The organism is Halobacillus massiliensis (genome assembly GCF_900166625.1).
Taxonomy (GTDB): domain Bacteria; phylum Bacillota; class Bacilli; order Bacillales; family Halobacillaceae; genus Halobacillus_A; species Halobacillus_A massiliensis.
Genome location: NZ_LT800499.1, coordinates 3234761 through 3290858 on the forward strand (window position 1 = coordinate 3234761; position 56098 = coordinate 3290858).

Genomic DNA, 56098 nt, shown 5'->3' on the forward strand with positions numbered 1-56098 from the left:
CTCTTTTCAACTAAAAAGCCTGCCAAAAATGAAGGCAGGCTTAGAAACAAAAAAAACAATTTTAACTCTTATCTTTATGCTCTTTTCCCTGTTCTTTGACCATCCGTTTTAATTCATCAAGGTCATTCATAATCTTCTTCATATCTCTAGTTTCTTCTTCTGCATGCTCGGAAATCTGCTGCGCATTATTTACAATCTCCCCGACAATTAAGTTTAATATAATAAAAGCCGAGATTATAATGAAGGACACGAAATAAAGCCACGACCAGGCACTTTCACTAAAAATCGGCCGAAACACGCCGCTTGCCCAACTCTCCAGTGTAAAAACCTGAAACAGAGTTAGTGTACTCAAGCCCAGATTTCCAAAGTATTCAGGCGCAAGCTCTCCATAGAAGTTGGTGCCTATTACCGCATAAACATAAAAAATAATTCCCATCAAAACGGTAACAGAACCTATAGCAGGTATGGCCATAAATAAAGCCGTAGTTAACCGCTTTAAGGAAGGGACAATTGAAATCGTACGGAGCACCCGCAAAACACGAAGGATCCGTAAAACTCCTACTAAATGGGTGTTATATAAAATCAAGCTTCCAAATACAATTGTGAAATCAAAGAGGTTCCAGCCATCTTTAAAGAAAGCCGATCGATACACGATTAATTTCAGTATGATCTCTACCGTAAAAATGGACAGGATCAGGATGTCCAAAAAAATAAAAGTTGAGTGATAGTTTTCATATATTGCCGGATCCGTTGAAACCCCGATAATTATAGCGTTAAGGATAATAATTGCTAATATAAAACGTGAAAATAATGCATGTTCCACAAAGCTTCGTAAATTAATTGCTTCTCTCCCCGCTTTCTACCTTGCTCTGATCATATAAATATACGAATCAATTATATGCTCTGCTGCTAAATTTATAAATGATTTATGCTTAATCGTCATTAAATCGCCTACATTTCCTTTGTAACAAGGATTATTTTTTCTTTAAAAACTTAAAAAACCACCTCCGTTTGCACCGAGGTGGTTTTATCTACTCCTTTATTTCGTGTATATAGAATTCGAGAACAGGCGGAATAGGTAATCTGTATGGTCACGGAAGCCGGCTTCCAGACCGATTAGAGTCACATCCTGATCTTTTTCTTTTACAATCACTGCCTGGCCCTGAGCCCCGGAACGGTTCTCCCAGTGTCCGGCCATAAAGAAATCACTGCGGTCTTTAAATGAAGCATGGACATCTGTTCCGTCCGTATTTGTATACCAGACCGGCTGATAAACGAAGCCATAATCTTCGGCATGATAACCTGCTGTCAGTGGAGTGGATTCATAGTTCACTCTTACGATTCCGTTGCTGTTTGAATTCCCTTTATTTACAGTCACATCTGTTAAACCGAGCTGTTTAGCCGCTTCAGAAGCACCTGCTCCCACAGCAATATACTTTCCGCCGTTATCTACAAAGTCCTGAACATTGTCTTTTAGAGCGTTATATTGGCTCTCATTTTCAAGTCCAAATTCCGCATTGGCTTTTGAATTATTATAGGAAATTAAGCGCGACGTTCCGCTGTAAACGAAGACATCGGTATTTTCCAGTCCTTTTTCTGCAAGCTCCTCAGGTGTGACTTCCTTAACATCAAAACCTAGTCGCTCAAGCGCTAAACGTGTACCTGCATGGGACTGGGCTTTATTCATGCCGCCGTCTCTGAGAATCGTGACCTTCTGACTGGACAAAGGATCACCGCTTCCCTTCTCCGTGGATTCTAATGTAAGTCCAGAAGCTTCTACTAGTTTTCTTAAACCTGGTGTACTTTCTGCATTAAGATAAAATTGTCCACTGTCTCTAGTTACTTCATAACCTTTGTCTACTAAAGAATTTACGAGATTAACAGCCTCTACTGAAGAATTTGGAATTACATATGGACCATCACCCACTAACTCTCCGGCGGAGGATACCTTTTTCACGTCTTGAAGTTTCACTTCAAAGGAATCTTCTGCGTCCACTTCAATAGCTTTAAACCCCCACAGTTCCGGCAGGTTCCAGGCAGAGATGTCATACATCGCTGGAGTAATGTCAGTAATGTCTTCCCCATTCCAAAGCATTGTATTGGCAAGGCCGGCTTTCGCCTGGGTCATATCCACGATATAAGTACCTTTAGGATAAGACTCCCCTTCATAGGTAAACTCTTTCTGGGCTTTAGACACGTTAATATCATTGAACATTAAATGTTCTACTGCTTTCTCTGTTGCGGTTGGATCTTTTTCATCGGCAGGCAGAATGTAAGCCTTCGGGAAAAATCCTTCCTCATGATATGGATGGTCAAACTGTATTCCGCGTTTAAATACTTCAATTTGATCTTTAATCATTTCTTCTTTATTCTCATTTGAAAATTCAAGGGCACCGATTACAGCATCATAGCTCCATTTAACACCATCCCAATCATTGGTCGGTGCTTCAAGTGTATATCCATAAGCCCCATGATACATCGCATACATAGGAGTGAAAATTGGCGGGTAGTCATCCCATCCTGCTTCATCATCACGCTGTGGAATGTATGTACCTGTCATTGACTGATAATCCACTCTTGAAGTTGCCGTATTTGTGTTCTCATACTCACTTCGATTCTCGACAATGTTACCTTCCATAGATTTTGCCTGGTCCATCGCCCAATTTGAGAATAAGTCATACTCATAGTTTGGGTTGTGCGGCGGTGTACACGGCTCAATTAAGCCAGGCTTCTCAGGTCCTCCGTATCCTTTTACATACCCGTGAAGATCCAGAAACACCATCGGGTTCCATTCTTTAATAAGGTCAACTGTATGCTTTGTTTCCACCTGAGATTGTGTAATAAAATCACGATTTAAATCAATCCCGCTGCTGTTAAAACGAGTAGCATCAATACGCCCGTCCGGGTTAGCTACCACGTTAAAAATAAGAATATGATTCTCAAGGAGCTCCTTAGTTTTCTCATCATTGGCTGTGGCAAACCTCTCGATTAACTGCAGGGCAGCATCTGAACCAACAAATTCCGTTCCATGAATCGATGCATTAATCATCACAGGAACTTTAAAGTCAGGATGCTTATCTACAAAATCCTGGGCTTTTTCTGGATTTTTAAACATCTGTTTTCTCAGCATTTTCTGCTGTCCAAACTTGCCCTTAGCTTTTGGGTCTGAGATGGTTACGACATAAAGATCATTGCCTTCATCCGTTTGAGCAGGAGTTTCCAACGTCACCCGGTTACTTTTCTTGTCGATGTCCTGAAGCTTCTTTCCAATTTGTGAATACTTTACAAAGTCATAGTTTTCACTGTTAAAAAGAGTTCCATCTTTCTCCTGAGTTTCATTTACATTGACATTATGCCACTTAGGCTGCTCCTCTGCCAGACTCATCACCGGTGCAGCAAGCATCCCAATAACGGCGAGTCCCGCAATCATCTGCTTTTTCATTGAATCCCTCCATTTTTTAATAGACTTAATTACTAGTTTATACCAACTAATGAAGGAATTGTATGAACTGTTCATCCTGTTTGTATCCATATCTAAGGACCTAGAAACATAACTTATCTGAAATTACCAATAAATAATAATATATGAAATGAAGCAGTCGTGGTAAAATATTCATATAGACCGAATTTGACCTGGACTTTGGCGATCATTATTATCAGTTCACCAGTGGAGGTGCTGAAGAGGATGAAACCACAAGTAGTGCAGAACGAGCAGATGCCTGAACAGAAGGAAAAGAACAGTCATAACCAATCAAAAAATGTAATGAAGAAACGGATGAAAAAACTGAAGAAGAAGCTGCTGAAGGAGCTAAAGAAAAAGCTTAAGGGAAATCCCCAGCTCCAGAATATAAAGCAGGAATCTAAGAAGTTTTAAAATAGACCTGTAATAGCAGCGATAAACGAAGTGAAAATGGTTTCTACGAAATAAATTCCCCAGTTAAAGGCAACGATCCTTTAACTGGGGAATCTTGTTTTAAACCTTTGCTTCCCAATTTTTCTGTTCTTCGTCTTTCATCATTTTTTCTGCGTCCTCAGGATAAGCTGTTCTAAATAAGTGATGATCGGCTTCAATCACTTCTACCATTTTATCGATCATCTCCTGAGGATCAAATTGGTCCTCTAAAAGCTTCTCTGTTTCTGCAATCGATTCTCTCGGCGTAAAGTTTTTCTCTTCGTCATACCATTTATGCTTTTCTTCAAACATGCGGTCATTAAAGCCAGTCTCATATGGACCTGGATTAATTGTAGCCACTTGAACACCAAACTCTTCCAGTTCAGCTTTCATTGTCTTGGCAATCGCTTCAACTGCATGCTTGGACGCTACATAAGCACCGAGATGAGGCATTCCAACAACACCGGCAATGGAGCTTAAGAAAACAATTTTGCCCTGCTTTTTGTCCACAAATTTCTTCGCAGCAATCTGAGCGTTCTCTAATGTGCAGAAAACGTTCGTTTCAAAAACACTACGCACTCTGTCGACCGGAATCTCTGAAATGGGCCCGCCTTCACCGATCGCCGCATTCGCTACAAATACATCGTAATCATATTCTCCAATCAGCTCTTGATCGCGCTTGTCCTTTTTTGCCAAGCCGATCGCTGTTCCTTTTCCTAAACCGCTTCCTGCACCGGTAATAAAAATCGTTTTACTCAATTGTGGTTCCTCCCTTAAAAATCGCGTGTATAAAGAGAGTTCCCGTGTCTGTTTTAATGAAACTTTTCAATAGCTTTAAGGCAAAAGAAAATAAACTTTTTAAAAGTATCTTTTCGATTGGGTACTTTAATTGCCTTTATACTGGAATAGCCAAGGACATACTTATATTTCTTGCTCCTCTAAATTTCTATCTGCTTTTTGCACCCTAATATCACTATCATCTCCATTATGGAAATACAAGTGGTTTTCATTCTTATATATCACGGCTTTTCCATCTACATCAAAATGCTCTGGGTAGTGAGATATCATTCTGTTAAAAACATTTAACGTTACGACTACTGCCGATTCATCTGGATTTTTGTCTAGTAAAAAATCAATAGCATTAATATCTGATAGTGCTTTTACTTTCTCTTCGTTGATGTATAACACCTCCTTTTTAAGATACTTATTCGAGATAAGAAAGGGTTTTCCTGCCGTAATACCAATTATCCAATCGCCTCTTTCTCCATATACCAGCAACGGCAAAACGGTAACTAAGTGGGAAATTTGTTTTTAAAAGGAAAACATCATCGAATACCTGTGAGTCCACCGTTGAATTAATCATTTAGCCTACGTAATACATAAAAGACTGTTTATCCTAATTTTTGTCTGCCCTTAGCCGCTAAGAGAATTCTTCTTTATTTCTCTGATTTTTGTCTTTCCTGAAGTGATAAATCTAAATTTTTATGCACCTTTCTAAAAAATTAGAGAAATGTTTACAGTTTGCCACAAGAGTGATTACCATTTAATGTTATGATTAGACTATAATTTACAGGGGGCGATTGAAAATGTATAGAATAGTACGCCAGGTTAACAATGAAACCCAAGCCCTGAAAGACTCTAGTACGGAAAAAACAAAAACCTTTCTCGATTTAGATGAAGCAACCTTGTTAGCTTCTAAACTAAATTCCCACGGCACTTCAAAATATTTAAAATGGACTGTAGAGAAAGTAGGGTAGCCCTCTACTTTTTTTCGTTCATGGCGAATCCTACATTCCAAGACTTTTCTTCACCTTTCCATGAATTCCACCCGTTCTATCTCCCTGCATATATCAACTAGATAGGACAGTACTTCTTATTTTCCACCGATTGACCAATCATAAATACAACCCTTTACTTCTCACCTTTATCTCATGTGTTCTTATATTTTAATTTTTTCTAAAAAGCGTCTGATCTCTTATCTCTTAAGTCTATTAAGCCTTTTAAAAGTTAATTAAAAAAAGCTGGGCAGCAGCAACCCAGCTTTTCTTTAAATACCTTCTAAGCTCACACAACTTTTTTCTTTTCAGCGCCCCCATTATACGATTCACCTTCCCTGTTATAATGGGCGTGTTTTTCCTGAACTAACAAAACCGCTATACCCCCGAGAACGGCAGCCATGGCGATAACCGTAAAATTCACCTGAGAAGACAGGTCCAATGTCAGCAGAATACCGACAAATGTTGGAGCGAAGATGCCGCCTACCCTTCCGAATGCCATGGCGGCGCCGATCCCGGTAGACCGCATGGAAGGCGGATAGTATTGTGAAACAAAGGCATTGCTGATATTCTGTACACCGACAGATGCAGCCCCGATCATCCCTATAAGCAAATACGCCAATATAAGGTTCTGCGTCAATCCAATTAGTGATAGTGCAAGCGCCCCGACAATATAAAGCGGAACCATGACTTTTTTAAAGCCATACTTGTCCGCCATCCTCCCGAAAACAACTGTTCCTGCGATGGCACCGACATTCATCATAGCGACAAACACTAAACTCGAGCCCAAACTATACCCTGCATTGATCATCAGTTGCGGCAGCCAGGTATTCATCGCATAAATTAGTACAAAACAGGAAAAGCAGGAGACCCAGAACATAATCGTGCTGATGGCACGTTTCTTTTCAAAAAGTTTTACTAACGGAAGTCCTTTCCTTGCAGGCTCAGGCTTCTCAAAGGAAACTCTGTCATCCACTATTGTTTCTGAATCAATTTTTTGCAGAACTTTCTTCAACTTTTCTTTCTTTCCTTTAGCTAACAAGAAGCTTGCTGATTCTGGAAGGCTTTTCGCTATAAAAGGTATTAGCAATAATGGCAGACCAGCAATCCAGAACACCGGCTGCCAGCCTAGTGAAGGCAATACCGATCGACTGAACAGGGCAGCCGCAATGGCTCCAATGGAGTAGCCGCAGAAAATAAAAGAAACCATCGCTGCTCTGATTTTTTTCGGTGCGTATTCCGTAGATAGGGCGATAACGTTTGGCATAACACCACCCAGTCCTAGTCCGGCTATCACCCGGAATACCGTAAACATCGTTGGTCCTGCCGCAAATGCCGACAGTGCGGTAAACAAACTGAAAAGGACGGTACATAGGAGGATGACATTCTTTGGGCCAAGTTTATCTGCCAATAATCCAAATAGCACAGCACCAACAGCCGTTCCAGCGGCGGTATAACTCCCAATAGCCCCGGCTGTTACGGAAGAAATATTCCACTCTTCTATTAATGAAGGTACAACAGAGCCATAAATGACAACATCATATCCATCCATAAGAATGATGAAGAAGCACCAGAATATAATAGAAAAATGGAAGGAACGAAAGCGACTGTTATCAATAATCTGCCCTGCATGTAAAGCTTTCAAAAAATCCCCCCCTGTAAATTTCGATTTAGTATTTAAAAACTAAAACGCGTTTAAGCAATAAAGTATGAATCAAAAAAATAAATCTATATTTCAAAATCCACAAAGATGCTGTCTTCCATGCCAATTTTTTCCAAATAAGAAACAACGTCCTGATGGGCTGGATGTGGGCCGTAATTTTCCAGGGCCTCCCTGTCCTTAAACCGCACCGTCAGCCCTACTTCATACCCCTGGCTGCGACTGGAAAAATTGATGCCCTGCTGAATATCCACGATTCCCGGGATAATGTTCTTTAACTCCAGTGTCCTGCGGATCAACTCCTGCTTTTGTTCGGTTGTTGTTGCTTGAGAAAACTTAACTAATACAATGTGTTCTATCATAGTTGCACTCCTATTTACTATTCAATGTTTCCCGATCAAAGCCGGCAAGTTTTTTATATTTATTAGCCAATTCCGCGAGCTCCTCATACGAAATCACTTCTTCTAACTTATCAAACCCCTCAGGCGCTCGATCTTCGACAATCTGCATGACGACTTCAGGGCCGTTCTGTCGATTGGTATGAACGATATTGGCTGTCGGTTCCAACCTTTCTTGTTCATATGCTTGCAAAGCAGCTTCTATGTTTGGATGTTCAACAATGTTTTTTGCTAAAGCATCAGCATCAAGAATGGCCTGTGATGCGCCGTTCGATCCGATCGGGTACATCGGGTGAGCAGCATCTCCAAGCAACGTTACACGTCCAAACGTCCAACGAGGTACCGGATCGCGGTCAACCATCGGAAATTCATAAACGGCCTCTGTTTCTTCAATCAACCGAGGTACATTCAGCCAGCCAAAATCCCAGCCAGCAAAATGAGGAGCAAATTTACCCTTATCTATTTCCCTGTTCCAATCTGCCCGCGAAATCAATTGGTCATCCACTTTCAGTTCAGCAATCCAATTGACAAGTGACCGCCCTTTTTCATTTGCTTTCGGACATACAGGATAAGCTACAAACTTTTGGTCCTGGTAACCAGCCATAATCATCGACTTCCCCGTCAGAAAAGGAGCGGCCTCTGTAATTCCACGCCATAAAATCCTGCCACTGAATTTCGGTTCTCCTTCATTTGGATAGTAGAATTTACGAACGGCCGAATGGATACCATCTGCTGCGATCATTATATCGGCGCTATAAGTACCTGCATGTTCTCCTGTTGCTTTATTGTTAAAATGAGCGGTTACCTTGTCACCAAACATTTGAAATGAAGTTAAATGATGACCCGTATAAACGGCATTCTCACCGAGCCGTTCTTTGACTGCTTTCAATAAAAGCATTTGCAGTCGTCCGCGATGAAGAGAATATTGGGGCCAATGGTAGCCGGCATTCAGCCCTCGATCCTCCTGCCAAATTTTCTTGCCGAACTTATTCACATACATAAGCTCTGCCGTCGGAAGCCCTTCCTTTTTTAGCTCATCATCCAGGCCCAGCTCCGTTAGAACCTTCACTGCGTGAGGTAAAAGGTTAATTCCGACCCCCAACGCTTTAATCGTTTCAACACTTTCAAATACACGCACTGACACGCCAACGCGGTGAAGTTTAAGAGCAGTAACAAGCCCGCCGATCCCTCCGCCAACGATCATTGCCGTTCTGGTATCAGGCATCTCGATTCCTCCCTGAGTAAAATTCAATAATATTGTATATTTTCTAACAATTTAATCTGTTTTACCATTATTACATAAAAAAATTATATTTCAATATTAAAATGTAGAAATTCTTTGTTTTGGCAAGCTTCTGTATTACTTTTAAACACAAGAAAAAACCCCTGCATAGCAGGGGTTTTCTTTGTTCTATATAAGTGGAGCATAGCGGGCTCGAACCGCTGACCTCTACACTGCCAGTCAGGACGACTATATACGAATTTATATGAAAAACCCAAAAAAGCACTGATTTAAAGGCATTTTACAAATCATCTTTAGGATCGAATCTGAACATAAATGATACTTGTTGACGAATTCCGTCAACAATTCGTCAACAAGTTATGTGATTTCTAAACAGTTATTAAGTCTGACCATTTGCCTTATTTCTGTCCCGCCAACTAATTCATGTTTCTTCATTAGTATAGTAATCTCCTTCCTCTGCAAAGTTTTTAAAAAAGCTTATACATTATTAACCTTTTATATTTTTACAAAAATAGGAATATAAACTATAATGAACAAAATTTCATAAGAATACATCTAGAGATGACTTATCCCTAGATCTGTGAGTAGTGGTAACGTTGTATTTGATGTAGTTCCCAAGAGATGTCGGATGCTTACGGGATAAATATATAAGGACAGGAGTATATTTCCCATACAGTAGAAAACTTAAAATTTGAAAGGAGTATTGACTATTAAAAATACAGGTATTATTCGTAATGTTGATGCATTAGGGCGAGTGGTCTTACCTATAGAATTAAGAAGAACACTTGATATCCAAGTGAAAGATGCTGTAGAAGTATTCGTGGATGGAGAGAGATTAATTATGCAGAAGTATAAGCCAAATAAAGCTTGTGTTGTTACCGGAGAGGTTTCTGATGAAAACCAAAAACTCCCCGGTGGTATCTGGTTAAGTTATAAAGGTATGGAGATTATCGCTGATGAGTTAGAAAGAAATAAGGATTAAGGTGAATGTCCCCAGTAAGTACGAGGGATAGTCCATAAAATAATATTTTTTGTTACACTACAGAGGCCGTCTTTATTAACTATTGGCTATATAGCTTAGCAGGCTAAAGGATAGCACTAAAGTAAATATTACGTATTAATCCATGAAATAAAAATGGGGCAGAAATGATAAAATTCTGCCCCATTTTCCCATTATTAAATTTGACTAGCTAATAGCCAACCCTGCACTTGCATATCCTTCTATTGTAACTAGTAAAGTGAGTCCAGTTTCATCTACGGTGAATACCATTAAGAGTCGATCTCCCTGACTCACAGGAATATTTAAACCTGAAAGCGAGCCAGAAGCAATATCTCCAATTATTATTGGTGCTGTAATATCAGGAGTTAATGTCACTAATGTTCCAGGAATTGGATCAAAAATATTAGTAGATGGTGCAGAAGATCGATATACTTGAGCTTGAATAGTCGCATCCCCTATTAAATCCACGGCTGCAGTGACGCTGAAGAAAGCCTCTATATCCGTAATAATGCCATCTCTTGGAACAGAAAAAGCAAAGTTTAACAGAGTCCCACCTGCTCCAGTTAAGTCAATTTGGTCGCTTCCGAGAATAGTTACTCCAGATATGCTATTTCCAAATCCGACTAAACCACTTGTTCCTAACACCCCTTCTACAGCATTAGTTAAAGCGATTGGTAAACCAGAAGCAAATGGAATTATAGCTCCGTCACCAGGTTCTCCTGGTATCCCTACTCCTGCCGGCCCCGTGGGTCCTGTTGCTCCTGGCGCTCCTGTTGGACCTGTTGGACCTGTTGCTCCTGTTGGGCCTGTTGGGCCTGTTGGGCCTGTTGGGCCTGTTGGACCTGTTGCTCCTGTTGGGCCTGTTGCTCCCACAATTGTACGAACAATTCTTGCTGGCTGAAACTTCGGAAGACCTCTAGGCGGGCAAAGGGCTCCTCCTGTAAGACAACACACTTCAGGAAAGCAGTCCTGGTTAAATATCTTATTATGCATGTACGTTCACCCCCTCCTATAAACTATATTCAAAGGAATAATAATGGATAGGGCTAGTGACATAAAAATATAAATTTCCATATAACAACTATAGTCCAAGCAGATCAATAGGAAAAATAATATACTATCTTATAAAAATTGAAAGGAAGATCCATAAAAATTATGGTAACTATAGTTATTGACCCTGGCCATGGAGGTTCGGATTCAGGAGCCTCTTTTCAAGGATATTTTGAAAAAAATTTCAATTTATCGATTTCTTCAAAAGTAAGAGATTTTTTACTTCAAAACTACGACGTTAGAATTGTAATGACGAGAAACACGGATACTACGGTATCTTTATCAGCGCGGACAAATTTAGCAAATGCTCAAAATGCTGACTTTTTCTTATCCATTCATAATAATGCAAGCGGAGGCAGTGGATTTGAAAGTTTTATATTTAATGGATCTGTTTCAGCTGCTACACGTACCTATCAAAATATTATTCATGATCAAATCGTCAATGCTGTGGGCACTAAATACAATATTATCAATAGAGGCAAGAAGAGAGAGAACTTCCATGTTCTCAGAGAAACTCGCATGGAAGCTTTATTATTGGAAGTTTTGTTTGTAGACAATGTCCGCGACCTTTCCCTATTGCGGAATAATACTTTCATCAATGATGTTTCCTCTGCAATTGCTCGTGGTGTTGCAAGAGCCTTAAATTTACCTGCAAAATCAACACCAAGCGGACTTTTTAGAGTTATTGCCGGTTCTTTTAGGGATAGGAGTAATGCGGAAGATCGAGTACAATTTCTTAATCAAAAGAATATTAATTCCTTTATCGTTCCTATTATAATCTCCGGTGTTCAGTATTACCGTGTTCAAGCAGGAGCTTTTTCTAGTAAGGAGAATGCTGAGGCTCAAGTTGCACTTCTGAAATCTGCAGGAATCAGCGATGCATACATTATTAGCGACGAACAAAGTCCTCCTCCAAGTCCGCCGCCATTAACACCGGTAGAGAAATATACCATTTTAGGGAAGGCGGAGTTAAACGCTTGCCAGCTCGATCAATTTGTTAAAACAGTTAATCCAAATGCACCATCATTAGGAAACCTTTATATTAAATATGGAGAAATCTACGGTATTCGCGGAGATGTTGCTTTTGCACAAGCTCTTCATGAAACTAATTACTTTCGTTTCACCGGTCTAGTAAATGCTAGCCAAAACAACTTTGCAGGTATCGGTGCTACTGGGCCAGGAAACTCTGGCGCTGTTTTTGACACACCAGAAGAGGGAGTTCATGCTCACATTCAGCATTTATTTGCCTATGCCTCTAGGCAAAATATTCCACAAGGGTATAAAAAGGTTGATCCTAGGTTTGATCTTGTCACTCGCGGAAGTGCAACAACCTGGGTACAATTAAATGGAAAATGGGCTGTACCTGGTACAACTTACGGACAAAGCATAATGACTCTTTTCATAAGAAATTCAAATTATGCAATTGAACAAATGAAAAGTCATATCCAGAATCTAAATAATTTGCTTGAAAATCTAAACTAGTTATGAAGATGAATCCTGGCCCACAGCTCGTTGATATATAAAGGAATTTAATAAGACGAAATATCTTACCTCGTCTATAAAGGCTCACCTAGGAGGAGAGCCTATTTTATTACAACGAATATATACTCTTTTTGTACGGGCTAGTACCAAATATAAAAACCACACACCGATTAGCTGAAAATCTTATGGTGTAATTTAAAATAAACTCGTACATAATAATCTAACGAGGTGACTACAATGGTATTTAATATAATATTTGGAGCAATAATTCCTTGGATAATAATCTTTTTCTTTTTCAAAAAATATCCTGAGATAGTTATGCTTATTTTTCCTTTAGGAATATCTATCGCCTATTTAGCTAATGAATGGGGGTTCTATTTATTTTGGGTTATAGAACCAATATATAAAAACCCTACACTCTCCATTTTCCCTGCTAATGCTGGCTATTTTCCTCTACTCGCTATTTCATTTAGCTATTTTAAAATTAAACATAAGACGAATAATACCCTGCTCATTTTGATTTATACAATAGCCACCACTTCTTTTGAGTATCTAATGGTTCTTTTCGGAAAGGTCGTTTATCTTGGAGGCTGGAATATTTTTTTAACATCACTTATATATTTAACAAGTTTTATTATTACTTCCTTATATATAAATACACTATACAAGTACCGGATTATCATGAGATAGTAAGGCTCTAAATAAAGTCTTCCAGATAACTGCCTTTTGTAATAACCAATAGAAACCATGAAATGGAACTCGGAGTTGCTAATTATCTGTGTTGCTCCACCATCTATTACGCCCTATTATGCCTCTTTCCTTTCTCTAGTTTTATATGGATAAATGGAAAGAATGCTATCTTTCCTAAATGAACGTACTTTCTTTTTGTCATAACAGTATCCGAGAATAAATTCTTCTTCATTCTTCACTACTTTAATTACTCTATAGGATAGCTCCCCTTGTGTATCCATATATATCATTTCAAGCGTCATATTTTCATCGTTAGCTTTAATTAACAAACTTTCCATGATTATCACCTCATTAACGAACATTTGTTCTTATTATATTCATTTTACGGATAATTAATCAATAAAAGATTCCGTTAGTTACTGGTAGAATTTACTTTCTTATGGTTAAATAGTCTTATATACATGTATCTATATTTAGTGACCATGTTTATTGGTATTTTAAGTAAAGCTTTTTCTTGTGCTTAAAAAGCCTTACCAAAGTGGAGAATAAGGAGGATGTAGATGCAGGAAATTACAGATATTAATAAATATAGGATTATTCAAACTTTAGAAAAATTGACGGAATACGCTAAGGAAGGAAGAATTACAGAGATAGAGATGGAACCTCCTCTTGCCTTCGAAAAGGAGTTTCAGATTAAGCTTACAATTAGAGATGAAATGTAAAAGCCCTCACTTTGAGAGGGTTTTATTTTCTTCATAAAAAATAGCCCCGCCCAAAAGGACGAGGCTGGATCAAGGGGCTCTGAGTTGATGCTTCAATGCACACTCTCAGCCCTTTCTTCGAGGTAGATATAAACTACTTCTTATAGAATTCTACATACGATGGATTAGCTGTAATATACAATCCACTCTTGAGCTGATACATATGGCCACCTTCGACAGGGAATTTATTTCGAATCACTGTGAAGACTTCATCTTCACCTACGATAACTGCCCGGTCCTCCCAGTCAGCTGAATTGTATGTCCATAGAGAATCCGCAAGAATTTTCACAAAGGCCTGAGTTTCAGACGCTTTTCTCGTAAGTCCTAGCGCTTCAGCCAATCCCTCAGCATGTCCTCTAGCGATACTATTTAAGAAAGCATCTGACTTTAAGGCAGCTGCATCAGAAGTGCTGTCAATGAAGCCATTTTCAGTTAGTACAGATGGCATCGCTGATTCCCTTACCATGTGGAAGTTTGCTTCTTTCTTCCCTCTATCTCTAAACTCTGTACGATTGACAATGGCATCATGAACTATGCCTGCCAGCCGATTGGTTTCAGCTTTACTAGAGTAGCTGCCATTATACGTAAAAGATTCAAATCCTACTCCACCACCCGCATTGATATGAATTGAAACAAGATAGTCAGCTCCCCAGCTATTTGCCATATTCGTACGCTCTGTTAAGGATAGCGTTCGATCACTCGTTCGAGATAATTGCACAGAGTGTCCATCATATTCATTATTTAAAATGTCTCGAGTCTTTAAAGCCAGAGCCAATGTTAAGTCCTTTTCGTGAAGTCCATTTCCTGAAGCTCCTGGATCTGTTCCACCGTGTCCTGCATCAATAAAAATCTTTGTCATAAATAATTCCTCCTAAATGTTTGTATTAGAAAAACGGCTGCTATATGTGACTGCCGTTCAACTACTTGATTAGATTTGCTTCCTTTAAAACGTTTTTCTGTTGTTTTCCTGTCCATGTGACATAGTTGTTTTTAAACCATGTCCAGGCACTTGCTGCTGCTGTAATTGCCATGGTAATGAGCTCTCCCCAGAATTCCTTTGTGCCAGGAATAGGATTTAATTCAGCTGTCACTAAAAACTGGTTGAGTAACGCCACAAGTAATACAACAGTGCGGACAATCGTTCCTTTGTCCAACCTTCTCACCTCCTTTCAAAGCCAAAGATTTAAATGTAAGGCCATAATAAAGCGATAGCTGAAATAGCTACCGCGACCCAAGCTGGCATATTTTTTTTCCAGTTATCTTTTTCTTTGATGATTCTTTCCACATCGTCTTTGTCTGCTTTGTCTTTTAAGTCCTTATCTAAATCTTCGATGTCTTTTTCGTTGGCTCGTGAACGTCGATCAGCTGCCTGTGCCGTATCATAGGTGTTATCAACCTTTTGTTTGATATCTAGCACATGGTCTAACTTTTCTGTTTGCTTAGCCAATGTGACTTTGACATCCATGAGCACCGTCATGAACTTTTCCATATCCTCCACTTCCTTATCTACTTGTGGCACGAATAACCCCCCTGAACTATAAAGAATCTCATCGACTCTAAAAACAACCTGTTTATTTAAAAGCATTAAAAAAACGCCTTATTTCTTGGCGTTTGCTTTGTTATCTTTTAATTGTTGATTTTCTTCTTTTAATTGATCTCTTTCTCCTATTAGGATAGAAACCTCTTTTTCCAGTACAGCCATCTTCTGAGCATATCTGCTGGCTTGTATATCTATGATTCTGTTTGCATCTAACTTACTCTCCATTGGTAAATCTCTCCCTTTTTATAAAACACTTAATATATCTTTAGTAAGAGTTTTGAGCTCTTCAATTTCCTTCCTTTGCCCTTGAACAACTCTCCATAAAGCAGAAACAATAGAATAGGGATCTACCCCATCCTGATCTCTTATTTCTTGAGGAACCATTTCAGAAAAAAATCCCACTTTCGGTTTATCATAAATCCCGTGATCAATGTCTCTTTGCAAGTGGTACGTATGGACACTCGCATTTTCTAATAAATACAAGGCTTCTTCATAAGAAAATGATTTTTTATTCGTTTTATAAAGTATCGATGAACCCGTAGGGTGTGAGGAAGCACGCAATGGAATATAAGACGAAACCGTTTGAGGCTCGACAGCTCTTACTTCATCTGGTGATTGCAAAAACACCTGGTGGGTATCACTCCGTACGGTAGCATAACCATTTTCATTCCATAAACGCTGGCCAAAGAAATAATCGTCCGTTCGATAGGATCCTTTGTGTAAATGCATATCCCCTGTTTTTCTAAAAGTACTGTGCGCGTTCCCCCCGGCATATATACGCATTTCACCGTTAAGCCCTGTAGGATCACCAGCCCCATATAAATTGATACCTGCGTGTCCTTCCGTGTAACTCCCTTGGTGAGCACGAATTTCAATTAGTTGTCTAGTTTCATCGCTATTCGCCTGCATGTAACCGGTATTAAAGAACTCAAATGCTTCGGCTTCAAGCCGACCGCCTATAAATGATCTATCTGCGTCTATGCGGAATCCATTCATATTCGTTGCATTACCTGACTCATCCAATTTATAGATCTCTAGAGCATTATTGTTCGTATTAAACTCGATGTAACCAGCCTTTAGAAACGGTGACCCCGAGTTAGGATTTGTACGAGAAAGCTGCAACAGTAATCCTGTTGAACCTTCTTGAGTAATGTTGGGGTTATCGATTTTTAAAGCTGGCGTTTCTACGGACCCTGAAAAGGTACCGGTGACACCTTCAAGTCTCACTGCTTTTAAAGTACCTGCATTAACAGTACCTAGGTTTGCAGAGAGAGCAGATAAACTTGTAACTTGAATGGCATTCGCTCGAATGGTGTTAGCTCTAATATTCCCTCCATCAAATTCCACGGTATTAGGATAGCGCCACTTATCAATAGTTCCCTGTGTTACTTCCTCTTCATTAATTTTTCTAGTGAACGTTGTGTATCCTGTTGGAATATTTCCATTCGACCAATTCACCGAATTCCACCCAGGATTTTGAATATTATCTGTAAGCCAATATTCAAACCTCTGAGTACGAGAATTATCTTCAATATATAGCTCTAGAAACACTTCATCATACGTTCCGTTATATACAATCCTTGCGCTAGTAAATCCACGTGTGCTATAAAGCCCAAAGGAAGAAAGGTTTATATAAGGATGTCTACCATAATGAATACCTGCTTCAAATACGGCTACTCCATGTTGAGAGCTTGTTGTATCACGCACAATAATTCTCCCGTGAGCTCGCCCACTTGAAAGGCTTGCAATGCGAAACCACTTGCCGGCATCTCCACTTGAAATGGATACGGATCCACTTGCATTTCGGCTGATGGTTTCAAAAGCCTCATCAAAAGTCGTTGTACTATCGACAATATTTGGACCTTGAGGGCCGCGATCCCCTTGATCACCTTTAGGCCCCTGCGAGCCTTGATCTCCTTGAGCTCCTTTATCACCTTTCTCTCCCTTGATTTTCGTCCATGTATAATCAGACGGATCGGTTGACTCGATGGCTGTGGTTTTATTGTGAGCTAAACCAATATACTCTTTGCTATCGGGATAATTTGAAATTCCTCCCCCTGAGGAAGTGTCAGCATAACGAATCCACGTGTAACGAGGCTTACCGTCCGTACCGGCTGGTCCTTCTATACCTTGGGGACCTCGATCCCCTTTTTCTCCCTTCGGACCCTCGGGACCTTGGGCTCCAGTGTTTCCTGTATTGCCTTTAGGTCCCTGCGAGCCTTGATCTCCTTTAGGACCTTTAATAAGCGACCATGTATATTCGCTAGGATCAGAGCTTTCGGTAGGAGTCGTCTTATTCGTTGCAATACCAATATACTCCTTACCTGTGGCACTATTCGCCATACCACCACCAGAAGATGTATCCGCATATCGGATCCATGTATATGTTGGCTTTCCGTCTTCCCCTTGTGGACCGCGAATACCCTGTGGGCCACGTTCCCCTTGGGGTCCCTGCTCACCGGTTTCCCCTTTAGGTCCAGTGCTTCCTTGCTCACCTTTATCGCCTCTTGGACCTTCGTATTTAGACCACGTATAGGCAGATGGATTTGTTGATTCATCTTGACTTAACTTATTTGGTGCAATACCGATGTAACTTTTACCGTCCGGAAAATTAGATATGCCATTTCCGTTTACATCATCAGCGTAACGGATCCACGTATATGTTGGATTCCCATTTTCCCCAGCAGGCCCTTCGATCCCTTGCGGACCACGATCTCCTTTAGGTCCTTCAGGGCCTGTTGGACCTTGGTCACCGGTTGCCCCCTTGTCCCCCTTAGCCCCTTTAATAAGTGACCAGTTGTAATTAGAAGCAACCAAACTTTCAGAAGGAGTCGACTTATTATAAGCTAATCCAATGTACTCTTTTCCATCTGGATAATCAGACATTCCAGAGCCTGAAGAGGTATCAGCATACTTGATCCACGTATAAGTTGTTTGACCGTTCTCACCGGCAGGCCCTTGTATACCTTGTGGTCCTCTTTCACCTCGCGGCCCTTCAGTGCCCTGTTCACCTTTATCTCCCTTATCCCCTTTGATTTTCGACCACTTGTAGTCAGACGGATTAGAAGAGTCAGATGCTGTGAAGTCGGTGTAGGTCCCGATATACAATTTATTTTCGGACTCTGTTGTTGAGAATCCAGATGTACCTACTGAGTTATTTGCCCAGGCCGTATGGAAGTAAGGCGTTTGACCATCCTCACCCTGCGGTCCTTGAATACCTCGAGCCCCGTCTGCACCTTTAATTAACGTCCAGTTGTAATCAGAAGGAATATCTGAATCGGCAGAAGTATGATCAACGTACATACCAATGTAAGTTTTATTCGTAGAATCACTTACAGAGAAACCATCGGTTCCATTTGAGCTGTTGGCGTAGGCAATATGAGTGTAAGAAGCAGAGCCGTCCGTCCCTGGCTCCCCAGGAATGCCTTGATCTCCTTGTGGACCTTGTTCTCCTTGAAGGCCGCGTAGACCTTGAGGTCCTTCAGGTCCACGTTCACCTTGTTCTCCTCTATCTCCTTTTTCCCCTTTAACTTTTGTCCATCTATAGTCGCCAGGATCGCCGGAGTCGTCTTGCGTGAAATCGGTATAGGTTCCAATATAATCGCGATTAGCTGCATCGGTTGTTGAAAAATTCGTTGAACCGTCAGAACTATCAGCCCATGCAGTGTGAAAGTAAGGAGTACGACCGTCAGATCCCTCGGGCCCAGGAATCCCTTGATCTCCTTTTGTACCTTTTATAAGCGTCCATTTATAATCTGATGGGACGGTTGAATCTGTAGAATTGCTGTCAACGTACATACCGAGGTAATCTCTTCCGGTTGATTCTCCTACAGAAAAGTCTTCTGTCCCGTTAGCACTATTGGCATAGGCAATATGCGTATAGCTTGAAACACCATCCTCGCCCGGGACACCAGGTATCCCTTTATCCCCATCTGGTCCTTGCTCACCCTGTAACCCTCGAGGCCCTTGTTCTCCACGCTCTCCCTTAGGTCCCTGTGGACCACGTTCTCCATCTTCTCCATCAAAAACCGTTGAGAGCGTGAACCGGTCAAAAGAAACAGCTGAGTCTTTCCAAACCTCCACACCAAATGTGGCCTTTTCTTCTATATCTGTAGCTGTTACCTCTACGGTTTTCCCTTCTTCATAAAAGTCAGAGACAGGTACCCCATGCTTGTTATACTTCGACCATCGATACGAATACAACGTTCCCTCTTGATCAATTTCAGAACCTGAAAGATAAACCTTGGCTGTTAAACTGGTAGAGCCTTCCCCATTCTTAAATACATCTCCTACGCTAGAGACGATGGATGTTATCAACATAAGGGAAAGCTTATGCCTTATTTCAGATTGCATAGCCTTCCAAATACTTTTAATTTCTTCCTCTGTAAACTCGGTATAATCACCAAGTTCTATATACTTATTCGATTGATTTACAATATCGCGGTCTTGTGTGTGAATGCGAGCTTCTAAATATAGGGGAGGATTAAATTTTGTATCCTTTATACGGATGGTATCGCCAAACCTGAACTTTTTATTGGCCATGCCTGGTACATACTCAAGGTCTGCTATACCTCCCTTATATTCAACTAGGCTATTGATTCGCTTTTCTAATTCATTTTCCGTAAGAACTAATAATCTTTCTTTCGTCATGTCTTGATCCATCGTTTGAGGTTCATAGACTTCTATCAGATGTTTCCCGTTTCTTCCCCATCGTTTCAAGGCAGCCTCATCTTCTACTACTACTTCATGCCGCGTCCCATCCTCACGTTCTGGTCCCCTTCCATGAAGGGCTGTCACGATATGATCTGTTTTTTCTGTTCGTCTTAATTCCAGTAGGTCTTTTCCAAATTCAGCTGTACGTCCTCTCCAAGTACCTACCTTTTCAACTAAGTCTACATATCGTCCTACAATTTGGTTTCCTTCGGTTTCTATGCGAAAGTTTAACTCTAAGTCAAATTCGTTGGAGATTCTCTTTAAATAACCAAATGGGTGGATAGGATCCTCAAATGTTAGAGTTCTAACTCCATTAAAATAAACCGTACCAGGCTCCCATTCCGTACCATTCAATGCAAGAATCGCATGAGACTCGGCACTTTCTGCATTCGTAGTATGAGGCTCCATAATCTTCGCCTTTTTGAGGTCTAAGTAACTAGCGTTCGTATAAACCTCTGCATGAAGGTTCACACCTGATCGAAACTTGCCGGCTTCATAAATGATAAATTCTATTAGTTCTCCATCTTCTCCTGGTATGATGACTCGGTTCCTCTTCGTTAGATATTGAGAGAATCGTTGATCGGATAACGTTTCAAAGTCGAACGTTTCAAGATGGTCTTTCAGAGACTTCCGATGATTATTTGAAATGATCTTTTCTTTCGTAATAACATCGAGTATTTGGTCCGTTTGGCCATCAGCTATATAAATCTTACTCACAAGAATCGCTCCCTATAGTGCAACCACACATTGAACGCATTTTCGGGCTGGACAATTATCTGGTTTTGTCCTTTTATTAATTGAAAGAATTCGGCCCCAAAACTAATGAGGTCCATTCTCGGCTCCCCATTAATAAGTACATCTCCCGATTGATGATCGAAGGTAATTACGTCCTCGGGCTGAGCGATATACGTTGAAGTAGTATTCTCCACATCGTTTATCCTGACTAATCGCATACTATACACTTCCATACGCTCGACCACATCGTCATACCATTTTTGATAAGCGATTTGTATTTGAGCAGCTGGCTGCATCGCTACATCTGATTCCAACCTTTCGACCCATTCATTAACGATACGACCATCCTGAAATTCTTGTACTGTAAATGTCCATTGATTTCCTACTCTTGAAACCTTGAGCTTTCCATTAAAACGTTCCAGCTTTGGAGGAAAAGAAATATATGGGGTACGCACTCCATTAGCAATCTCAATTTGACAACCTAATTGATTTAAACCGCGCCACTTATCTTCAATAAATGCTCGAACGATCGGATTATTGGTGGCATCTAGGAGATACATTTCGGATCGGCCTGTTCGTCCTCCTTGATCTGTATGGAAGTAAAGCCACATTTCAGCTCGAAAGTCTTGAACTTCTTCTGATAGACTTGTTTTCATTGCTGGCCCATGCCACGTTGCTTCCCCAAAATTTGGTTCCGCAAATTCCGCAATAAAACCGGTATCGTCATGGGTCATGGAACCATTTAAATAACCTTCAGCAATTACATCTGTATCGGTCCATCCAACCAATGAATCCATCGCTCTGTGAAATACCTTAGTCTCAGGAGCTTCAGGGGTTTCCTTCACATCAACAGGGCGCCCTGCCATGACAAACTCATTTAAATGATTTTGCACCAAAGCAAAGGTCACTGGTTCTAACACTTCCAGTTCAAAGGTTGGATCAGCTGGCATTAAACCTGAATTGGTGATCATCTCATAGTCTGAGACTAGTTCTTTAGATTGCTTCGGACCATATTTATAGGGATCCGTACACAGAAAAGTCAGGGTGCCAATCACACTATTACTAGTCTCTTCTGGCACCTCATTACTTGATAAAGTGGCATAAAAAATAGCTTCTTCATCCGAAAAAGCTAATTCTTTTTTTGATACACGTAATAAGGAATTTAAGTGATTGAATCGATCCCTAAATCCTTTATTTGTTCGATCAGTAATTTTATATTTAATTTTGATTTCTCGAGCCTCTAATGTCGTTAAACTCGATTCAATCAGTCCATCTAACCCGGGAGCTTCAATTGTGTTCATTCGATTAGTCATATTACTTCTCCCACTTACGGACAAAGTTATAAAACTCCCATTATCATCCGTCAATGCCTCATCCAACGTAATTCCATTAAATGTAGTTTGAATAGAAAGGGAGGTACTTTGTGTACCCCTTTCTGTAAAGTCTACGAATTCATACATAAAGTACCTCCTTACTGAAAGTTTTTCTTAAGCCTTGTCTGTCGATCTTGTGTTTGAGTAATATCCTCAACAAAGGCATTGAACTCTCTACCAGCGATACCTAGATTAATATAAGCAGGCTGCTTGTTGGTTACCTTTACATCCGCATTCACAGCACTCAGGACCTGGGCCTTACTATTCTGTCTCAGACTATTAAGGCTTGATTTAATACTTGAGGATTTAAGCTGAACAGATGGATCAACCGTCATATCCTTCTTATTTGGAACCACAGCTTGTGCCATCTCTTTCGCTTTTTTTGCAATCAAGGGCAGGGTTTTTTCTGTCCCTTTGGCCATTCCCTCCCCGGTCCATTTACCAAGTTGGGTTGTTACTTTCGAGGGAGAGGCAATTCCTAACTTTTTCTTGAGCCAATCAGGAATTAAGTCGGCAGCTTGTTTCACCATGTCTCTAATACCGCCGAACATAGAGCCAATTCCATCGATTAGACCTTGAATGATGTCCTTTCCGATCTGCACCAGATCGATTCCCTCAAAGGTACTGACGATGCTATCCATAATATCGGAGGCCGTGTCCTTCACGGTCTGCCAAGCCGAATCCCAGTCTCCCTTGATGAGGGACATCGTTGTATCAAGAATCCCCATGACTAAGGAAATTCCAACCTCAACTATTGTAGTGATCAGAGAAAAGGCTGTCTGTACCACTCCAGAGATGATCGGCCAGGTTATTTGGAATAATCCCTTCAAAAAGCTTAGGGAACCGGAAATAATCGTCCCTAAAACCGAAGTTAAAGTAGAGACAATACTGACGATTTCCTGCCAGGCAAATTGAGCAATTCGAAGAATCCCATCACCGTGTTTTTGCCAAATTTGTTGGATTTTCGAGGTTATTTGAGTGATAAATCCCCATAACGTCTGAAGTACTGTAACGACCGCGTTATAGACCAAATTCCATATTCGCTGTGCTGTCGCAAAGAACGTCTGCTGGTTTGCATTCCACCAAGAAACGAGTTGCCCAAAAATATTTCGCACAAAATCAGCAATAAACGAAATGACTGTGGTAAAAATCTGCTGGATGAAAGACCAGGCTGTCTGCACCCCTTGACGGAAGGCTTCATTCTCTTTCCATAAGCGAACAAACACAGGAACGAGTAAGGATAAGACGCCAATGATAATACCTACCGGCCCAGATAAAGCCATTAAAGCTGTACGTAATAAAGGTAGAAAAGTGCCGGCCAAAGGAGCCACCCTAGCCCCTATTTGAACAATTAAAGCCCGGAACGATGTAATCGGAGCCCTCAGAAAGTTGAAAGCTTTCCCTACTACATTTGTTAATACGCCACCTAATCCAGCAAAAGCTGTACGTGCAGCTGCAACTATAGGTACTAGCGCAATCATGGAACCGACTATGACCGTTAGTGCTGAAATGATGCGTCCAATGATTGGATGAGCCTCCATCATGGTATTACTCCAGCTGATAAAGGAATTTACTACATCAAGTATCGTAGATCCTAAGGGGGCAAGAGCCACTCCTAGATTTTTAAGAAAGGTAATAATATTACCAATTAAAGAGATCACCTTTGGTCCATTTTCTCGAACGTATGCTATGAATTGCTGAAACGATTGGTTCTCCGAGATGGTCGTCGCCCATTCCCTAAAGCGTTTCGTCATCCCTTGAAATCTGGTCATCATATCGGCTGCCATTGGTCCAAAGCCTGCAAACATCTCTACTAATCCTACGGTGATATTTCCTATGACTGATAACAGCTTAGGTCCATTTGTTTTTACATACTCTATAAAGTTATTAAAACGTTTAGACTCACTTAAACTATCCGTCCATTGACGAAAACTCTCTGTCATTCTTAGGAGTCCTTGCTCGACAGAAATGGCCAAAGGATCAAAAGCTCTAAATAGATTCGCCAGAGCTACTGTTACATTTCCTATGATTCGTCCCCAGTTTTCAAAAGCTCCAGGAGCTGCATAACGGATCCAGTCGAAATTCTTCTTCACATCATCAGCATTTAGGTTATCCAATAACGACTGGCCAAGATCATCAAATGAATGGGCTAACGCATTGACCATTGGACTTGCTTTCTCAATGATATGGGTACCGGCTTCCAAGTATTTAGCAAAGGCAGAGAAGATGGGTTCTCGAACTTCATCCTTGAGATCCTCAAATGCGTTTTTGAAACTCTGAATACCTTTGAGAGCATTTTGAGTCGCTTTGCTTAGTCCATTAAATTCCGAGGATCCAATCGTGACATTCTCATATAATTCAGCTAACTCTTTCCCTAAGGATGTAGCAAAAGGAATCAGAGCACCGGTCCCTGCAGCTGCCGCACTCATAGAACTGGCTAAAGCTAGAGCTCCACCGGATACGACACCTAACTGAACACCGATCCCACCAATCAAGCCACCTAAACTGGCGAGTATAGGAACGAGTCCAGACGACACCATTAGGCCAATACCTCTAAATGTATTACTGGCCACAATGCCAAGTGCTTGTATAGAGTTTGCTATTCGACTAATCGTGCGCTGGAACTTGTTGACCCGTGCCTCTATCGGGATAATGACTTTTCGACTGAGAGCTTGTTTAACAGCCAAAAGCAAGCCCATTTTTCTTTTAGCTTCAGAAGTATCAGCTTCAACATCCACTTCAGCTTTAACTTTCTTACGAGCAAAACGATTCATCATCTGCCGAGCTTTTTTAAGGTTTCTACGCAAAGGACTGGTATTTGCATTTAATCGCGTATCTTCAACGGATTCTGATTCACGCTTAAACTTCTCTGTCACCCTTCGGGCCGTTTGAATGGCCTTACGATACTTTGAGACGCTGGCTTTTAATTCCGCATCTACACTGTAATTCGCCATGGCTTCACCCCCTACTTTGGTTATGCTGCAATGCTATTTGAGCCGGTGAAAGCTTTTTGTTATTCTGGACAGGTTCTTCTGTGATCTCCATGTCCACTACTTGAAGAGCTTTTTCATAATTAAAGAAATCATGAAAGTCCTTAAAGACATACTCTTCTTTCTGGTTCTTACCTGTTCCAACTGTTTTAGTAGCAGCTGCATTCCTAATAAGAAAAGCTGACTTATGGAGCCGATACTCTTCATCGATCTCTTTATATTCCTGGGCATAGCGTTTGTAATGAAACTCAGAGAGCGTCATTTCCTCTACATCCTGTAAGCGATTCATCCCCAGCTTTCTTAAGGCATAAATAACGATTTCGTTATAGGTTAAACCGCCTTTGGTTGCTTCGCCACTTCTTCCCCTTCTTCTTTCATGTCCTCTGGCACTAAATTTCGGGTCATAGGTCGCTTTCCCAACTCTCCAATAACTTGCTTACCGAAAGCCTCAAATCCTTGGTTTTCTGCAATATCGTCCAGCACTTCTTCTAGTTCTTCATAGGTTTTAGGAGATTTACGATCATGAGTAGAAGCTGCCTTCACAATTTTTGACACTCCAATTAGGTTTCCAGATCTCAAGTTGGGAATCATCATTTCTAGACCTTGACCTAAGCTAGCCCCTTCTACCTCAAAACCAAGCTCACGATCAATCTCTGTAAGTGTACGAAGACCAAATTTAAGCTCGATCTCACGACCATCAAAATTAATATGCATGTGTATAATCCACCCTTTCTCTTTTAAGTATTAAAAAAGAGAGGGAATATCCCTCTCTCGTTTTTATACTTCCGGTTCTGCAGGTTCTATATTGTCAGCAAGTCCATCGTCTGCTGGATCATCCTCTAAAATGTCATGAAAGACATACGATAAAGTTTTAATGTCTCCATCCGGCAGCGTGACTTGTCCTTTCTGACGGATCCCCTCTGTGATAAACGTTCCTTCGATCTCAGCATCATCTTCAGAAGGACTGGTAGGCTCCCATTCTGTAATGTAACCTTGTCGGTATTCCGCCTCAAACTTCGTCACCTCGGACCCTGATTCTCCTTCGACCGTCTTTTTGGCCAGATCCACTTCCCACATTTCCACGGGATAATCCTCTACAATTGAATCCTCCAGCATTGTAAATGTCGGATCCTCTACTGATTGAATAGCAGAGATACTAACCTCATCTTCTAAAGAGGCGGTGCTTGAGACCGGACCATCCTTCGTTTCCGTTTTCTCTCGGTCTCGAGAGTAAGACTTCGAGTGTTCCGTTTGAAAGACTAGCTTTGCTGCTTTATCAGCTTCACCGAGTTTTCGAAAGTACAAAACTTTGTGTACACCCTTGGCTTTCTTCATTGTTTTCCTCCTAACTTAACTCATATTCAACTTGAATAATGCCATGTAATAAATCATCGTCCGTCGTGCTATCAAATACAGCATTCGAATTTAGAGCCTCTATATTCACAAAGTAATTTGAGAGCCTTGTTAATCCTCTAAGTCGCTGTTTCAACTGAAAAACCATATTAGAGAACTTATCTCGATCATTCGCATATCCCCACACATGAATGGTCTGAGAAAGGCGTCCCGTAATTATCTCCTTATTATTAATGACATCATCGCTAATCGATTCAGATACATGAACGAAAGGATAATGAATGCCATTCTCGCCTTGAGCTGCATAATCCACCGTTTGATAGCCTAACTCTAATGATTGAATAAACACCTCATTAAACAGTTGGATTTCTGGCGATTCCATTTACTCACCTACTCTACTAAACGCTTAAGATCAGACAGGAAAAGACTCTTCTGTTTAAAGTAGCCAGGATAAACAAACGGCTGAGCATCCATGTATCGAGTTCCATATTCTAAAAATGCACTGTGCTCCGATTTTGAAATCGTTCGGAAATGCAACTTATCCACTCGTTCTGTCTCGATGTTCCTTCTCGTAAATCCGGTTTGATACCCTTTAACAAACACGGCATTCTTTATGACTTCTCCTGTCTGTTCAATCGTATTATTTTTAACAATCGTACTTACATCGTCTTCAATTTCGTTATCCATTCGATTGAGATCAGCGAGCAACTTGTCCAGCCCATTTAAGTCCATTCACTTACTCCTTCTAAATAAATAACGCTCTCGGACCTGTGAGGGACATGTCTGAGAACGTTAAATTTATTTCCACTGGTAACGGCTTTATCTGCCTTACCTTTATAAGGACGCTGAAGCCTTGCTGTGGTGACTTTCCTTTCCGTAGACCCAAAGACCGCCTGAACCTTTTCCAGGCTCGTAGGTGACAAGTGGCAAGGGAGAGTGAGACCTTCATCGACCGTAACTTCTGTTTTTCCGGTCTCCGGATTGTATTGCCTTTGCCCTGACTCATGTAAGGTGATTCGTTCAGCATATCTCATTAGAAGAACATCACCTTTCCCGATGTCTCTGATTTAGGAATGTACGTCTCTAAGATGGATAGGTAAGGAGCTAGATCATTTTCAGAAAAAGAAACAGAATGTCCTTCTACAGATTCAGAAGTCATCCCTTCACTGCCCAACCGGTTAAATCGATGAATAGCCAGTTCTTCAATGATAAAAGTTAATTCATCAGGAATTTCGTTCAATTCTGCATGTTGCTTCAGCCAGATCCTCAATCGGGATTCAATATTCTTGATAATTAAATCAATAACCTTATCTTGTAGATCATCTTCAACACCAACCAGTGTTTTTACATTTTCTCTAATGGTTGTTGCCATTTAATCACTTCAGTTCTTTTTCAGCTTCGACAGCTGCTTCTTTTCCTTTGACCTTCTCCCCATTCGAAAGCTCGAAATATCCTCCACCTGTATGTTTAGGGAATTCATCCTCTTTAAGTGCATCTTCAGCATTGGTAATGACATTAAAAGGCTCAATCAATGGTTTCTTTAACTTATTTTCATTACTAGAAAGTTCCTGGACTCGTTCTTCTGTTACTTGGCCACGACGAGGAAAGTTATCCCCTTCTTGGTAGACCTGGCGCGTATCTGCATCTGTAAAAGCATTAATCACTTTAAACATGCTCATTCACTCCTTCTTAAGCTTCTGGCTGAGTGGCTGGTTTTAGTTTTGCAAACGCCTCATCCTTAACGATCATAACTGCAACATCCATCGTGGCTCGTAGAGCAACCATTTCACGTTCGAACAGGTTGATTGGTTCCCCAGCTTCATCAGTAATGGTGGAGATTGTACCTTCCTCAGCAATCTTGTAGGAGATATCAAACGGAATTCCATAGTGAAGGTGATCAAAGTCCCCCAGATAAAGGGTGCCTTTCTTCATGTTAGAATTCTTAATGTTAACTGCAGGGAGTCCATCAATTCGGTTATTCGAACGATCATAGATTGCCTGCTGCAGGTTTCCTTCTCCAATAGTCGCTTGTCGTAAAGCTGTCGCATTCTGACTCTTAGATATAAAGGCATTCCCTTCAAAGTCATCTTCTAGAAGAAGATCTCCTAATTGGAGAACGTTCTCACCTGTAATATCCCCTTCTAGCTCATGACCGGCCTCTACCACTGATTGCTCAATGGACTGTGAGAAAGGATTGCTTACATTTAGAATTCCGGCTTCATCAAACTTCTTATAGAAAGCCTCACTAATCTTAGGACGCATTTGTTCAAAGAAGTTCGAAACACTGTACTGTAGAAATTCACGAGACACCGGGAGGATGACACCAAGTTTCTTGGCTTTCATGGTGATCTTTAACCATTTGGCTTTAGAAGTCTGGATTCGTTCACCTTCATTGACCCAGTAAGCTCCTGGTCCTTCAGCAAAGTAATCAAATTCTTTTTCCTGCTTGTCCATTTCTTCATAAACACCCAGCTGCATAATCTTCGAATTCTGCATGACGTCATTCATAATGAGAGTCCCTTGAGATTTAGGAATGACCCCATCCTTGGAATCACTCATCATGACGTTATCTGGATCAAATTCTGCAAAGTGCTGCAGATTCAGTTTCAATAGCTTTTTCTCTGACATACCTATTCCTCCTTAAATAATCCTTGCTTTCTTCGCCATTTCAGCACGGGAACTCGGCCCAGCTGCTTGTCTTTCTTTGAAAGACTGATTTCCTTCTGGTGGATCCTGACGAAGCTTTTCTTTCACCGCGTGATTTACGGCTTCATCAAATGTCTTTTTAATATTGGAGATCGATTCTTTGATCTTTTCGTTATCTTCTAAGGTGATAAGGGACTCAGCAAAATCTGAAGGTAATCCTTCTTCTTTCAGATTGACCTCCACTTCAGTTCGTAGCTGCTTAAGGTTTAAATCTCTTTCCCGATCATCCAGTGCCTTCTTTCGCTTCTCAAAGTCGGCCTGCTCCTGTTCAGACTTGGTCATCTTGGCGTATTCTTTCGCATCTTTCTTAGCATCATCGATAGCTCGCTGTTTCTCTTTCTCGAATTGTTTTTCTCGATTCTTCAGCGCCTTATCGACAGCTTTACTTACGGCAGAATCCACATCTGATTGAGTGAATGATTGATCTTGGTTGTCATCTGAGTCATTGGTGTCATCTTGATCAGTGTCACTATCAGAGGTGTCATCTTCAGCAAAAAACTGGAGGTTCAAACGATGCAATTTACTTTGTAATTCAGTCATGGTCATTCTCCTTCTCCCATTCAGTCTTAGAAACGACTAACTTCTAACGCATAAAAAACAAGCCCCATCCAGTCCTTAATGGCCCGGCCAGTGCTTATGGTTTAAAGGTTATTCAGTTAGTGTTTAAAGCCCGATTAGTTCTTAAGCCTGTTTAACGTCTGGTGCTTAAAGACAAATATCTATTTGCGGCCACCAATCCCACTGACCGCCATTATCATAATAAAAAGCACCTTCATTAGAAGATGCTTAGTTGTTCTATGCTAATTTCCATATAAATCCACCACATTGTCTACCTTTTCTTATGCTATGCCCGATTCCAGTACAATCAGCTCCAGTTTCTCTTTGCGCTTGTCTCATACTCGGGTACTCTTTTATAAAATTACCTTCTAAATCAAATTGTTTAACGCGTGTGGACGTTTTAGGATTGTTCTTTGGGATGCTCCATAAACCTGTTTCCTTAGCATGTACATTATTTTCTATATACGTCGCCCATTCCAAATTGGAAATGTGGTTATTCGCTTTATCTCCATCAATATGGTTCACTGTTTCTTTTGGTTCTTCTTCGGAAAAGTGCTCCATAACCAATCTATGAACATAATAATTCTTGCCTGTGTTGTCTACCCACAAAGGTATTGACTTATAGCCATTTTCCTTTGTTCCTGGCACCAGGTTCCTTCTATGAAATTTCGAGTATATTTCCCCTCTAAGGGAAACCATATATTCATTATTGTATTCTATATCTTTCCATTCGTTGGTAGACTTCATTTTTAATTCAGCCATTTTCTTTTCTTGTTCTTTCTCCGCCTGTTTCATTTCTCTATAAATTTTAGCTTTTCTTTTGCGCTCACTTCTGTTTTTAATATAACGCTCATGATTACGTTTTTTATTGCACTCTTTACAGGGCGACTTAATTCTTTCTCCGTCACTAACAAAGAATTCCTTAGTCTTCGGCATACTTCTTTTACAGTGACTACAAACTTTATATTCCATTATTTCAACCTCCCACAGTTGGCCCATTTATTAAAGGGAACAGGGAAGTGGGTGCTTGACTGTACGGTTCTAGTTCCCATAATTTATTATACCAACTTTAACAAGCTCCACAGCATTTAAATGGAGTATTTCCCCTTATTTTTAAAGAAAAACTCATCCCTCCAATTGTCAGGGATGAGCAATGCTGTAGAGCTCCGGCAATGGGGGTGCATTTATTCCCACCGCCATTTCAGATACTTTGAATCGCTTACCATCCATTCCCCTGCATTCTCTTGAAGTCCGGTGGTCAATCATAGCGACATATTCATACTCTGCCTCTGGATCGCCATCAGTCAAAGCTTTGAAGGACAGCTTCTGAGCTTCTACCTGCACTCGGCTCACTTCGGTGATCAGCAATCTTCTTGCTTCAAAATCCGTAACATCAAATCGTTCTCGCACTTTACTGATGAAGCGATTTGGATGCACTCCTCGTATGATGGAACTATTAATGATGGTTTCCAGCTCACCTCTTAAGGCCTCCATATCATCCCATATGCGGGTAGACCAGGTCGCTCCATAAAAAGAAGCCCCAACCAGTGATTGAAGCGTCGCTGTTGTGATCGTTATATCAGCTCCAAGTATTCCTGCCTGACGAAGTACCTCCCCAATGCCGGCCTGCTCTAAATACGCTTGAAAAGTCTTGGTCTGTTCATCAGCCATGGCCACCAAATGAGCATTTAAATACATCATTAGAAGCTCTTGACGATTGATGTACATATTCGTGTTATAAGTATGCAGCATTTCATTAGCTTCAGCACTAAACTCTCGTTCACGAACATAGCGAGCTGCCATCTTTTCATAACGTTGTATGTCCATTTCAGAGACTCGCTGTTTGGCTTCTGCCGGTGTTAACCCTCGACTATCTGCATAACTGGCATAGAAGGCTTGTATTTCTTTCTCGGATTCCCTCAACGCCTGATCAATGATTTCCCTTAACCTTTGAGAGACTTCCTCATCCTTCATCTGCTCTCGTTTGATATGCTCCTTCTCTCGTTTCACCCAATAACTTTCTTCAGCCATCTAATCCCCTCAGTTCTCCATGTAATTCGAGGATCTACGCTGAACACTTCGCTCTGATTCAATGCGCTTTTGTTCTTCTTCTGGATTTTCAACAATCATCGGTATAGTTTTAAGCTTCGTTTCCTGTGAGAGCTCCCCGCCTAAGTTATTAAACATCTCCACTGCTTCTCTAGTAGACTTCGGAAGGTTTGGCGTGAACTTATACGTAATGCCATCAAACTCTCCTGCATTCGCTTCACTGGCAAGGCTCATGACATTATTAATCAGCCGGTATCTTCGATTGAGCGACCTTTTAAACAAACGCTCTTTATTGATACGGATCTGCTCGAGGCCAAAGAGCTTGTACTTCATGGCTTCACCTGTCTGCTGGCCACTGAAATTCTCATCGTTCAAATCCGGTGTATTGGTGAACTTATGAATGTCTGTCTGCAATCGATCTTTATAGGATTCCACGCCAGCCACATCGTACTGTTTGTAGATATAATCAGCATCTACATTTCCCTCTTTCCCTTCCGCATTCTGAGAAGGTTTAAGAAAGATGATGTTCGATTCTTTCATTTTCCTTGCTTCCTCTGGATCCAATTCTACATTTCCAAGGATCTTAAGCATGGCATCGTTTAGGTCAGTCATGTAATTGGCTGTATCGGATTGACCCGCATCATATAAATCAATCTGATCCAGCACATTCTCGAAGTCGCCCTGGCGGAATCGATTATTGCTATGCTCATTGATCGGAACATCACCAAAAGGATGGTCTGACACATCATCAAGCGTCAGATTATAGTCTCCAAAGTTCGTCGTGAAATAGGTGTAAACTTTAGATTTAGTGTACAGCAGCAGTTTCAGTTTTCTGTCATGGCCATAACCCACCATAAAGTAACGAACACCGGCAATGATGTTCTTTTCAATCGTGGTATCGTAAATTAGAAATGTCTCTAATGGTGAGGATAAATAAACCTTAGTTTCGTCCTTCTGGTTTCTGTGAAGCAGCTCATATGCTCGACCATATATGGATAGATCAAGAATGAGATCAGCATTTAGAGCAGGAGCCTCGATCATTTCATTCACTTCTTCAATTTTCTTCTCAATGTTACTGTCTTTGTGATTCAGAGAGATAGGAACTCCAACAAGAAATCCTTGCATGAAGTTTGAAACATACTTTGCGTAGTTATGACGCGCTCGATGGTCCGCCTTGTCATCCTCTTTTCGCCTCTTCAATACAGATATTCCTCGGTTCTCCCCTTTGTAGTAATCATCCAATTCATCTAATCGAGGACGCTGGTGTTCAATATGGTGCTTAATCATTGCTGACAAGTCCTTTGTATTGGAAAGAAGTTCTCTATCTGACTCATAAGTGTACTGAATATTGGCTTCCTTACTAAAGCGCCTTTTTGTATTAGGGCTGCTGGTAAGTGCTATTTCAAAATCCTGAGCTGAGCCCATATTCTTCACCTCCTATAATCCTAAATTTTGCAGGGCACGATAGGTGTTATCTTTTTTAGAAACACCAAGATGGTATTGCTCTAAGCTGTAGCGCAAAGCATCGATAATGTGGTTATTGGCATCAATCGGTGTATTGAGCCACTTGCCCTCTTTGTCCTGGTCAAAGGTATAAGTATTGAATTCCTCAATCGTATGCTCACACCTTGGATGAATATATATCTTGAATCCCTGTATAAAGAGAATCCCTTGATTTATACTCCCAGACCCTTTGACCGATGCTCTCATTCGTCGAACGCCCATATTAATAAGCTCTTGAATCAAGCGTTTCTCTGCTGAGTCACCAGTGATGGGAGCCTTAAGAAGCTCTTTCTTCTGAAGCATTTCATATATTTCTTTCGTGAGCATTGCTTTCTCATAATGCTCGTCATAGATCCATAGCTCCTTATTCTCCAAATCGACTACAGAGCTTACTTCAGTAGTGGGATCGTTAGTGAACCCAAAGTCCATGCCGTGAGCAGTCTCTTGGATTTGCTTTATCTTCTGCTGGATATCAAATTCTCTTACTTCGAAGTTCTCAAATACAAGTCCTTCAGCTACTCCCCATTCTCCATCAGCAACAATGCGGGCTCTTCGTGGGTTTGTCCGATAAAGGTCCAGGTATCTTTGTCTATCTACATCATCGAGCCACTCATTTACTCTAAATGTTGTTGTTGTAGCGAAGGTGTCTTTCTCTTTAGTTCCTTCATCAAAAAAGACTTTTTTTAACCAATGGCGTTCGGACCAAGGGTTAAAGGTAACGGTGATCTGCTTGAAGAAGTCTGGAGCGTCATATCGTCCACGAATGGATTCTACAACTGTTCTGAATTTATCTTCTGTCTCCACCTGATACGCTTCTTCCAGCCACATCCAGCTTAAAATACCGACATCAACCGTGATTGAGGTTATTTTCAGTGGATCATCCAGACCTCTAAATAAGATCTTCTGGCCAGTGGGCTTGTAGGTTATCTCCGGCATGGATTCATTGAACTTAAATAAATGAGCAACCCCTAATTGAGAGGTTGCCCATTTGAGATCCGTATAAGTGGATTGTTTATTGGTGTTTGAATAACGTCTAACTACAAGGAGGTTAGACCAAGAGTACTTCATGATCCGGTGAATGAAATTAAGTGCAGCTGTCTTGGATTTCTTACTCCCTCGAGAACCTTTGACCACTCTATAGAACTGTTTATTGTTCCAGAACCGATTATAACCCTTTCCGATCTTCTGACTAATGGAGATTTTTGATTGGTCAGTCTTCATCAGGAACATCCTCAACGAATACAGGTGTTATGTTTTCGACCTGCTGCTTGTCGGTCCACATGACATAGCGTTTGCCTAAGAGCTCAGCTGCTTTTGTTCGATCATTGGTATCCGAACGTTTATTATGTCTTTCTACACTTGAGCCTAGCTCTCCATCTCCAACTACGAGGAATTGTTCGTCCTCGACTTCTCCACGCATTACAGAGGTAAGATACTCCATGACTTCCTGTTGATCAGCAACCCTTTCACTTTTAATTTCCTCGAGTCGCTCATCAATATAGTTTTTCACGCTCACTTTTGCAACTAGCTTATGGGCATTGCCTCTAGCATAGGACTTGCTATAACCTGCTTTAATTGCTGCCTGCTCAGAGTTTCCAGTGATGATATACTCATCAGCAAATTTCTGTTGTTTTAAGCTAAGTTTTTTACTCATTGTATATCATCACCTCTATCAAATAAAAATGCACCCCCAATCAGAGGTGCAATGACTTTTAAAGTTTTTCGATATATGCGGCTTCTATAAACATATTCCAAGAAGGGTATTCAGTATATTGATCAATGAACTCATCAAGCTTCTTATCGTTAACTTGGTTTATATTTGCATGATCAAATAGATTAATATCCGGGGCTTTATTGACGAATTCTTCCTGTGAATTAAAAACGGTTTTCCGACTAATGAAATCATCATCTAAAAGATCACTAAGTGTTAGTTCCCTGCCATGTAGTTTTTGAACTCTATCATAAACATCGTTTTCAATTTTTTTAAGCTGCTTCTGAAAATCTTTAAAATTGTTGCGCCTCCCCAATTCAATCCCCCCTTTTTATAAACTTTCGACGAGAGGAGAAGTTCGCCTTTAACATTAAGTATTTATTCAAGTACCACTTGGCTTTTTAAACAAGCACTTCGTTTTTTGGGCTAAATGTTTCCTCCTCTAGCTTTTACGCCATTTATAATCTTTTCAAATGAAGCATTAGGTATATCTTTCTTAAGCAATAGGTTATTTTCATAAATTACTTCTGCAATAGCTTCTATTATTAAATTATCCGTAACGCCATTACTTTTCATTACTTCTCTTACTCTATCTTTGCTTAATCCTACATTAGCCATTATCTCACCTCCCTTTAGATTATTTTACAATATTTAGAAAAAAAGGGGGTTATTTTTCATCGACATTTTTTTTAATAGTATTAAGTATTCTTCACCTTCCCCACATTCTATTCAATCAAAACAACCCTGTTGGGATGCTCAGGTATCACTATTTAAATAGGAATTAAATTCTTCCTCATCCATACCAAAAAGTTTAGCAATTTCAGTCTTAACACCATTATTAAAATAGTCCTCTTTTTTTGCTTCTAATTCTTCTAAAGAGAAGTAACCTTTATTTATTAAAAATTCTATTATAGCTTTGTTCTCAGCTTTTAACTCTAAAAGAGATAATGTTATATTTGCTATTACCTTCTGATTGCTAGGTTCTTTATTCATCATTTACTCCCCCTTCCATCAAATGTAAATATTCGACGAAAGGAAATAATCCCCTGCTACATTATAATAGTCAAAATAAAAAGCACCCCATTTGGGATACTGAATTGTTTGTCTATTTCACACATTTTTCTCGGCATAAAATCGCCCCTTGTGAATATAAGTGGTTGAGGGAGGTGTTTTAATGAATATGGTTCCTGTTAAATCTACGAATTTAAAGGCAGTGAGGTATGACCCACAAAGTTGTAAGTTGTTTGTTCGTTTCAAAAATTCACATAGTTTATATGAATATTCTGGTGTCCCTGAATATGTTTACGAAGAACTAATAGCTGCTAAATCTTTAGGAAAATATCACCACTTAAATATTAAATACTCCTATCCTTATAAGAGAATTGAGTAAAGAGTAACCACGATTGCTAAGGAAGTAATCGTGGTTTTCAAAAAAAGCACCCCATTTGGGATGCTTTTTATATACCAAGTCTATTTTCTAAACAGAGATCACACATAATATGTTCACTAATATCAGGTAAGAGATTAGTGCATGTTTCACATTGTTTTACATTTCCTTCAAACTGACATTTATCGCATTTCACATTAGGTTCATGGTTCCACAAAACCCATACATTAGATCCGCAGTTAGGGCAATCCCTTTCATGCTGTTCTCGATCTAATAATCCTTGGATAGTTCTATCCACTATTATCCCTCCTTCATAGGCTGTTCGACAAAAGTAGATATTTTACTGTCTTAAAACACTACCGGCGGGATGCTTAAAGCTCTAAAACTTCTTTAATTTTAGTAACCGTTTTTTCAACAGCTACTTCTTCACTTTGTGCTGGGATTTGATCTGCTTTCACTTTAAATATTTCGAGATCTTTATTACTCACCTCTCGAGCCCAACAAGCATAAAGATTATGATCTAGAAAGGCCACTGATATTTCGTAATGATATTCTTCATTAATATCTAATGACTTATTAACCTTTATGTAAACATAATGATGATTTACTGGATAAGGTTTACTATGTGTTACTCTTTCATTCATGAGGTTTGTCTTTCGTTTTTGTTTATCCCTCAATAGATTCACCCCCCTTGTCGAAAACATCCAACAAAAGAAGCCTTTTTATGAGAAGGTCGTTTGCACCCATGCCACAACACCTACTAACATGGCTGCTAAAACTAATATATCCTTTAACTTTGTGGATAGTGGAGTATATCGAAGAATAGCATTCAAGACAAAGGCAATGCCGATGATATAACCTATTAATATCATGAAGCTTAAGCTACCATTTACATTAAGACTGTTAATATTTACATCAATACCCATTACCTCCCTTTATCGCTATATTTCGACAAAAGGATATATTTTCCTGCTAGAAATAGTAAACTAGTATGAAGTTTTTTGCCTCGCCTTTCCTGCCTTCCATTTTACACGTAAGAAAAGAAACTTTCATAATCTGTCAAGTGCGTCAAAAAGGTCAAGCTATTAAAGATACATTTTCACTGCTAGTTTTCTTATAGCCCTTTCTTTAATTTCAAATGTAGCCTGTTTGCTTATACCCATTACTTGTCCCACTTCTCTTAGACTAATTTTATCCATGCACCCTTCAATTACTATCCTTTCTTTTTCGTCTTCAAGGGTTTCTACAGCCATTTCTAAATTTCTTACTTGCTTAATATATCTCTTATTTCTTTCTTCCGACCTCAATTTCTTTTTTACAGCACCATAAGTTGGATCACTTGTTTGGTAAGGCGCTTTAGGTAGGGTGGCTTCAATACCATATTGGGTAGTACCGGATGGAATAAAGTTATCGACCTCGTTTTTGCTTATTAAATTTGCCATCCAATTATAGTTTTTAATGTCTCTTCCAACCTTACGTATTGCTTCCACAGTTTCTTCTACATCATGCAATTTTGCAGTCATGTGCGATCCCCCCAAGCCTTAAGCATATGATAAGGTAACTCTCCTTCGTGTGCTTTAGCATGGCAGTTCACACATAGCAAGATAAGGTTATCAATTATATGTTGCCCTCCATCTGCAAAGTGTTCTATATGATGAAAATGAATGTTTTCAATACTTAAACAGTTAACACACCTATAGTTATCTCTTTCTTGAACTTTACTTTTTACGTATTTAGGAATTGTCCTATTTTCTTCAAAACGATCAGTTTCTCCACTTATTATCTTTTTAAATTGGTTCATATGAGAGGAAGTAATATTCAATTCAGAGATTATAATACCGGTCATTTTTCTCGATAAAGGTAAATGACGATATTCAATTTCTTTAATTAGCCATTCAGGCTCATCTACCATCTCAGCAATTTGTTTAACAGTTAAATCTCTCATAAGTCTTATAGCATATAAGGTGAGTCCATCTATAGGATCTATAGTATGTATATTCAGAGGTGCATCTTCTCCATTTGACAACTTTACAACAAGCTTGTTTTTAATTTTCATAGCATTAGTTAGAGACATTTTAGATGTTAAGAAACTAAGAACTTCTTTCATACTGCTACCAGTTATTAAGTTCCACAAAACAATTTCTTCTTTAATATCTCCTTCAAAGTTGTCTGCAAAGTCATAGATAAAATCCAGCTTCTTGTTTAAAGTTTGAATATAAAGCCGTTTATCATTATTTGTCGCTATCATCTCAAAAATAGGGTCAGAGGATGTAGTGAGGAAATTAACAACAGGATTTTGCAGCGAAAAATTAATGTGGTCTATTATTTTAATTATCCAATCAAAATCAATAAGAGTTTGCTCAGCTTCCTTTTTATCCATAGTAACAAGTTTATTCATCCTTAAATCTCGCCCCTTCCATCAATCTCTTCATATATTCACTTCTGTTAATTGGCTTCTTTATTCCAGAACGCTTATCTCTTCTATGTTTTGATACCTTCCACTTGATCACATGCAGCTGCCTCATTTCTTCACCCACTTCCAGAAAAGATAAAGTGGCCAAAGGGTAACCAAGAAAATGAGAAAAAACATATATACGGTTTCCTCTTCAGTGTCCTGCTCTGGATCTTCCTCAAGAAAGCAAAATATAAGACCAATCAACAGATAAATGAAAATATACAAATGATCACTCCTTTAAAAATAAAAAAAGGACACAAACCAAGAGCGTTTTGCTCTCAATTCGTGTCCTCCAGTGTGCTGGTAGAACTAGTTTTTAAATGGTTTTGGTAAAAATTTGTATTGCTTTGTTAAATAACCTATATCTAATTGATCAGACTGTATGTGTTGTTTTTTTAGTAATATGTTTGCAACAATATGTTTGGAGAGTCTAATATAAAAAAATAATGAATCATTGTCCACCGCGTTTATTGCCAACCCATGCGTCAAATGATCCCTTAAATCAACTATATTCTTAACTAGTATTTTTAAATCCATGCTATCATACAGATTTTCTAATTGATCTTTGAAGGAAAAAGTTTGTAAGTAGTCAATTAATAATCCCTTAAAACCTTTTCTATTACTATACTTAAAAGCTTCTTTTAAGTTATTTTTATATCTTGTATCTAGATCCATTCCATTTATTAACTTTTTATATTCGCTCGCTTTAAGACGTCTTTCGTCGTCATCGTAAATAAAGTTATCTATGCTATTACGAGAAAGGATTTCCAAGCACCGGGCATATCCAAGATATTGTTCTTCGAGCAAGTTATGAAACCTTATAATAGAAACATAATTTGCCCATACATCGAATAACTCTGAGTTTATAGGGTCTAAGAAAATTTGTTTAAACTCTCTATCATTTAAGATATTCCTAGGTCTATAATTTACATTAATGAGTTTGAAAGTATTAGAATCATAAAGATTCGTTTGATATATTTTAGCTGACATACCCTTCTCACTTTTGAAAAGAAGATATTGGTAAGTTACAAAACTATCACACAAAAAGGAAAATACAGTTGAAAATTTAAACAAAAAGCTGTTAATAAAATCTATGTCTAAAAGTTCATCACATTCTAAAGCTAATGTTAAGTAAGTAGTAGTGGTTTGGGAATACAAATTATTATCTTCATTTCTACCTTGATTAGTACTAACGGTTATCTTTTTCCCTTTGTAAATTATCTCAGACGACAATTTCAAGTTGTTCCCATTTCCGATAAACCATGAATCTAGCTTAGGAAATATTGCATAAACTTTATTAAAAGAAATGTCTTCATAATTTTGAATGTATTCGTCTATATATGTCCCTATTTTATAGGTGATTACTTTATCATTTCTATTATTGATAAGATTGCATTTGAAACAACTTATAGTTTTATAATTATGAAGTCGACAATGAAACATTTTAGACGTTGTAAAATCCAAAAGTTCTTTTCTCAACTCTGGAATGTCTTCAATTAAAAACTCAAGATATTTTTCTTTCTCATTAACTTTTATATATCCATTAAAAGTTTTACCTTTATAAAAAATTTTAGCGATCTCATTTATCTCCTTCAAAACTCTTCCCCCTCATCAAACTTAACCCTCTTCACCTTCCCCTGATGAGTAATCACCTTCGTCTCTCCATGCTCAGGTAAAGTGGTAATTTTCGCCTTCCCATTACAGTATACGACACAAAAGGGAGAGTCTGGAAGCACCATTTCAATATTTAGTTTTCCGTTAGTAATCTCTGTCTCTACTTGATTTAATCTCATTATGAGTCCCCCTGTATTAAGAGAATGTAAAAATCTTGTAAATTCCATTGTTTTATATCACTAACATGATTTAAGGTGATATTGTCCAAAAAATAGAGTGCCTATCTTTTTAATTGGACCTCTCTACTACTAGACCTGCAGCATTGCTGCAGGATTTTTTTATTTCAATGTATATGACGCTTTTTAACTTCCCATAATGTTTGATAGGCTAGCTGTTCAACGCTTGGACCTCGTCCATTTATCCATGGCTAGCTCTCCTATCTATATCCTAGTTACATTTTTGCCGGAGCTCTTAGCTTCGGTATTTTTTCTTCCAGCTAGTTATTTAGCCCTTCCAATCCCACTGCCTTCACATAAACTATCCAAGAATGCCTAAAGGTGGTGAAGTTATGAGTTACGGTTGTGGATTTGGCGGTTACGGTGGATATGGTGGCTGCGGTTACGGCGGTTACAGAGGTGGCGGATTCGCCTTAATTGTTGTTTTATTCATCTTGTTAATTATTGTTGGAGCTGTCATTTGCAAATAATTCCTTTAACGATGAATATCAACATTTCAAGATACGTATTATTCAATTAGGGCTTAGAGAAGCACCCCCTTGCTGCTTAAGTTCAGTTTAATCCACTTTTCCGAAGCATTCGCTTCGGTATTTTTTATATAACTTAAACATTTTTCAAAAGTTCACGTAGGATAAAATGGAGTCAGTGAGGACTACAGAATTTTAGCTACTTTTCATTTTTCTTTATTACAGGAGGCACATTGACATCTCCCGGCAATGTGTCTTATATAAATTAACTTATATAAAATTACCAGTATTTAACCGAGTAACCAAATAAATGTACATTTACCCATTCATTTATTTAGTATTTACATAATATAAAGTGTAGTCATCAGGGACTACAAAACTAAACTATCGGCATATATTACACCTTTGAAAGGCGCAATGGTTATCCCTCCATTGCGTCTTAAATTTTCCTATATGTGTGTAAATCTTTAAATTTAATATTTTGCCTCTTTATCACGTTAAATCGTCACAACAATGTCAATATTATCCACGAAAGCTTATTGTAATGTACTTTTATATACCCTATAATGAACAACTATCTTGTCGGTTTAGCCAAAAAAATTTCATATAAAAGGCGGGAGAATATTGTATAAAATTGTCAGGATGATGAATGGTAAGCCTTGGCCATTAATAGATTCAATCACTAACAAGGATAAACTTGTTACAGATAAAAAATCAGCTGAATTATTAGCACAGATGTTAAATTTTAAAAGTAGGCTTTCTTATCCTTGGGTTGTAAGAAAATATGATTTCCTTTATTTTTTTGCACTACCACTAACTACATAAAAGAGTTTTAGAATGCCATAAGCCACAATGGAGCTTGCCCATTGTGGCATTTTGCATTCACTTCCCCACTTCGCTTACTTCCACCACTATCCTTGGCTTCAAGCTATAATATTTCGATACATGCAAATCCACAATTAAGCTATCATCCTTATAGATCACACCATTCAAAGCGTCCTCAATCCCCTTCGCATAATTCGTGTTATCTGGCTTCGTCACTGGTCTTAATACCCCTGCCTCAGCCTCTGCTGTCTTCTTTTTTGAAAAGCTCTTAGGGATAGGCCGGTAAACCTTAATCAAAAGATCCAGCGATCCTTCAAGTAATTCCTCCGGAGCATGTTGACTGGCCACCAGCTGCACATATTGTTTATAGTCTCGTGAGCTGCTAGGGTCATAAACAATTGTTTTCCCTCTTCTCGTCTTTCCGGTCCTTGGTCTACCCTGAGCGACCGGCTCTCCTAATACAGTAAAATGAATCAATTAAACATCTTCTCCTTTTAAGGGCTTTCATATTAAAATTCTATTAAATTCGACATAATTCAGTTTTATATCCGTTCAAAAGGAAAAACTTAAATTGTACTAAAATATTACTACCAGGAGGTCATTGGATGTGCACTACGAATTGTTATGAGCTGCTCAATGATGAAAAATTGGTTGGGTTATATTATTCACTCCTAGATAATATTTTTAACGGCTCCCTATCCTTGGCAATGTTTAATGAAATTGATTTACTAGAATTGACAGCTGCGAACAGAGGCATGAGACTTTCATATTATAGTAAAAGGAGTCAAGGTGACTCTCATCAATTAGTTGTCCTTATTAATTAGTTGGGCTTCTCCGAGTTTTCACTGACATTACCACTTGCGCTAGTGAGAAAAGACTTAACTCCTCAATATTCCTCCCATCTGGAGCTTTATCAACCCCTTGACCATAAAGAAAATGTTTCAAATCTTCTTTATGGTCCTCCCTCTGTCTTTGCTTTCCAGACAGCCTTAATGTCATGCAAACACCTCCATTCCCAGCTTTTTCTTAATCCGTTCCATAACCTCCTTAGACTCAGCTTGTGCTACCTCTCTGCATACGTCATCAGGACAGGGCATCACCTGAGTAAATGATCGCTCATAGGTATAATAAACACCTCGTCCATGGCAATTCTCACACAATTCTAAAACTCCTTTCTGCGGAAATCCGGTCCGTCCATTTTGATAATTTGTGTACCTTCCATCAGCCGGCTGAAGTTTCGTTCATTGAGCTTCTGTTCCAGCTGCTGGCTAATTAAGTTTGTCGTAAAGATCGTTGGCTTCCCTGCTCTGTCGTCCAATACTTCAAAGAGCTTTGTATGCCCCCAGCTGTTCTGTCCATCCCTTGGATTGGTGTATTCCGTTCCGAGGTCATCGAGGACAAGCAGATCAATGCGCTGCATTAGCTCCAGAACCTGACTCTCGCTAAATTCGCTGTCATCCTGGTACGTCTGCTTAATCTTCGTGAATAGCTTTGGAATCGATAAGAACAGACACTTATAATTCTGCTTCATGAGTTCTTTTGTCACCGAAACAGCTAAATGACTTTTCCCTGTTCCGTAAGGTCCCACCAGTAATAGATTGCTAGATTCCTCAGCATCAAAGGTGGCCACATACTCTTCAAGATCCTGCTTCGCTTCAGCCAGCTGCTGATTGGTTGGCCGGTACGTTCGAAAGGTGGCCTTTTCCAATGACTTGTTCATGAGAGAGTGTTGGTCAAAGACTTTCAACGTCTTGTTATAAATGGCTTCCTCTCGATTCTTCAAAGCTTTCTTAGCCAAAGCAATATCCTCGCATTTACATCCATTATTCACTTCAATCCATTCGCCCTTACGAGGACCAACAGGGATTTGCATACGACTCTGCTCTACAACTTGGCCGCAGCCTTCACAGGTATAAGAGCCAGTTACTTGTTTCTTTGGTTGTGGAATTCGACCGTCTTTGAGTAGACCTTCCATGATTAACCTCCTAGAATCCGTAATTGTATTGCTTCTCTGCCGGCCTTATCGGAGTGACGTTAGATTTCTTTTTCGGTGTGAAGGCTCGCTGAGCGTTTCGAGCATCTTCCAAGGTTTTAACTCCTTTAGCCTGCCAGTCTTTCAAAATCGCTTCGCAATAGTTGAAATTCTGCTTGTTATTATTTAGAGCAAGCTTCATCGATGCTAGGACCAGCTCGTCTGATAATTCATCAGCCCATTGAGTAATGCTTTCGCTGATAAACGGTTTAAGCATTCCAAAATTTTGTTCGTAAAAGAAATGGGGATTTTCCGCGCGCGTATCTTCTTCATCATTCTTTATAACCTTAATATCCTTTATTACATTCTTATTATTGTTCTCGCTCCGTTCTCTCTGCGTTCCGTTACTGTTCTCACTCCGTTCTCGCGCTGTTCTCTCTGCGTTCTCATTGTCTGATTTATAATTGTCAAAGCCCTGATATGACGAGTAATTGACGACCGTAAAGAGTGTTCCAAGTTCGGTGTCTTCAATTTTCAATCGATCTTCCTTCACAAGTTGATCGACTTTCCTCTTAATTAACGAAAGAGAATATTTCTTCATGCTTCGATTCTCTAAAAACTCTAAATCCTCTCGTAAATTTCGGTAGGATCTTAAAAATTGTCCTCGCTTTAAATGAAGTCCTGCAACCTTTGCTCCTTCCTCTGAAAAGACCGCGTTCCCAAAGATATAGAAGAAGATTCTAAACTTAGGGACGTCATTCCAGATGGGGTTGGAGAATATCTCTCTACTCGTTAGGAACGCTCCTCCCATTGGTATCACCTTTCTTTCTGTATGATTGCTTTCATTCCTTGTATCCGCACCAGGTGCCACCCTGGAAAGTTGTGAGCTACATATCCTCTCACATAACGCTTAAAAGCCTTCCCAGGAGCTTGATGATCTTTTACCATCCCTACATAAACTTGAGGGATAGATACCTCTCGATTCATTACTTCAAGTCCATAGCTGCTTGTTGTGCCGTTAATTCTTCTGATTCTGAAGCTACATGCTCTTCAGAAGGTTCGTCCTCTGGATCGTTTGCAGGAATATCAATGTACTCCTGGTCATGAATAGACTCAGCTTCTTCTGTTACATCTTTCCGAATGGTTTCATCCTGTGATGCTTGATTCTGAACTTCTACACTTATAGGGAGGTATTTGAACATTCGACGAATCACCGTCTTCTTAGCCATTTCTTCATAATCTGTTTTCCATGGACCGTTAGAACCAGCTTTCGAACGTCCTTTCACCTTCTCTACATCGGAGGTACTGAAGACCTCAAACTGATACCCACCGTCTTTAAAGTGAGCGACCGCATAAACGAAGACCATTTCCCCTCTCTCGCCTGTAGCCGGCTTGTGTATGAGTTTTGGATGTAACCCTAGCTCATACTCAAACTCATCGCTTTCATGGACCGTGTGCGCGTATATGCTCTCAATATGGCCAGACCTTCTAGCAAGGTCTATCATTCCTTTGTAACCAATAATGAATTGAACATCTGTCTGCTTCATCTTTCCGTTCCAGAATGGTACGAGATAACAGTGACCAATCAATCCTGGCTCAAGTCCTAATTGAGCAGCTTGCATGACAGCCCCCATAAGAGAAGGGATAGAGCATTCAAGTAGCTTAGGATTTTGACGAATGGTTGTCATCGCGATTCTGCCTAATCTATCCGCATCCATATGCTTTGGTAAGGCTCTTTCAAACTCAGGCCCCATCCTTTTAAGATAGGCCTGAATCGTATTTGCTTGGCCGTTTGATTGAGCCGGGGCAGAGCTGTTACTCTTTCGATTGGTTAGTTGATTTTTAGCTGTTTTGTTTGTGGCCATTATTTAGCCTCCTTATATTTAAATGGGCGGCTTTTACTTACTTTGGAATATTGCTCATATAGATCAGGCTTTTCAGCTTTTAATCGCTTGGAATCAACCGTGCGACGTTCTTGGGTTTTCCAAGTCACGACAAAGTGATTGGAGAAACCTTTTTCATAGGTTCCTAGTTTATTTTTTAACTGGTTTTCATATTTCTTCTTTTGTTCGGATAAATCCGTTAGTTCCTGCTTAATCTGATCGAGAGCTTCCAGTAGCTTGTCCGAGTCTTTATCCAGATCTGTTTCGCTCTCAGGCTCTGCGTCTGGATACATCGCTTTAATAAATTCTGAGGAAGCTTCTGAGCCATCTATCTCTGGAGGGTTCTGCTTAAGCACATGCTTTTCCCAAAACTCCTTCTCAATCTCTATCAAGTTTTCAATAAGACCTTCATCCCGTTCGATCTTCTTATAAACAAATTTATTCCCACCAATTAATACGGCGATCCACCAGGCATCCGCACCGGTTACAGCCATATAATGCTGACACTGGAGCAAGTATGCCATCGGGATTTCTTCACCATTCCAATCATCCTTTAGGTACTCACTGGCCGTTTTACACTCTAGCCCTTCATTCTTTCCTACAATGAGACGATCCACATTGGCTAGCATCCATTCATGTTCAGGGTGTTTAAGTATGGCGTTTCGTTTCCGCACTTTTAAGCCGGTTCGAATGCTAAACTCTTTCGCTACGGTAGCCTCCATCACATTGCCCCAATAGGCGGCCTCTTCATTGGAGGTATGAGATTCTACTTCACCGATTTTCTCCATATAAACGACCATAGGAGACTTCCATTTATTAAAGCCTGCAATGGAAGCAGCATCGCTGCCTCCTAAGCCCTTTTTCCTCGCTTTCAACCATTCACCATGCTCTAAATCCGTTGTAATTTGTAGAACCTCTGCTTTTATGCCCATATTGGACCTCCTCTATTTATTTCTGTTATAATAAGTTTGATAAAAATATTCCTATGGGCCACATTGCCGTGTGGCTTTTCTTATGCTCTTTTTTCTTCTGCACCGAGAACTTCCAATAATTCAATGGATTCTTGTATAAGTGTTTCTTTCAAAAAGAACTCTTCATTTAAGACAAAGATTAGATCTCCCTCAAATACTTCATTGCCTAGTGCATCTAAACCATACTGGTTTTCATGAACTTCAACCGGATATCCAAAATGTTGAATTTGTTTGATCACTGGATGTGTTATACTCATTCGCCGATATACTCCTTTACTCGTTCTAAGATTTCTTTTTTATGTGCTTCTGAAGTATTATCAAGTAACGTTTGAAGGTCTTGGACAATTGACTTCTTTTCTTCACTGGCCTGATATTTCTTCAAAACCACCATATCTCCCTCTGTGTAAATTTCCACAGGATCATTAACCTCAATATTTAGGCTTGTTCTTAATTCCTTCGGGACAACAATTCTTCCTAACATATCTACTTTTCTTACGATTCCAGTACTTTTCATTAATCTCTCTCCTTTTACTTAATTAACTAGTGTATAGACACTTGCAATTCCCACCATTTCACTTTTGTATTGTTCACAATAATGTTATTATTTGGTTCCAACACATCAGCCGTCTAAGAGTGGGAGCTCTGGGCGGCATTTTTATTTAACCAATTTCATCCATTGCTACTAATGAACTGTAGTGTTACAGTACAATTTAAGGTTCATTATTATCGTCTGGCGTTCATCGCTAGGCGATTTTTTTGTATAATTATCACCAAAATTCCCTCCTAACAGTTGATCATTGCGTAATATAAGAACCCTATCACTGCGATAAATAGCAAGATGTAAGTAATATCTAGGGAATCAATCTTCATGCCACCACTCCACTTGTGCCCTGAGTATTCCTTTGTCTTTTAACTGGACAACCAACTGATGGAATTCCATTTGGTTGTTCTTTCGCTCTCTCAAAAATTCCAATTCGTTAACAATGTGAACCATTTGAAAAGCTGTTTGTTTACTAGCTGCCATATCACCTTGAGTAAATTGTTCTTGCATCTGATTAGTTAGCTTCCAGAAATTATTCGTTCTCTCAATAGCTTCATCAATATCCTGTGATAAGTACTGCTCACTCATTTCTTAAACCTCCTTGCCTTTAGGGAAAGCAACCACTCTTTAAATAGCTTTTTCATGGAGAAGTTGTATTCCTTACATAAAGCAGCAACCAGGTTTACTTGTGACGCTGCTGAATCGAGAATTTCGTTTATTACCTTTTTTACATCCTCTTTTTCCTGAAGGGAGTTTGAAGGAATAGGCTTGTACCACTTCACTAGATCAAGATTATCTAAAGCTTCCTTCGTTTCTTTTTCAGCAAAATATCTCATATGAATAGCATCATGTTGGATGTACTCTCCATCCAAGTAAGGCATGTGAACATAACCCGTTGATTCTTCCCATGTATGAAAGTAAAACTCTGGGTCATCCAGTGATTCGGAAAAAGCTTTCCTCATTTCCGGCTGATACTTTCGATCTCCTGTTTCCACCTTCGAAATCGTTTCTCTACAATAATTAGCGTCAAAGGACAGTTCTAGTTGAGTAAATCCTTGTCTGTTTCTGGCTTTGACCAATTCATCACGTATGGTCAATTTGTTTTTCTCCTTTCGTACCGTTTAAGTTCTATCCATGTGTATAAGATAGGTATTAAGCTAAAAGTAATTACATAGCTTCCATGTGATCGGCTTCTTGTTGACGAATCCAATCATTCAGAGCTTCCTCTGAAAACATGATCCGTTTACGAAGTCGAAAATGAGGAATCTCTTTTTGCTTCACCATGGTGTAAATCGTGTCGGTGCAGACTCCAAGGTATTCAGCAGCTTGTTTGACATCTAAGCGTTTGAGTTTCATTAGATCACCTCCTCACGAAAAGTTTCCACATTGGTAATTTCAATTTCAAAAAAAAGCTCGTCAATTGGAACATCTAATATCCATGAAACTTTCGCTAGTTTTTCGGCAGGAAATTTACTTTTTCCTGACTCTAGATAAAAATATCCATTTGGACTGTCATACCCCAAACAACTAGACATTTTTTCTATTGATAAGCTTTTTTTCTTTCTTAAGTCTTTAATTTTTTTTAAATCAACTCTTTTCTCTAACATTTTGTTTCACCTCCTAAATTACCGTATTGGTAACTATAACTATAGTTTAATTTACCAATACGGAAATGTAAAGTGTTAATTTACCGTTTTGGAAATATTTTTTTACCAAATAGGTAAAGATGATACAATTAAATCAAATTATAATGTAATTGGAAGGAAGATCTTCCTTGAATATGATAGGAAAAAGAATAAAATACCTTCGAAATAAAAATAACTTATCTCAAAAAAGATTATCTGAGGCTTTAGGTATGTCCAATGTTCAGTTATCAAGGTATGAATCAGGTGCTAGACAACCTGACTACGACACCATACTTAAAATTGCTGATTATTTTGATGTGTCAATAGATTATTTATTCGGAAGACCTGAATCCACTTCTCAGGATAATAATGAAGAGGAAGATTTCATTAAAGAGATAAATCGCTTACTGGAGAAATATGAAATAGACGACTTCTCCTTTTTTGATATTGAGAAATGGAAGTCAATGAATCCAGAGCAGATTAAAGAGTTGGAGAGTTATTTTCAATACTTGGTTCAAAAATCTAAACAGTTAGAAGACAATAATGAATAATAAGTAAAGCAGGCAATGTTTATTGCCTGCTTTTTTATTACTTAATAGAGATCAACAATAAATTTTTTGTCTTATTTTGTCATTTATATAGTTAAATTTTAACATTAATAGTAGAATATTCTCAATAATATCTAGGAGGTGAGAATTTTGACTCTATTCTTTTTAGGTTTTTTGGCTCTAATTGTTTCTCTAATTTACTTGATTTACCACTTTGGTATGAAGATTAAGAAAAAAGAAAGCACCCTGTCAAAGAAATTATTTTATCCTCTTCTATTCGGCGGCCTAGTGCTTATGATTTTCAGCTTTAGTTCTTTAGATGAAACTAATGCTTTACAGCTTCAAGACGAATTAAAGAAAAATGAAGAACTTTTGAATGAAATAAAAACACTAAAAGATGAAAAAGAGGAATTAATAGTACAAGCAGAAGAATTAAATGCTACAAAGAAAGAATTAGAGGACGAGTTAGCAAGTAATCAAGAAACTTTATCGTCTAATTCAGCAGAACTGGAGAAACTGAAAAACTCTGCTAAGGAATACGAAGGGGATAAAGAAGAATTAAATAAAGAGATTGACGATCTTACTTCAAAGATAGAAGATCAATCGAGTTTAATTAGCGAACTCGAAGAGGAGAAGTCTTCGCTCCAGGCACAAGTAGAAGACTTAGAAACAACTACCGTCTCCACCAACGAAGATAGTTCAAATACATCTATTACTGGCCCTCTGAGTAGCAATGCCTACTTTGAAAACTGCGATGCAGCCAAGGCAGCTGGTGCAGCTCCCGTTCGTAGAGGAGATCCTGGTTATGCTAAGCATTTAGATAGGGATGGCGATGGAATAGGTTGTGAATGGTAGTAATCTCTTCTATATATTAACAAGGTTCTAGGTAGTTCAAAGTTTAGAAAGCATTGAATAGGTTTGAAACCTATAATTTTAAATAGGAGGTACTTTTATGAGTACAACAGTACAATTTTATAATTGTTTCCTTACAAAAAATGGCCAAGAAACTAATGTATCATTTTCTGATTTTCTCGATGGAATAATCTCTATTGAAGAAACTTCTCGCTATATTGAGAACCGATTCGGAGCATACTCTCTAATCGATATGTTAATGCCAAATGAAAACCCAAATGATAATGAACTGGATAGAATAGTGGGTTTTGCAAATTATAGAGAAAGAAAACCTTTCCAAGGGAAAAGAGGTACAGATAGAATCAGTGAAATAACAGACGATATCTTTGAATTAACTACAGCTTTATTCATCCCAACTTATCATTTAGCTTTAATAGAATATAATCATTTTGGAGCTCGTCCTAACCACATAGAAGAATACTTGAATGCTTTCCTACCAAAAGATAACGGAAACTATTGGGAGTTTAAAATGATAGCTATTGAAACAAGCACCACACTTAGGGACATTAGACAATCAGGTGATATAAGAAATATTGAAATAAAGCTGGATTTAACCAGTGCTGAAACACACTTATTTAATGAAGAAGCCGATCCTCAATCAATTTCATATCAAGTTCTCAATGGCCCAATTTCTGCCTATAGAAATATCGGAGCAAACGTAGCAACCGTGTCTTTAGGGCAAGGAAGATACAAGTCAGATCCCATGGACTTTCAAAACTTAATTAATATGCTTTCCATCTTAGATATAGAAAGTGAATCTTTCGCATCTATAAAAGTTCGCTATAAAAGCCCAACTACTCACAAGCTAGAAACAGCCGATCTCAAAAATGAGGGGCTATTAAAGAGAGTAATTTTGGAGGAAGAAAGTTCAACAGCCTTTCAATCTATAGGTGTTGGAATCTCAGATTTTTATTACACATATTCAAATAGATTAGCCAGTCAAAATTGGAGAGAACAAACTGTAGAGTTAGTTGGTGAAAACTTACCTATAATTAGAAGATATGTACCTGAAATAGTTGAAAATGAATCCCAAGCTGAGTAATTAACTTTATGTTTTATTTATTATAAAGTAATATAAGTTTATCCAATGTATTACTGGGAGAGGGAATGATGAGTAATTTACTAAAAAAAGTACCTGATTCTGTTTTTCTATTTTTTGAAAAGAAATTCATTACTATTTTTATGGGCGTATTCATTTTCCTTATCGCAGTACTAAAAATTGGTTTGTATTTTCCTAAAGTAAATTCTTTAGGGTTCATTATTGGTCTAGATCACTTTATTCAAAATGATGTTACAAATGCTTTTATAAGTAGAGATAGTACTTTAATTACTTTAGCAGCTGTTTTTATAGGAATATATTTCACCGCTTATACACTGCTGGCTACACTATCATCTAAGTCTACTTTCTCTGTCCTAAACAAAAATCACCTTTCTTCACTAATTAATTATATTAAAAACGCTTTTCTAGCATCTTTTTCTTATTTAATATTATCATTATTGTCTCCTCTTCTACATGATTACAACTGGTTTTATGCTGTAATCTCCCTACTCTTGTTAGTGTACATGCTTTTAAGCGCTTTAAGGTTTGGGTTATTGATATATTTGATATTGAAAAGAGACGTAGATAATTTCTTAGACAGAATAGAAAAAGAGAACAAAGAAGAAATTAAAAATCAAAGAATTTTAAACGATCTAGAAAAGTTCTTACAAGAAAATAAAGAGAAACAAGGTAAGAAAAGTGCTGATGAAATCAGTGAGTTAATTAAAAAAAGAAAAGAAAATAGGGATAAAGAATAGCATCTCCCCTTGGCGTTACTTTATCCCTAACACCCACCACTCCTAATAGAGTGGTTTTTTCATTTGCAAAACAGAACAAACGTTCGTTATAATATCATCTAGGAAGGTGATAGTATGATTTACCCCCAATACACAAAAACCGCACTAGAAGATTGGGTCTCAAGTTGGTATAAACTGCACAACTTTTGGCTCCCTAATGATCTAATTCCTAAAGAAATCGCTATGAAATGTAATATTTTTGTCCATTATAAGCCGTTGGACTCATATTACATTCGCTTTGGACGTTATCGAGAGATCGTGCTTAATTCCAAATTAGGCTCTCATCAACAGAGAGAAGAATTTTTTCATGAACTTTGTCACGCTATACGTCATGTAGGCAAGCAATCTATGATGCCAGAGGCATTCAGAGAGCTTCAGGAACGAGATGCAAAGCATTTCACCTTATATGCTGCTCTCCCCTATCACATGATTAAAAGATATGACATAGAAGACCCAGACATCATTGAAAGATGGTCACATGATTTTAAAGTGAGCGAAGAACTATGTGAAGAAAGGCTCTATCAAATCAAGCGTAGATACATAACAGCAGCAAATAAAAATTGTCACGCGCTTAATGAAGCTTATGGGCTATGTTACAAGTAAGGAGGTTTTAATATGGCTAGTTATCAAAAACGTGGCAAGCATTCATTTTTGCTTATTGTTGAAGCAGGATATGACGCAAAAGGAAAAAGAAAAAAACGAACTAAGACTATACGTGTTGAAGATAAAGCTTTACTTCGGACTACAAAGAAGCTGGAGAATTATTTGCAGCAGGAACTTGCTAAATTTCAAATGGAAGTGGAAGCTGGGGAATATATTGCTCCTGAAAAGAACTTGCTAGAAGACTTTGTCCACGAATGGCACAAAAGGTATGCCATCAAAGATTTGTCTCCTACTACAGCCAAGGTATATATGTCGAGTTTAAATAACCACATACTCCCCCATTTCGAAGGAAAACGGATCGGAGATATTAAAACGATTCAAATTATCCGTTTTTTAGGTGATAAAACTTCGAGTGATAAAGATCGAAAAGATGGAAAACAAGGGGCCCTCTCCCCTCACACCATTCGAAAAATATATGATGCTCTCTGCAATGTCTTTGCCAGAGCTCATGATTGGAGAATCATAAAAGACAATCCAATGGTTGGAGTAAGGAAGCCTTCGAGTGAAGAGAAGGAAATGAAATATTACAGCAGTGAAGACCTGGGAGACGTGATAAATGCACTTAATCAAGAACATTTAATGTGGCGAGTCTACTTCTTAGGAGCTTTATTTGGCGGACTAAGACGAGGTGAACTAACAGCCTTGGAATGGAAACATATCCTTTATGAATCCAATGAAATTAAAGTAGAGAATAACATTGTAGATACTAAAAACGGAAAAGCTGTAGTAAAAGCTCCAAAGACTAAGTCTTCAAAAGCAGCTGTAGTTATGCCTGAGTGGTATATGAGTCTCCTGAGAGAATGGCATACAGAATGGAAAAGAGAGAAATTCAAGATGGGAGAAGATTGGGAAGGTGGAGAACACCAATACTTATTCCATAATGGAACAGGAAAAGCCCTTTATTTCTCCACTCCTACTACCAAATGGAGACGAATAATAGAAAAACATGGATTGAAGAAGATAAGGTTACATGATCTTCGTCATAGCATGGTTGCTCTTTTAATGGAAGAAGACGATGTGAATTTACCAGCCATACAAAAAAGAGCCCGACATTCGAGCTCTAAAATTACTTCAGATATTTATGGCCATATTTCTAAAAAGAGAGCCAAACAAACGGCAAGTCAATTTGATAAATATGCGCCCCCGAAAAATTCCGTCAACAATTCGTCAACAAGTCTCTAATTCAGGCGGTTTACCGCTATGTGTACACATAAGAAAAACCCTTGCAGGACAAGGGTTTTGAGAGTGGAGCATAGCGGGCTCGAACCGCTGACCTCTACACTGCCAGTGTAGCGCTCTCCCAGCTGAGCTAATGCCCCATATGTGAACCGACAAGATTCATTATAGCGTTTTTTTCATTAAGTTTCAATACTTTTTTATATGACTAATTTCCTTAATATGTCTGGGTGTTTTGTCTTGTTCTCGCTGATGTCAGCTTGTTTCTGTTTAACTTCTCTTTACATCGGGTATTCGTCGATTATAAAGGAGGATGTTCGAATGGAACCAAAATACAAGATTTTTCATGATGATGAAGCATTAAGTGAATCTATAGAAAATCTTAAATCCGGGGGTGTCAGCGAAAAAGATATTTATGTGCTGGCTTATGATAACTCCCACGTACGCCGGACAAAACGCCGAACAGATGCTAAGAAAATCGGTGTTCGTGTTACAGGTGTCGGTACGGCTACAAAGAATATTTTTAGAAACAAGAGTGATAAACTGGTCTCTAAAATGAAAAAAATCGGCTTTGACCAGTCGAAGGCTCAGCGTATTGAGAAGGAGCTTAACAAAGGAAAATCCTTGCTGGTTGTAAGAAACAAAGACTCCGTAAATTTTTAAACACATACGAACAGAAGTCCCTCAGCTTGCAGCTGAGGGACTTTTTCTTCTAAGCCAGTGCTTTTATTTTCTGTTCAATCAGGTTTTTTAACAGCTGCATGCCATCATTTGTGCCGATCGATTCCGGGTGAAACTGGACGCCTTCAATTGGATATTCCAAATGGCGGATTCCCATGATTTCACCCTCCACTGTAGCCGCGGTAATTTCAAAGCAATCGGGTACATCTTTGACATCTACAATCAGTGAATGATAGCGCATGGCTTCCATTGGATTGTTTAAGCCTTCAAAGACAGAACGTCCGTCATGATGAATTTCCGAGCTCTTCCCGTGCATTAGTCGATCCGCACGAACTACTTTGCCGCCGAATACCTGCGCGATCGCCTGATGGCCAAGGCAGACTCCAAATATCGGAATCTCGCCTTTATAATGGTTAATTACTTCAAGGGTAATTCCTGTCTCATCAGGGGAACAGGGTCCCGGGGAAAGAAATAGCAAATCAGGCTTCATTTCATTTATTTCTTCAAATGTAACCTCATCGTTTCTTCTTACGATAACCTCTTCTCCCAGCTCACCTAAATACTGAACGAGGTTATAAGTAAACGAGTCATAATGATCAATCATGTAAATCAACTCAGCTCAGCTCCTCTCAAATCTCTAGCTCTCACTTATCGAACGAGTTCGTGTACTTCTTGATAAAAACGTTCGATGGCCTCTTCGTTTCCCTTTTCTAAATCCTCCAAATTATCTTCGATAATACGGATGATTTTACTTCCAATAATAACACCGTCCGAGTGCTCACGGACAAGCTTTACATGTTCGTTTGTAGAAATACCAAAGCCAACCGCCACAGGAACCTTGCTGTGCTCTTTGACTTTTTTAATAAAAGACAATGCTTCTGCGGACATATCATTACGCTCACCTGTCACGCCTAATGAAGAGACACAGTAAACAAATCCTTTGGCGTGCTCAGTAATCTGTTTAATGCGTGCATCAGAGTTAGGAGCAACAAGGGAAATGAATTCCACACCTTTTTCTTCAGCAAGGCCTCTAATCTCTTCACTTTCTTCATACGGAAGGTCAGGGATTAGTACACCTTCTGCCCCGTTTTCTTCGAGCATTTCAAAAAAGCGGTCATAGCCTA

Annotated in this window: 69 protein-coding genes, 1 tRNA gene and 1 pseudogene (1 of these 71 only partly in view); 17 read left to right on the forward strand and 54 right to left on the reverse strand. The window is 39.2% G+C overall.

Annotation, left to right across the window (positions count from 1 at the left end; genetic code table 11):
- Positions 1 to 61: 61 nt before the first annotated feature.
- Both B7E06_RS16065 and B7E06_RS16070 read right to left on the reverse strand, forming a co-directional pair.
- On the reverse strand, positions 62 to 823 hold the full coding sequence (locus B7E06_RS16065; protein WP_245807757.1) for an ion transporter: 762 nt from the start codon (positions 821 to 823) through the stop codon (positions 62 to 64).
- 216 nt (positions 824 to 1039) lie between these two features.
- Complete coding sequence (locus tag B7E06_RS16070) at positions 1040 to 3442, reverse strand: M14 family zinc carboxypeptidase (RefSeq protein ID WP_082234951.1); 2403 nt, start codon at positions 3440 to 3442, stop codon at positions 1040 to 1042.
- Between the two features lie 243 nt (positions 3443 to 3685).
- Between B7E06_RS16070 and B7E06_RS16075 the strand changes: the two genes are divergently transcribed.
- A complete protein-coding gene (locus B7E06_RS16075; protein WP_082234952.1) occupies positions 3686 to 3874 on the forward strand; it encodes a hypothetical protein in 189 nt (62 codons plus the stop codon).
- A gap of 99 nt (positions 3875 to 3973) precedes the next feature.
- On the opposite strand, the gene B7E06_RS16080 is transcribed toward B7E06_RS16075, so the two are convergent.
- Together B7E06_RS16080 and B7E06_RS16085 are read right to left on the reverse strand one after the other, a co-directional pair.
- Positions 3974 to 4651: an SDR family NAD(P)-dependent oxidoreductase gene (locus B7E06_RS16080; RefSeq protein WP_082234953.1), complete on the reverse strand. Its 678-nt coding sequence runs from the start codon at positions 4649 to 4651 to the stop codon at positions 3974 to 3976.
- Positions 4652 to 4813: 162 nt separating this feature from the next.
- Entirely contained in the window at positions 4814 to 5176 is a 363-nt protein-coding gene (locus B7E06_RS16085) for a hypothetical protein (protein WP_082234954.1), read from the reverse strand.
- 302 nt (positions 5177 to 5478) lie between these two features.
- Here B7E06_RS16085 and B7E06_RS21920 point away from each other — a divergent pair, with 302 nt between their 5' ends.
- Complete coding sequence (locus B7E06_RS21920; RefSeq protein ID WP_179134070.1) at positions 5479 to 5649, forward strand: hypothetical protein; 171 nt, start codon at positions 5479 to 5481, stop codon at positions 5647 to 5649.
- A gap of 307 nt (positions 5650 to 5956) precedes the next feature.
- Here the strand turns inward: B7E06_RS21920 and B7E06_RS16090 are convergent, their stop codons facing one another.
- The 3 genes from B7E06_RS16090 to B7E06_RS16100 form a co-directional block, all read right to left on the reverse strand.
- A complete protein-coding gene (locus B7E06_RS16090) occupies positions 5957 to 7312 on the reverse strand; it encodes an MFS transporter (RefSeq protein ID WP_082234955.1) in 1356 nt (451 codons plus the stop codon).
- Positions 7313 to 7395: 83 nt separating this feature from the next.
- Complete coding sequence (locus B7E06_RS16095) at positions 7396 to 7689, reverse strand: Dabb family protein (protein ID WP_082234956.1); 294 nt, start codon at positions 7687 to 7689, stop codon at positions 7396 to 7398.
- Positions 7690 to 7699: 10 nt separating this feature from the next.
- Positions 7700 to 8950, reverse strand: coding sequence for a flavin-dependent oxidoreductase (locus tag B7E06_RS16100; protein ID WP_082234957.1), 1251 nt, complete (start codon positions 8948 to 8950; stop codon positions 7700 to 7702).
- Between the two features lie 727 nt (positions 8951 to 9677).
- Here B7E06_RS16100 and B7E06_RS16105 point away from each other — a divergent pair.
- Positions 9678 to 9950: an AbrB/MazE/SpoVT family DNA-binding domain-containing protein gene (locus B7E06_RS16105; RefSeq protein WP_082236036.1), complete on the forward strand. Its 273-nt coding sequence runs from the start codon at positions 9678 to 9680 to the stop codon at positions 9948 to 9950.
- Positions 9951 to 10154: 204 nt separating this feature from the next.
- On the opposite strand, the gene B7E06_RS16110 is transcribed toward B7E06_RS16105, so the two are convergent.
- Entirely contained in the window at positions 10155 to 10961 is an 807-nt protein-coding gene (locus B7E06_RS16110; RefSeq protein ID WP_082234958.1) for an exosporium glycoprotein BclB-related protein, read from the reverse strand.
- A 162-nt stretch (positions 10962 to 11123) separates the two neighbouring features.
- Between B7E06_RS16110 and B7E06_RS16115 the strand changes: the two genes are divergently transcribed.
- Both B7E06_RS16115 and B7E06_RS16120 read left to right on the forward strand, forming a co-directional pair.
- The gene (locus B7E06_RS16115) at positions 11124 to 12500 is read left to right on the forward strand and encodes an N-acetylmuramoyl-L-alanine amidase (protein ID WP_082234959.1); all 1377 of its coding nucleotides are present in this window, start codon (positions 11124 to 11126) and stop codon (positions 12498 to 12500) included.
- A gap of 237 nt (positions 12501 to 12737) precedes the next feature.
- Positions 12738 to 13190: a hypothetical protein gene (locus B7E06_RS16120; protein WP_082234960.1), complete on the forward strand. Its 453-nt coding sequence runs from the start codon at positions 12738 to 12740 to the stop codon at positions 13188 to 13190.
- 116 nt (positions 13191 to 13306) lie between these two features.
- Here B7E06_RS16120 and B7E06_RS16125 read toward each other — a convergent pair whose 3' ends face one another.
- Positions 13307 to 13528, reverse strand: coding sequence for a hypothetical protein (locus B7E06_RS16125; RefSeq protein ID WP_082234961.1), 222 nt, complete (start codon positions 13526 to 13528; stop codon positions 13307 to 13309).
- Positions 13529 to 13750: 222 nt separating this feature from the next.
- On the opposite strand from B7E06_RS16125, the gene B7E06_RS21925 reads away from it, so the two are divergent.
- Entirely contained in the window at positions 13751 to 13912 is a 162-nt protein-coding gene (locus tag B7E06_RS21925; protein ID WP_179134072.1) for a hypothetical protein, read from the forward strand.
- Positions 13913 to 14045: 133 nt separating this feature from the next.
- Here B7E06_RS21925 and B7E06_RS16130 read toward each other — a convergent pair whose 3' ends face one another.
- The 25 genes from B7E06_RS16130 to B7E06_RS16245 form a co-directional block, all read right to left on the reverse strand.
- Positions 14046 to 14810, reverse strand: a complete 765-nt coding sequence (locus B7E06_RS16130) for an N-acetylmuramoyl-L-alanine amidase (RefSeq protein ID WP_082234962.1) — start codon at positions 14808 to 14810, stop codon at positions 14046 to 14048.
- A 61-nt stretch (positions 14811 to 14871) separates the two neighbouring features.
- Positions 14872 to 15114: a phage holin gene (locus tag B7E06_RS16135; RefSeq protein ID WP_425432205.1), complete on the reverse strand. Its 243-nt coding sequence runs from the start codon at positions 15112 to 15114 to the stop codon at positions 14872 to 14874.
- A 20-nt stretch (positions 15115 to 15134) separates the two neighbouring features.
- Positions 15135 to 15470 (reverse strand): hypothetical protein, encoded by a 336-nt coding sequence (locus tag B7E06_RS16140; protein WP_082234964.1) that lies wholly within the window; start codon positions 15468 to 15470, stop codon positions 15135 to 15137.
- 78 nt (positions 15471 to 15548) lie between these two features.
- Entirely contained in the window at positions 15549 to 15716 is a 168-nt protein-coding gene (locus tag B7E06_RS21930; protein WP_179134073.1) for a hypothetical protein, read from the reverse strand.
- 18 nt (positions 15717 to 15734) lie between these two features.
- On the reverse strand, positions 15735 to 20921 hold the full coding sequence (locus B7E06_RS16145) for a phage tail spike protein (RefSeq protein ID WP_082234965.1): 5187 nt from the start codon (positions 20919 to 20921) through the stop codon (positions 15735 to 15737).
- The gene (locus tag B7E06_RS16150; protein WP_082234966.1) at positions 20918 to 22399 is read right to left on the reverse strand and encodes a distal tail protein Dit; all 1482 of its coding nucleotides are present in this window, start codon (positions 22397 to 22399) and stop codon (positions 20918 to 20920) included. Before B7E06_RS16150 ends, B7E06_RS16145 begins: the two co-directional genes overlap by 4 nt.
- Before the next feature lie 11 nt (positions 22400 to 22410).
- Positions 22411 to 25266, reverse strand: coding sequence for a phage tail protein (locus tag B7E06_RS16155; protein ID WP_082234967.1), 2856 nt, complete (start codon positions 25264 to 25266; stop codon positions 22411 to 22413).
- 4 nt (positions 25267 to 25270) lie between these two features.
- Complete coding sequence (locus B7E06_RS16160) at positions 25271 to 25591, reverse strand: hypothetical protein (protein ID WP_143414511.1); 321 nt, start codon at positions 25589 to 25591, stop codon at positions 25271 to 25273.
- 41 nt (positions 25592 to 25632) lie between these two features.
- A complete protein-coding gene (locus B7E06_RS16165) occupies positions 25633 to 26016 on the reverse strand; it encodes a tail assembly chaperone (protein ID WP_082234969.1) in 384 nt (127 codons plus the stop codon).
- A 63-nt stretch (positions 26017 to 26079) separates the two neighbouring features.
- Complete coding sequence (locus B7E06_RS16170) at positions 26080 to 26637, reverse strand: phage major tail protein, TP901-1 family (protein ID WP_082234970.1); 558 nt, start codon at positions 26635 to 26637, stop codon at positions 26080 to 26082.
- 10 nt (positions 26638 to 26647) lie between these two features.
- Positions 26648 to 27037: a hypothetical protein gene (locus B7E06_RS16175; protein WP_082234971.1), complete on the reverse strand. Its 390-nt coding sequence runs from the start codon at positions 27035 to 27037 to the stop codon at positions 26648 to 26650.
- A gap of 8 nt (positions 27038 to 27045) precedes the next feature.
- Complete coding sequence (locus B7E06_RS16180; RefSeq protein ID WP_082234972.1) at positions 27046 to 27387, reverse strand: HK97-gp10 family putative phage morphogenesis protein; 342 nt, start codon at positions 27385 to 27387, stop codon at positions 27046 to 27048.
- Positions 27378 to 27689, reverse strand: coding sequence for a hypothetical protein (locus B7E06_RS16185; protein ID WP_082234973.1), 312 nt, complete (start codon positions 27687 to 27689; stop codon positions 27378 to 27380). The genes B7E06_RS16180 and B7E06_RS16185 overlap by 10 nt, the downstream gene beginning before the upstream one ends.
- On the reverse strand, positions 27689 to 28027 hold the full coding sequence (locus tag B7E06_RS16190; RefSeq protein WP_082234974.1) for a phage head-tail connector protein: 339 nt from the start codon (positions 28025 to 28027) through the stop codon (positions 27689 to 27691). The genes B7E06_RS16185 and B7E06_RS16190 overlap by 1 nt, the downstream gene beginning before the upstream one ends.
- Before the next feature lie 4 nt (positions 28028 to 28031).
- The gene (locus B7E06_RS16195) at positions 28032 to 28328 is read right to left on the reverse strand and encodes a hypothetical protein (protein ID WP_245807758.1); all 297 of its coding nucleotides are present in this window, start codon (positions 28326 to 28328) and stop codon (positions 28032 to 28034) included.
- 16 nt (positions 28329 to 28344) lie between these two features.
- Complete coding sequence (locus tag B7E06_RS16200) at positions 28345 to 29283, reverse strand: phage major capsid protein (protein ID WP_082234976.1); 939 nt, start codon at positions 29281 to 29283, stop codon at positions 28345 to 28347.
- Positions 29284 to 29295: 12 nt separating this feature from the next.
- Complete coding sequence (locus B7E06_RS16205) at positions 29296 to 29901, reverse strand: DUF4355 domain-containing protein (RefSeq protein WP_179134074.1); 606 nt, start codon at positions 29899 to 29901, stop codon at positions 29296 to 29298.
- A 255-nt stretch (positions 29902 to 30156) separates the two neighbouring features.
- Positions 30157 to 30891 carry an HNH endonuclease gene (locus B7E06_RS22140; RefSeq protein WP_179134075.1) on the reverse strand — a complete coding sequence of 245 codons (735 nt, stop codon included), beginning with the start codon at positions 30889 to 30891 and terminating at the stop codon, positions 30157 to 30159.
- A 168-nt stretch (positions 30892 to 31059) separates the two neighbouring features.
- Positions 31060 to 31950 (reverse strand): minor capsid protein, encoded by an 891-nt coding sequence (locus tag B7E06_RS21935; RefSeq protein WP_082234979.1) that lies wholly within the window; start codon positions 31948 to 31950, stop codon positions 31060 to 31062.
- A gap of 9 nt (positions 31951 to 31959) precedes the next feature.
- Positions 31960 to 33393, reverse strand: a complete 1434-nt coding sequence (locus B7E06_RS16220) for a phage portal protein (RefSeq protein WP_082234980.1) — start codon at positions 33391 to 33393, stop codon at positions 31960 to 31962.
- 12 nt (positions 33394 to 33405) lie between these two features.
- Positions 33406 to 34692 carry a PBSX family phage terminase large subunit gene (locus tag B7E06_RS16225; protein ID WP_082234981.1) on the reverse strand — a complete coding sequence of 429 codons (1287 nt, stop codon included), beginning with the start codon at positions 34690 to 34692 and terminating at the stop codon, positions 33406 to 33408.
- Positions 34682 to 35125, reverse strand: a complete 444-nt coding sequence (locus B7E06_RS16230; RefSeq protein WP_082234982.1) for a terminase small subunit — start codon at positions 35123 to 35125, stop codon at positions 34682 to 34684. The genes B7E06_RS16225 and B7E06_RS16230 overlap by 11 nt, the downstream gene beginning before the upstream one ends.
- Before the next feature lie 58 nt (positions 35126 to 35183).
- Positions 35184 to 35498, reverse strand: a complete 315-nt coding sequence (locus B7E06_RS16235; protein WP_082234983.1) for a hypothetical protein — start codon at positions 35496 to 35498, stop codon at positions 35184 to 35186.
- A 110-nt stretch (positions 35499 to 35608) separates the two neighbouring features.
- Positions 35609 to 35800, reverse strand: coding sequence for a hypothetical protein (locus tag B7E06_RS16240; protein WP_082234984.1), 192 nt, complete (start codon positions 35798 to 35800; stop codon positions 35609 to 35611).
- Between the two features lie 138 nt (positions 35801 to 35938).
- Positions 35939 to 36178, reverse strand: coding sequence for a hypothetical protein (locus tag B7E06_RS16245; protein WP_179134076.1), 240 nt, complete (start codon positions 36176 to 36178; stop codon positions 35939 to 35941).
- Between the two features lie 178 nt (positions 36179 to 36356).
- On the opposite strand from B7E06_RS16245, the gene B7E06_RS16250 reads away from it, so the two are divergent.
- On the forward strand, positions 36357 to 36572 hold the full coding sequence (locus tag B7E06_RS16250) for a KTSC domain-containing protein (protein ID WP_082234986.1): 216 nt from the start codon (positions 36357 to 36359) through the stop codon (positions 36570 to 36572).
- Positions 36573 to 36940: 368 nt separating this feature from the next.
- On the opposite strand, the gene B7E06_RS16260 is transcribed toward B7E06_RS16250, so the two are convergent.
- The 6 genes from B7E06_RS16260 to B7E06_RS16285 all read right to left on the reverse strand — a co-directional run bounded on the left by B7E06_RS16260 (position 36941) and on the right by B7E06_RS16285 (position 40817).
- Positions 36941 to 37246, reverse strand: coding sequence for a hypothetical protein (locus B7E06_RS16260; protein WP_082234988.1), 306 nt, complete (start codon positions 37244 to 37246; stop codon positions 36941 to 36943).
- A gap of 45 nt (positions 37247 to 37291) precedes the next feature.
- Positions 37292 to 37495 (reverse strand): hypothetical protein, encoded by a 204-nt coding sequence (locus tag B7E06_RS16265; RefSeq protein ID WP_082234989.1) that lies wholly within the window; start codon positions 37493 to 37495, stop codon positions 37292 to 37294.
- A gap of 159 nt (positions 37496 to 37654) precedes the next feature.
- The gene (locus B7E06_RS16270) at positions 37655 to 38092 is read right to left on the reverse strand and encodes a hypothetical protein (RefSeq protein WP_082234990.1); all 438 of its coding nucleotides are present in this window, start codon (positions 38090 to 38092) and stop codon (positions 37655 to 37657) included.
- Positions 38089 to 38967, reverse strand: a complete 879-nt coding sequence (locus B7E06_RS16275; protein ID WP_082234991.1) for an HNH endonuclease — start codon at positions 38965 to 38967, stop codon at positions 38089 to 38091. Before B7E06_RS16275 ends, B7E06_RS16270 begins: the two co-directional genes overlap by 4 nt.
- Before the next feature lie 366 nt (positions 38968 to 39333).
- On the reverse strand, positions 39334 to 40620 hold the full coding sequence (locus B7E06_RS16280) for a HEPN domain-containing protein (protein ID WP_082234992.1): 1287 nt from the start codon (positions 40618 to 40620) through the stop codon (positions 39334 to 39336).
- Positions 40617 to 40817 (reverse strand): XtrA/YqaO family protein, encoded by a 201-nt coding sequence (locus B7E06_RS16285; RefSeq protein ID WP_082234993.1) that lies wholly within the window; start codon positions 40815 to 40817, stop codon positions 40617 to 40619. Before B7E06_RS16285 ends, B7E06_RS16280 begins: the two co-directional genes overlap by 4 nt.
- A gap of 443 nt (positions 40818 to 41260) precedes the next feature.
- Here B7E06_RS16285 and B7E06_RS22145 point away from each other — a divergent pair.
- Together B7E06_RS22145 and B7E06_RS16295 are read left to right on the forward strand one after the other, a co-directional pair.
- A pseudogene (locus tag B7E06_RS22145) lies at positions 41261 to 41344 on the forward strand (YjcZ family sporulation protein); the annotation flags it as partial.
- A gap of 621 nt (positions 41345 to 41965) precedes the next feature.
- Entirely contained in the window at positions 41966 to 42166 is a 201-nt protein-coding gene (locus B7E06_RS16295) for a hypothetical protein (protein ID WP_082234995.1), read from the forward strand.
- Positions 42167 to 42223: 57 nt separating this feature from the next.
- Here the strand turns inward: B7E06_RS16295 and B7E06_RS16300 are convergent, their stop codons facing one another.
- Positions 42224 to 42643 (reverse strand): RusA family crossover junction endodeoxyribonuclease, encoded by a 420-nt coding sequence (locus tag B7E06_RS16300; protein ID WP_082234996.1) that lies wholly within the window; start codon positions 42641 to 42643, stop codon positions 42224 to 42226.
- Positions 42644 to 42771: 128 nt separating this feature from the next.
- Here B7E06_RS16300 and B7E06_RS16305 point away from each other — a divergent pair, with 128 nt between their 5' ends.
- Positions 42772 to 42990, forward strand: coding sequence for a hypothetical protein (locus B7E06_RS16305; protein ID WP_082234997.1), 219 nt, complete (start codon positions 42772 to 42774; stop codon positions 42988 to 42990).
- A gap of 338 nt (positions 42991 to 43328) precedes the next feature.
- Here the strand turns inward: B7E06_RS16305 and B7E06_RS16315 are convergent, their stop codons facing one another.
- The 10 genes from B7E06_RS16315 to B7E06_RS16360 all read right to left on the reverse strand — a co-directional run bounded on the left by B7E06_RS16315 (position 43329) and on the right by B7E06_RS16360 (position 49140).
- Complete coding sequence (locus B7E06_RS16315) at positions 43329 to 44141, reverse strand: ATP-binding protein (RefSeq protein ID WP_082234999.1); 813 nt, start codon at positions 44139 to 44141, stop codon at positions 43329 to 43331.
- Between the two features lie 10 nt (positions 44142 to 44151).
- Positions 44152 to 44739, reverse strand: a complete 588-nt coding sequence (locus B7E06_RS16320; RefSeq protein WP_143414512.1) for a DnaD domain-containing protein — start codon at positions 44737 to 44739, stop codon at positions 44152 to 44154.
- A gap of 385 nt (positions 44740 to 45124) precedes the next feature.
- On the reverse strand, positions 45125 to 46003 hold the full coding sequence (recT, locus tag B7E06_RS16325; RefSeq protein ID WP_082235001.1) for a recombination protein RecT: 879 nt from the start codon (positions 46001 to 46003) through the stop codon (positions 45125 to 45127).
- Positions 46003 to 46953, reverse strand: a complete 951-nt coding sequence (locus tag B7E06_RS16330) for a YqaJ viral recombinase family nuclease (protein ID WP_082235002.1) — start codon at positions 46951 to 46953, stop codon at positions 46003 to 46005. The genes recT and B7E06_RS16330 overlap by 1 nt, the downstream gene beginning before the upstream one ends.
- An 80-nt stretch (positions 46954 to 47033) precedes the next feature.
- Entirely contained in the window at positions 47034 to 47249 is a 216-nt protein-coding gene (locus tag B7E06_RS16335) for a hypothetical protein (RefSeq protein WP_082235003.1), read from the reverse strand.
- Positions 47246 to 47506 carry an AbrB/MazE/SpoVT family DNA-binding domain-containing protein gene (locus B7E06_RS16340; RefSeq protein ID WP_082235004.1) on the reverse strand — a complete coding sequence of 87 codons (261 nt, stop codon included), beginning with the start codon at positions 47504 to 47506 and terminating at the stop codon, positions 47246 to 47248. Before B7E06_RS16340 ends, B7E06_RS16335 begins: the two co-directional genes overlap by 4 nt.
- A 345-nt stretch (positions 47507 to 47851) precedes the next feature.
- Positions 47852 to 48121 (reverse strand): hypothetical protein, encoded by a 270-nt coding sequence (locus B7E06_RS16345; protein WP_082235005.1) that lies wholly within the window; start codon positions 48119 to 48121, stop codon positions 47852 to 47854.
- Positions 48118 to 48630, reverse strand: coding sequence for a helix-turn-helix domain-containing protein (locus tag B7E06_RS16350; protein WP_082235006.1), 513 nt, complete (start codon positions 48628 to 48630; stop codon positions 48118 to 48120). The genes B7E06_RS16345 and B7E06_RS16350 overlap by 4 nt, the downstream gene beginning before the upstream one ends.
- Positions 48631 to 48700: 70 nt before the next feature.
- Positions 48701 to 48889 carry a helix-turn-helix domain-containing protein gene (locus tag B7E06_RS16355; protein ID WP_082235007.1) on the reverse strand — a complete coding sequence of 63 codons (189 nt, stop codon included), beginning with the start codon at positions 48887 to 48889 and terminating at the stop codon, positions 48701 to 48703.
- Positions 48889 to 49140 (reverse strand): helix-turn-helix domain-containing protein, encoded by a 252-nt coding sequence (locus B7E06_RS16360; RefSeq protein WP_082235008.1) that lies wholly within the window; start codon positions 49138 to 49140, stop codon positions 48889 to 48891. The genes B7E06_RS16355 and B7E06_RS16360 overlap by 1 nt, the downstream gene beginning before the upstream one ends.
- Positions 49141 to 49313: 173 nt before the next feature.
- Here B7E06_RS16360 and B7E06_RS16365 point away from each other — a divergent pair, with 173 nt between their 5' ends.
- The 6 genes from B7E06_RS16365 to B7E06_RS16390 all read left to right on the forward strand — a co-directional run bounded on the left by B7E06_RS16365 (position 49314) and on the right by B7E06_RS16390 (position 54299).
- Positions 49314 to 49709 (forward strand): helix-turn-helix domain-containing protein, encoded by a 396-nt coding sequence (locus B7E06_RS16365; protein ID WP_082236037.1) that lies wholly within the window; start codon positions 49314 to 49316, stop codon positions 49707 to 49709.
- 147 nt (positions 49710 to 49856) lie between these two features.
- Positions 49857 to 50561 carry an excalibur calcium-binding domain-containing protein gene (locus B7E06_RS16370; protein ID WP_082235009.1) on the forward strand — a complete coding sequence of 235 codons (705 nt, stop codon included), beginning with the start codon at positions 49857 to 49859 and terminating at the stop codon, positions 50559 to 50561.
- A 97-nt stretch (positions 50562 to 50658) separates the two neighbouring features.
- The gene (locus tag B7E06_RS16375) at positions 50659 to 51660 is read left to right on the forward strand and encodes a DUF6731 family protein (RefSeq protein ID WP_082235010.1); all 1002 of its coding nucleotides are present in this window, start codon (positions 50659 to 50661) and stop codon (positions 51658 to 51660) included.
- A 68-nt stretch (positions 51661 to 51728) separates the two neighbouring features.
- The gene (locus B7E06_RS16380) at positions 51729 to 52415 is read left to right on the forward strand and encodes a hypothetical protein (protein ID WP_082235011.1); all 687 of its coding nucleotides are present in this window, start codon (positions 51729 to 51731) and stop codon (positions 52413 to 52415) included.
- 114 nt (positions 52416 to 52529) lie between these two features.
- Positions 52530 to 53057: an ImmA/IrrE family metallo-endopeptidase gene (locus B7E06_RS16385; protein ID WP_179134077.1), complete on the forward strand. Its 528-nt coding sequence runs from the start codon at positions 52530 to 52532 to the stop codon at positions 53055 to 53057.
- Between the two features lie 12 nt (positions 53058 to 53069).
- Entirely contained in the window at positions 53070 to 54299 is a 1230-nt protein-coding gene (locus B7E06_RS16390) for a tyrosine-type recombinase/integrase (protein ID WP_082235012.1), read from the forward strand.
- Positions 54300 to 54363: 64 nt separating this feature from the next.
- Here B7E06_RS16390 and B7E06_RS16395 read toward each other — a convergent pair.
- A tRNA-Ala gene (locus tag B7E06_RS16395) sits at positions 54364 to 54436 on the reverse strand.
- A 178-nt stretch (positions 54437 to 54614) separates the two neighbouring features.
- Here B7E06_RS16395 and B7E06_RS16400 point away from each other — a divergent pair.
- Positions 54615 to 54956 (forward strand): YflT domain-containing protein, encoded by a 342-nt coding sequence (locus B7E06_RS16400; RefSeq protein ID WP_179134078.1) that lies wholly within the window; start codon positions 54615 to 54617, stop codon positions 54954 to 54956.
- Positions 54957 to 55005: 49 nt separating this feature from the next.
- On the opposite strand, the gene pabA is transcribed toward B7E06_RS16400, so the two are convergent.
- Both pabA and trpA read right to left on the reverse strand, forming a co-directional pair.
- On the reverse strand, positions 55006 to 55587 hold the full coding sequence (pabA, locus tag B7E06_RS16405; protein WP_082235014.1) for an aminodeoxychorismate/anthranilate synthase component II: 582 nt from the start codon (positions 55585 to 55587) through the stop codon (positions 55006 to 55008).
- Between the two features lie 35 nt (positions 55588 to 55622).
- Positions 55623 to 56098, reverse strand: partial view of a tryptophan synthase subunit alpha gene (trpA, locus tag B7E06_RS16410; protein ID WP_082235015.1) — the 3' portion only. 322 nt of this gene lie beyond the right edge of the window; the window shows 476 of its 798 coding nt (coding positions 323–798); the start codon falls outside the window, past its right edge; the stop codon is at positions 55623 to 55625.

Excerpts from the sequence above, each read along its gene's own strand:
- B7E06_RS16070 (WP_082234951.1), bottom strand. The coding sequence starts at position 3,442 with ATGAAAAAGCAGATGATTGCGGGACTCGCCGTTATTGGGATGCTTGCT.
- B7E06_RS16075 (WP_082234952.1), top strand. The coding sequence starts at position 3,686 with ATGAAACCACAAGTAGTGCAGAACGAGCAGATGCCTGAACAGAAGGAA.
- B7E06_RS21920 (WP_179134070.1), top strand. The coding sequence starts at position 5,479 with ATGTATAGAATAGTACGCCAGGTTAACAATGAAACCCAAGCCCTGAAA.
- B7E06_RS16095 (WP_082234956.1), bottom strand. The coding sequence starts at position 7,689 with ATGATAGAACACATTGTATTAGTTAAGTTTTCTCAAGCAACAACAACC.
- B7E06_RS16100 (WP_082234957.1), bottom strand. The coding sequence starts at position 8,950 with ATGCCTGATACCAGAACGGCAATGATCGTTGGCGGAGGGATCGGCGGG.
- B7E06_RS16110 (WP_082234958.1), bottom strand. The coding sequence starts at position 10,961 with ATGCATAATAAGATATTTAACCAGGACTGCTTTCCTGAAGTGTGTTGT.
- B7E06_RS16115 (WP_082234959.1), top strand. The coding sequence starts at position 11,124 with ATGGTAACTATAGTTATTGACCCTGGCCATGGAGGTTCGGATTCAGGA.
- B7E06_RS16120 (WP_082234960.1), top strand. The coding sequence starts at position 12,738 with ATGGTATTTAATATAATATTTGGAGCAATAATTCCTTGGATAATAATC.
- B7E06_RS16125 (WP_082234961.1), bottom strand. The coding sequence starts at position 13,528 with ATGGAAAGTTTGTTAATTAAAGCTAACGATGAAAATATGACGCTTGAA.
- B7E06_RS21925 (WP_179134072.1), top strand. The coding sequence starts at position 13,751 with ATGCAGGAAATTACAGATATTAATAAATATAGGATTATTCAAACTTTA.
- B7E06_RS16130 (WP_082234962.1), bottom strand. The coding sequence starts at position 14,810 with ATGACAAAGATTTTTATTGATGCAGGACACGGTGGAACAGATCCAGGA.
- B7E06_RS21930 (WP_179134073.1), bottom strand. The coding sequence starts at position 15,716 with ATGGAGAGTAAGTTAGATGCAAACAGAATCATAGATATACAAGCCAGC.
- B7E06_RS16150 (WP_082234966.1), bottom strand. The coding sequence starts at position 22,399 with ATGTATGAATTCGTAGACTTTACAGAAAGGGGTACACAAAGTACCTCC.
- B7E06_RS16155 (WP_082234967.1), bottom strand. The coding sequence starts at position 25,266 with ATGGCGAATTACAGTGTAGATGCGGAATTAAAAGCCAGCGTCTCAAAG.
- B7E06_RS16160 (WP_143414511.1), bottom strand. The coding sequence starts at position 25,591 with ATGAATCGCTTACAGGATGTAGAGGAAATGACGCTCTCTGAGTTTCAT.
- B7E06_RS16165 (WP_082234969.1), bottom strand. The coding sequence starts at position 26,016 with ATGCATATTAATTTTGATGGTCGTGAGATCGAGCTTAAATTTGGTCTT.
- B7E06_RS16170 (WP_082234970.1), bottom strand. The coding sequence starts at position 26,637 with ATGAAGAAAGCCAAGGGTGTACACAAAGTTTTGTACTTTCGAAAACTC.
- B7E06_RS16175 (WP_082234971.1), bottom strand. The coding sequence starts at position 27,037 with ATGGAATCGCCAGAAATCCAACTGTTTAATGAGGTGTTTATTCAATCA.
- B7E06_RS16180 (WP_082234972.1), bottom strand. The coding sequence starts at position 27,387 with ATGGACTTAAATGGGCTGGACAAGTTGCTCGCTGATCTCAATCGAATG.
- B7E06_RS16185 (WP_082234973.1), bottom strand. The coding sequence starts at position 27,689 with ATGAGATATGCTGAACGAATCACCTTACATGAGTCAGGGCAAAGGCAA.
- B7E06_RS16190 (WP_082234974.1), bottom strand. The coding sequence starts at position 28,027 with ATGGCAACAACCATTAGAGAAAATGTAAAAACACTGGTTGGTGTTGAA.
- B7E06_RS16195 (WP_245807758.1), bottom strand. The coding sequence starts at position 28,328 with ATGTTTAAAGTGATTAATGCTTTTACAGATGCAGATACGCGCCAGGTC.
- B7E06_RS16200 (WP_082234976.1), bottom strand. The coding sequence starts at position 29,283 with ATGTCAGAGAAAAAGCTATTGAAACTGAATCTGCAGCACTTTGCAGAA.
- B7E06_RS16205 (WP_179134074.1), bottom strand. The coding sequence starts at position 29,901 with ATGACTGAATTACAAAGTAAATTGCATCGTTTGAACCTCCAGTTTTTT.
- B7E06_RS22140 (WP_179134075.1), bottom strand. The coding sequence starts at position 30,891 with ATGGAATATAAAGTTTGTAGTCACTGTAAAAGAAGTATGCCGAAGACT.
- B7E06_RS21935 (WP_082234979.1), bottom strand. The coding sequence starts at position 31,950 with ATGGCTGAAGAAAGTTATTGGGTGAAACGAGAGAAGGAGCATATCAAA.
- B7E06_RS16220 (WP_082234980.1), bottom strand. The coding sequence starts at position 33,393 with ATGGGCTCAGCTCAGGATTTTGAAATAGCACTTACCAGCAGCCCTAAT.
- B7E06_RS16225 (WP_082234981.1), bottom strand. The coding sequence starts at position 34,692 with ATGAAGACTGACCAATCAAAAATCTCCATTAGTCAGAAGATCGGAAAG.
- B7E06_RS16230 (WP_082234982.1), bottom strand. The coding sequence starts at position 35,125 with ATGAGTAAAAAACTTAGCTTAAAACAACAGAAATTTGCTGATGAGTAT.
- B7E06_RS16240 (WP_082234984.1), bottom strand. The coding sequence starts at position 35,800 with ATGGCTAATGTAGGATTAAGCAAAGATAGAGTAAGAGAAGTAATGAAA.
- B7E06_RS16245 (WP_179134076.1), bottom strand. The coding sequence starts at position 36,178 with ATGATGAATAAAGAACCTAGCAATCAGAAGGTAATAGCAAATATAACA.
- B7E06_RS16250 (WP_082234986.1), top strand. The coding sequence starts at position 36,357 with ATGAATATGGTTCCTGTTAAATCTACGAATTTAAAGGCAGTGAGGTAT.
- B7E06_RS16265 (WP_082234989.1), bottom strand. The coding sequence starts at position 37,495 with ATGGGTATTGATGTAAATATTAACAGTCTTAATGTAAATGGTAGCTTA.
- B7E06_RS16270 (WP_082234990.1), bottom strand. The coding sequence starts at position 38,092 with ATGACTGCAAAATTGCATGATGTAGAAGAAACTGTGGAAGCAATACGT.
- B7E06_RS16275 (WP_082234991.1), bottom strand. The coding sequence starts at position 38,967 with ATGAATAAACTTGTTACTATGGATAAAAAGGAAGCTGAGCAAACTCTT.
- B7E06_RS16285 (WP_082234993.1), bottom strand. The coding sequence starts at position 40,817 with ATGAGATTAAATCAAGTAGAGACAGAGATTACTAACGGAAAACTAAAT.
- B7E06_RS16305 (WP_082234997.1), top strand. The coding sequence starts at position 42,772 with ATGTGCACTACGAATTGTTATGAGCTGCTCAATGATGAAAAATTGGTT.
- B7E06_RS16315 (WP_082234999.1), bottom strand. The coding sequence starts at position 44,141 with ATGGAAGGTCTACTCAAAGACGGTCGAATTCCACAACCAAAGAAACAA.
- B7E06_RS16320 (WP_143414512.1), bottom strand. The coding sequence starts at position 44,739 with ATGAAGAAATATTCTCTTTCGTTAATTAAGAGGAAAGTCGATCAACTT.
- recT (WP_082235001.1), bottom strand. The coding sequence starts at position 46,003 with ATGGCCACAAACAAAACAGCTAAAAATCAACTAACCAATCGAAAGAGT.
- B7E06_RS16330 (WP_082235002.1), bottom strand. The coding sequence starts at position 46,953 with ATGGGCATAAAAGCAGAGGTTCTACAAATTACAACGGATTTAGAGCAT.
- B7E06_RS16335 (WP_082235003.1), bottom strand. The coding sequence starts at position 47,249 with ATGAGTATAACACATCCAGTGATCAAACAAATTCAACATTTTGGATAT.
- B7E06_RS16340 (WP_082235004.1), bottom strand. The coding sequence starts at position 47,506 with ATGAAAAGTACTGGAATCGTAAGAAAAGTAGATATGTTAGGAAGAATT.
- B7E06_RS16345 (WP_082235005.1), bottom strand. The coding sequence starts at position 48,121 with ATGAGTGAGCAGTACTTATCACAGGATATTGATGAAGCTATTGAGAGA.
- B7E06_RS16355 (WP_082235007.1), bottom strand. The coding sequence starts at position 48,889 with ATGAAACTCAAACGCTTAGATGTCAAACAAGCTGCTGAATACCTTGGA.
- B7E06_RS16360 (WP_082235008.1), bottom strand. The coding sequence starts at position 49,140 with ATGTTAGAGAAAAGAGTTGATTTAAAAAAAATTAAAGACTTAAGAAAG.
- B7E06_RS16365 (WP_082236037.1), top strand. The coding sequence starts at position 49,314 with ATGATAGGAAAAAGAATAAAATACCTTCGAAATAAAAATAACTTATCT.
- B7E06_RS16375 (WP_082235010.1), top strand. The coding sequence starts at position 50,659 with ATGAGTACAACAGTACAATTTTATAATTGTTTCCTTACAAAAAATGGC.
- B7E06_RS16380 (WP_082235011.1), top strand. The coding sequence starts at position 51,729 with ATGAGTAATTTACTAAAAAAAGTACCTGATTCTGTTTTTCTATTTTTT.
- B7E06_RS16385 (WP_179134077.1), top strand. The coding sequence starts at position 52,530 with ATGATTTACCCCCAATACACAAAAACCGCACTAGAAGATTGGGTCTCA.
- B7E06_RS16390 (WP_082235012.1), top strand. The coding sequence starts at position 53,070 with ATGGCTAGTTATCAAAAACGTGGCAAGCATTCATTTTTGCTTATTGTT.
- B7E06_RS16400 (WP_179134078.1), top strand. The coding sequence starts at position 54,615 with ATGGAACCAAAATACAAGATTTTTCATGATGATGAAGCATTAAGTGAA.